Annotated in this window: 47 protein-coding genes (2 of these 47 cut by a window edge); all 47 read right to left on the bottom strand. The window is 37.4% G+C overall.

Going from position 1 to position 57,671, the window contains the following annotated elements; all coding sequences use genetic code 11:
* Positions 1-1,631 carry the 5' portion of a glycosyltransferase family 2 protein gene (locus tag DV740_RS12475; RefSeq protein WP_118088231.1) on the bottom strand. Its footprint begins 13 nt before the window's first position, so the window shows 1,631 of its 1,644 coding nt (coding positions 1-1,631); the start codon lies at positions 1,629-1,631; its stop codon lies beyond the left edge, outside the window.
* Between the two features lie 77 nt (positions 1,632-1,708).
* The gene (locus DV740_RS12470; protein WP_022244447.1) at positions 1,709-2,893 is read right to left on the bottom strand and encodes a nucleotide sugar dehydrogenase; all 1,185 of its coding nucleotides are present in this window, start codon (positions 2,891-2,893) and stop codon (positions 1,709-1,711) included.
* 11 nt (positions 2,894-2,904) lie between these two features.
* On the bottom strand, positions 2,905-4,377 hold the full coding sequence (locus DV740_RS12465) for a flippase (protein WP_022244448.1): 1,473 nt from the start codon (positions 4,375-4,377) through the stop codon (positions 2,905-2,907).
* 15 nt (positions 4,378-4,392) lie between these two features.
* Entirely contained in the window at positions 4,393-5,310 is a 918-nt protein-coding gene (locus DV740_RS12460; RefSeq protein WP_158561572.1) for a glycosyltransferase family 2 protein, read from the bottom strand.
* Between the two features lie 26 nt (positions 5,311-5,336).
* Entirely contained in the window at positions 5,337-6,344 is a 1,008-nt protein-coding gene (locus tag DV740_RS12455) for a glycosyltransferase family 2 protein (protein ID WP_118088230.1), read from the bottom strand.
* Between the two features lie 15 nt (positions 6,345-6,359).
* Entirely contained in the window at positions 6,360-7,349 is a 990-nt protein-coding gene (locus DV740_RS12450; protein WP_118088229.1) for a GNAT family N-acetyltransferase, read from the bottom strand.
* Between the two features lie 13 nt (positions 7,350-7,362).
* Positions 7,363-8,460 (bottom strand): DegT/DnrJ/EryC1/StrS family aminotransferase, encoded by a 1,098-nt coding sequence (locus DV740_RS12445; protein ID WP_118088228.1) that lies wholly within the window; start codon positions 8,458-8,460, stop codon positions 7,363-7,365.
* A 12-nt stretch (positions 8,461-8,472) separates the two neighbouring features.
* On the bottom strand, positions 8,473-8,886 hold the full coding sequence (locus DV740_RS12440) for a sugar 3,4-ketoisomerase (RefSeq protein ID WP_117946430.1): 414 nt from the start codon (positions 8,884-8,886) through the stop codon (positions 8,473-8,475).
* A 104-nt stretch (positions 8,887-8,990) separates the two neighbouring features.
* Positions 8,991-9,959, bottom strand: coding sequence for a glycosyltransferase family 2 protein (locus tag DV740_RS12435; protein WP_118088227.1), 969 nt, complete (start codon positions 9,957-9,959; stop codon positions 8,991-8,993).
* A 56-nt stretch (positions 9,960-10,015) separates the two neighbouring features.
* Positions 10,016-10,924: a glycosyltransferase family 2 protein gene (locus tag DV740_RS12430; protein WP_118088226.1), complete on the bottom strand. Its 909-nt coding sequence runs from the start codon at positions 10,922-10,924 to the stop codon at positions 10,016-10,018.
* Positions 10,917-12,695 (bottom strand): hypothetical protein, encoded by a 1,779-nt coding sequence (locus tag DV740_RS12425; protein ID WP_118088225.1) that lies wholly within the window; start codon positions 12,693-12,695, stop codon positions 10,917-10,919. The genes DV740_RS12430 and DV740_RS12425 overlap by 8 nt, the downstream gene beginning before the upstream one ends.
* A 69-nt stretch (positions 12,696-12,764) precedes the next feature.
* Entirely contained in the window at positions 12,765-14,717 is a 1,953-nt protein-coding gene (locus tag DV740_RS12420; protein ID WP_118088224.1) for a DUF2142 domain-containing protein, read from the bottom strand.
* A 5-nt stretch (positions 14,718-14,722) separates the two neighbouring features.
* Positions 14,723-17,659 (bottom strand): YfhO family protein, encoded by a 2,937-nt coding sequence (locus DV740_RS12415; protein WP_158561571.1) that lies wholly within the window; start codon positions 17,657-17,659, stop codon positions 14,723-14,725.
* A complete protein-coding gene (locus tag DV740_RS12410) occupies positions 17,640-18,584 on the bottom strand; it encodes a glycosyltransferase family 2 protein (RefSeq protein WP_117840474.1) in 945 nt (314 codons plus the stop codon). Before DV740_RS12410 ends, DV740_RS12415 begins: the two co-directional genes overlap by 20 nt.
* 12 nt (positions 18,585-18,596) lie before the next feature.
* Positions 18,597-18,929 (bottom strand): EamA family transporter, encoded by a 333-nt coding sequence (locus DV740_RS12405; protein WP_117840472.1) that lies wholly within the window; start codon positions 18,927-18,929, stop codon positions 18,597-18,599.
* A 4-nt stretch (positions 18,930-18,933) separates the two neighbouring features.
* Entirely contained in the window at positions 18,934-19,290 is a 357-nt protein-coding gene (locus DV740_RS12400) for a hypothetical protein (RefSeq protein WP_022244461.1), read from the bottom strand.
* On the bottom strand, positions 19,287-20,432 hold the full coding sequence (locus tag DV740_RS12395) for an ATP-grasp domain-containing protein (protein WP_118088223.1): 1,146 nt from the start codon (positions 20,430-20,432) through the stop codon (positions 19,287-19,289). The genes DV740_RS12400 and DV740_RS12395 overlap by 4 nt, the downstream gene beginning before the upstream one ends.
* 19 nt (positions 20,433-20,451) lie before the next feature.
* Positions 20,452-21,468 carry an NAD-dependent epimerase/dehydratase family protein gene (locus DV740_RS12390; RefSeq protein ID WP_118088222.1) on the bottom strand — a complete coding sequence of 339 codons (1,017 nt, stop codon included), beginning with the start codon at positions 21,466-21,468 and terminating at the stop codon, positions 20,452-20,454.
* Between the two features lie 36 nt (positions 21,469-21,504).
* Positions 21,505-22,638 (bottom strand): dTDP-4-amino-4,6-dideoxygalactose transaminase, encoded by a 1,134-nt coding sequence (gene rffA, locus DV740_RS12385; protein ID WP_118088221.1) that lies wholly within the window; start codon positions 22,636-22,638, stop codon positions 21,505-21,507.
* Between the two features lie 55 nt (positions 22,639-22,693).
* Complete coding sequence (locus DV740_RS12380; RefSeq protein WP_242994311.1) at positions 22,694-25,132, bottom strand: glycosyltransferase family 2 protein; 2,439 nt, start codon at positions 25,130-25,132, stop codon at positions 22,694-22,696.
* Positions 25,133-25,236: 104 nt separating this feature from the next.
* Positions 25,237-28,446 carry an N-acetylmuramoyl-L-alanine amidase gene (locus tag DV740_RS12375; protein WP_118088220.1) on the bottom strand — a complete coding sequence of 1,070 codons (3,210 nt, stop codon included), beginning with the start codon at positions 28,444-28,446 and terminating at the stop codon, positions 25,237-25,239.
* A 72-nt stretch (positions 28,447-28,518) separates the two neighbouring features.
* On the bottom strand, positions 28,519-30,408 hold the full coding sequence (locus DV740_RS12370) for a hypothetical protein (protein WP_118088219.1): 1,890 nt from the start codon (positions 30,406-30,408) through the stop codon (positions 28,519-28,521).
* A 185-nt stretch (positions 30,409-30,593) separates the two neighbouring features.
* Positions 30,594-32,846, bottom strand: a complete 2,253-nt coding sequence (locus DV740_RS12365) for a transglutaminase domain-containing protein (RefSeq protein WP_158561570.1) — start codon at positions 32,844-32,846, stop codon at positions 30,594-30,596.
* 34 nt (positions 32,847-32,880) lie between these two features.
* Positions 32,881-33,450 (bottom strand): hypothetical protein, encoded by a 570-nt coding sequence (locus tag DV740_RS12360; RefSeq protein ID WP_117840459.1) that lies wholly within the window; start codon positions 33,448-33,450, stop codon positions 32,881-32,883.
* Between the two features lie 16 nt (positions 33,451-33,466).
* The gene (locus DV740_RS12355) at positions 33,467-34,711 is read right to left on the bottom strand and encodes an AAA family ATPase (RefSeq protein WP_117840457.1); all 1,245 of its coding nucleotides are present in this window, start codon (positions 34,709-34,711) and stop codon (positions 33,467-33,469) included.
* Positions 34,712-34,861: 150 nt separating this feature from the next.
* A complete protein-coding gene (locus DV740_RS14840) occupies positions 34,862-35,002 on the bottom strand; it encodes a hypothetical protein (RefSeq protein WP_158561568.1) in 141 nt (46 codons plus the stop codon).
* A gap of 11 nt (positions 35,003-35,013) precedes the next feature.
* Positions 35,014-36,081, bottom strand: a complete 1,068-nt coding sequence (locus DV740_RS12350; protein WP_118088217.1) for an N-acetylneuraminate synthase family protein — start codon at positions 36,079-36,081, stop codon at positions 35,014-35,016.
* Between the two features lie 13 nt (positions 36,082-36,094).
* Entirely contained in the window at positions 36,095-37,108 is a 1,014-nt protein-coding gene (locus DV740_RS12345) for an acyltransferase family protein (protein WP_118088216.1), read from the bottom strand.
* Positions 37,109-37,180: 72 nt separating this feature from the next.
* Entirely contained in the window at positions 37,181-38,668 is a 1,488-nt protein-coding gene (locus DV740_RS12340; RefSeq protein ID WP_118088215.1) for an RNA-binding domain-containing protein, read from the bottom strand.
* Positions 38,669-38,691: 23 nt separating this feature from the next.
* Entirely contained in the window at positions 38,692-38,841 is a 150-nt protein-coding gene (locus tag DV740_RS14835) for a hypothetical protein (protein ID WP_158561567.1), read from the bottom strand.
* Positions 38,828-39,442 (bottom strand): DUF6338 family protein, encoded by a 615-nt coding sequence (locus DV740_RS12335; RefSeq protein WP_118088214.1) that lies wholly within the window; start codon positions 39,440-39,442, stop codon positions 38,828-38,830. The genes DV740_RS14835 and DV740_RS12335 overlap by 14 nt, the downstream gene beginning before the upstream one ends.
* A 120-nt stretch (positions 39,443-39,562) precedes the next feature.
* Positions 39,563-41,194, bottom strand: a complete 1,632-nt coding sequence (locus DV740_RS12330) for a cytidylyltransferase domain-containing protein (RefSeq protein WP_118088213.1) — start codon at positions 41,192-41,194, stop codon at positions 39,563-39,565.
* Between the two features lie 79 nt (positions 41,195-41,273).
* Positions 41,274-43,031, bottom strand: coding sequence for a DUF6077 domain-containing protein (locus tag DV740_RS12325; RefSeq protein ID WP_147340204.1), 1,758 nt, complete (start codon positions 43,029-43,031; stop codon positions 41,274-41,276).
* A 7-nt stretch (positions 43,032-43,038) separates the two neighbouring features.
* Positions 43,039-44,430, bottom strand: a complete 1,392-nt coding sequence (locus DV740_RS12320) for an oligosaccharide flippase family protein (RefSeq protein ID WP_118088211.1) — start codon at positions 44,428-44,430, stop codon at positions 43,039-43,041.
* Entirely contained in the window at positions 44,430-45,581 is a 1,152-nt protein-coding gene (locus DV740_RS12315) for a polysaccharide pyruvyl transferase family protein (RefSeq protein WP_118088210.1), read from the bottom strand. Before DV740_RS12315 ends, DV740_RS12320 begins: the two co-directional genes overlap by 1 nt.
* Positions 45,582-45,591: 10 nt before the next feature.
* Positions 45,592-46,491, bottom strand: coding sequence for a glycosyltransferase (locus tag DV740_RS12310; protein ID WP_118088209.1), 900 nt, complete (start codon positions 46,489-46,491; stop codon positions 45,592-45,594).
* Positions 46,492-46,552: 61 nt separating this feature from the next.
* Complete coding sequence (locus DV740_RS12305) at positions 46,553-48,226, bottom strand: PIG-L family deacetylase (RefSeq protein WP_147340203.1); 1,674 nt, start codon at positions 48,224-48,226, stop codon at positions 46,553-46,555.
* Between the two features lie 29 nt (positions 48,227-48,255).
* Positions 48,256-49,299: a glycosyltransferase family 4 protein gene (locus tag DV740_RS12300; RefSeq protein WP_118088207.1), complete on the bottom strand. Its 1,044-nt coding sequence runs from the start codon at positions 49,297-49,299 to the stop codon at positions 48,256-48,258.
* A 14-nt stretch (positions 49,300-49,313) separates the two neighbouring features.
* Positions 49,314-50,423: a glycosyltransferase WbsX family protein gene (locus DV740_RS12295; protein ID WP_118088206.1), complete on the bottom strand. Its 1,110-nt coding sequence runs from the start codon at positions 50,421-50,423 to the stop codon at positions 49,314-49,316.
* A 47-nt stretch (positions 50,424-50,470) separates the two neighbouring features.
* Positions 50,471-51,352, bottom strand: a complete 882-nt coding sequence (locus DV740_RS12290; protein ID WP_118088205.1) for a glycosyltransferase family 2 protein — start codon at positions 51,350-51,352, stop codon at positions 50,471-50,473.
* Between the two features lie 9 nt (positions 51,353-51,361).
* Positions 51,362-51,733: a hypothetical protein gene (locus tag DV740_RS12285; RefSeq protein WP_118088204.1), complete on the bottom strand. Its 372-nt coding sequence runs from the start codon at positions 51,731-51,733 to the stop codon at positions 51,362-51,364.
* A gap of 15 nt (positions 51,734-51,748) precedes the next feature.
* Positions 51,749-52,486 (bottom strand): hypothetical protein, encoded by a 738-nt coding sequence (locus DV740_RS12280; RefSeq protein WP_118088203.1) that lies wholly within the window; start codon positions 52,484-52,486, stop codon positions 51,749-51,751.
* A gap of 20 nt (positions 52,487-52,506) precedes the next feature.
* Positions 52,507-53,643: an EpsG family protein gene (locus DV740_RS12275; RefSeq protein WP_118088202.1), complete on the bottom strand. Its 1,137-nt coding sequence runs from the start codon at positions 53,641-53,643 to the stop codon at positions 52,507-52,509.
* A 16-nt stretch (positions 53,644-53,659) separates the two neighbouring features.
* Complete coding sequence (locus DV740_RS12270; protein WP_158561566.1) at positions 53,660-54,697, bottom strand: glycosyltransferase; 1,038 nt, start codon at positions 54,695-54,697, stop codon at positions 53,660-53,662.
* Positions 54,698-54,711: 14 nt separating this feature from the next.
* Positions 54,712-56,235: a murein biosynthesis integral membrane protein MurJ gene (murJ, locus tag DV740_RS12265; protein ID WP_118088200.1), complete on the bottom strand. Its 1,524-nt coding sequence runs from the start codon at positions 56,233-56,235 to the stop codon at positions 54,712-54,714.
* Positions 56,232-57,314 (bottom strand): glycosyltransferase family 4 protein, encoded by a 1,083-nt coding sequence (locus DV740_RS12260; protein WP_118088199.1) that lies wholly within the window; start codon positions 57,312-57,314, stop codon positions 56,232-56,234. Before DV740_RS12260 ends, murJ begins: the two co-directional genes overlap by 4 nt.
* Positions 57,314-57,671, bottom strand: the 3' portion of a protein-coding gene (locus DV740_RS12255) for a sugar transferase (RefSeq protein ID WP_118088198.1). It continues 251 nt past the right edge of the window; 358 of the gene's 609 nt are visible here — the last part of the coding sequence; its start codon lies off the right edge, out of view — the gene reads right to left on this strand; the stop codon is at positions 57,314-57,316. The genes DV740_RS12260 and DV740_RS12255 overlap by 1 nt, the downstream gene beginning before the upstream one ends.

Genomic DNA, 57,671 nt, shown 5'->3' with positions numbered 1-57,671 from the left:
CCCAGGGAATAATCTGTCCGGTAACGGGTCAGTCCGGGATGATAATAGGGATCTCCCTGCTTTAAAATATCAATCCAGCGGGTTCTCATATATTCAATCTCTTCCTGAAAACGGCGTACTTTCTCCTCTGTATCCTCCTGTCCTCTGGACTTTGATTCATAATGGTACGCTTCTACGGATGGTTCATATATAATAAGATAACCCTTCTTCCGGATTTTAAGACACAAATCCACATCATTAAATGCTACTGATAAAGCTTCGCAGAATCCGTCCACCTCACGGAACACCTTTGCCGGCACCATAAGAAATGCTGCTGTTGCTGCACTTAAATTCTGCCGCAGGCTGGCTCTATACATATACCCACTATCGTTGCGTACCTGTCCTACACACATATTGGCTGCAATTCCTCTGGCATGTCCACCGATGCCTATGACAATTCCGGCATGCTGTATCGTATCATCCGGGTAATAAAGCTTTGCTCCCACTGCTCCGGTATTTTCTTTTCCACACAGGGTAAGCATCCGTTCCATGTAATCCTTTGTTATAATCTCAATATCATTGTTTAAGAACAAAAGATATTCACCCTTTGCATAGGATGCTCCATAGTTATTAATGGCTGAATAATTAAAAGTACCCGGTATTTCAGGTTTCCATTCTACCACGCGGATATCCGGATACTGCATCTGCAGTTCTTTATAATAATCAAAGATTTCTTCGCTTTTACTGTTATTTTCTATAATGATAATCTCATAATTCCGGTAGCTGCCCTGCCGAATGGATGTGATGCATTTTTCCAAAGAAGCTTTTTCGTCTTTATTCGGTATCAGAATAGATACCAGTGGCTGCTTCCTTTCGTGACTACCCGCTGCCATAGAGGCATGTTCTACTCTCGGTGCATGCTCCGCCTTTGTATGATAAAGCACTTTGGGAATATGGATGATACTATCGGACTGCTTTGCCGCCCGGCAGATCAGTTCTTCTATTGCAGGATTTCCGTCACTTTCTTCCAAAGTCTGCAGGAATACCGTTTTTCTGATGCAGCATAAATGTCTGATATAACAGTAGTTTTCCAGATAATCCGGGCTGAAGTCCGGCTTTAAAAGAGGCTCTGCTGTCTCTGTTGTCTTTGATTCATCCGAACATCTGACATCTTCATCCGTATAAATCAAATCCGGCTTTCCGATTTCTTCCCAGTGAATTCCTGACTGCTTTGTCTCTTTTGGAAAAGCAATGGCATGGGCAAGCTCATAGAAAGCATCCGGTTCTAAGGTGTCACCCGCCTCAATAAGAGCTGCGTATTCCCCGGAAAGTTCTATTTCTTTTCCGGTACAGAGCTTATTGATACAGGTTACATTCCAGTTGGTATAGCTCTGCTGCTCTAACATAGCCAATACATCTTCTCTATTTTCTCCCATATAAACACAACTGATAAGCGGTCGGTAGGACCACTTATCAGATTCTTTTGTCTGTATCTTAAGTTGTGCTTCTGTTACCTTATGGCCTGCTGCATATTCCGCATAGGAAATCTGCTCCGGTTCTCCTTTTTCTTTCAGGCGGATGAAGAATTCCTTTAAACCATAATTTTTTAAATATCGGAAACCTTTTCTGAGGTTATAAAGGCTCAGTTTCATCTTGTCTCCTTTTTTCACTGCTCTAATCTCACTGCGCTAATCTCGTCGTTCTAATCAGGCAGCTTTATTTTCTAAAATTAATCTCTGTCATAAATATCTCTGGTATATACCTTGTCCTGCACATCTTCTAAGTCTGCACTGTTACGGTTGGATACAATAACATCGGACATCTTCTTGAACTCGTCTAAGTCACGGATTACTTTGGAATTATAGAAGCTGTCATCCTTTAAGGTCGGCTCATAAATGACTACTTCAATGCCCTTTGCTTTCAGACGTTTCATAACGCCCTGAATAGAAGACTGGCGGAAGTTATCGGAATTGGTCTTCATGGTCAGACGATAAATACCTACTACAGAGGGATTTCTGTCTAAAATCTGCTGTGCAATGAAATCTTTTCTTGTGGTATTGGCCGCAACGATTGCTCCGATAATATTATTTGGAACGTCCGCATAATTTGCCAGTAACTGCTTGGTATCCTTTGGCAGGCAGTATCCGCCATATCCGAAGGACGGATTGTTATAATAGTTACCGATTCGCGGGTCTAAGCCTACGCCTTCGATAATCTGTCTGGTATTTAATCCTCTTACCTCTGCATAGGTATCCAGCTCATTAAAATAGGAAACACGCAGTGCAAGATAAGTATTTGCAAATAATTTGATTGCTTCTGCCTCGGTGAGGTGTGCTAATAATACCGGAATATCCTCTTTGATAGCACCCTGTTTTAATAAGCCCGCGAACTCTTCTGCCTTTGCCCTTAAGCTTTCATCCTCTTTCGGATATCCCACTACGATACGGGATGGATAGAGGTTATCATATAATGCTCTTCCTTCTCTTAAGAATTCCGGAGAGAAGATGATATTTTTGCTGCCAAACTGCGCTCTTACTTTTTCGGTATAGCCAACCGGAACTGTAGATTTGATAACCATAATTGCATCCGGTGCATATTCCATAACCAGCTTGATTACGGCTTCTACGGATGATGTATCAAAGTAATTCTTCTTCTCATCATAGTTGGTCGGAGTGGAAATGATAATAAAATCTGCTCCTTCATATGCTGCCTTTGCATCTGTGGTAGCCCGCAGATTCAATGGTTTCTCTGCTAAATATTCTTCAATCTCCTTATCGACGATTGGAGATTTCTTATGATTAATCAGATCGACCTTCTCTTCAACAATGTCGACTGCCCATACCTCATTATTCTGTGCTAATAAAATGGAATTTGACAATCCCACATAACCGGTTCCTGCTACTGCAATTTTCATGTGTATCCTCCTTATTTTTCATTGTGTTTCAATTTTCCAAATATCATGCGTACTTCTTCACGCACCAGTTCATCCCCTAAGATTAAAAGCATAATGCCATAGGTTACTACTCCAATGATAATCATCAGTAACATATAAATCAAATAACTGCTGAAAGTTACCTTCTGAAACAGCACATATGCAATGACCATCGGAACGGATGCGATGACATATTTCCAGACACCCTGCATCATTCCCTTAAACGGTATCATCTTATGTCCTAAGATAATGCAGATTAACATTACCATTGCCTCTGCCAATACGGTAGCAATTGCTGCTCCATCGTAGCTTAATACCGGAATCAGCAGGTAGTTAATGATAAGGTTACTGATTGCACCACCCAAGGTTGCCCAGAAAATAATCTTCTCTTTCTTCTTTGGCATAAATATCTGATATGCAATAAAGCCGTTAATCGGCGAGAAGAACAAATTGATGGCAAGAATTCTCGATGTTGTAACACTCGGGAAAAACTCGCTGTAATTCTTACCGGATATCAGATGAATGACTTCCGGCGAAATCAAAAGCATACCCACCATACATGGTACAATTAACATCATCATAAAACGGAATGCCTGTTTTAACAGCCGGTCAAAGTTATCCTTCTGGTCATTTTCAAGATAATATGCCATCCGGGGCATGATAACCGTACTCAGAGATTTAATCAGCGTACACAAAACCTGATTCATCTTCGATGCCGTTGTATAGATTCCCGCATCCTTATCTCCCTTCATCCATCCCAACATTGTAATATCGGAATTGAGATAAATAACAGATGCAATCGAAACGCCAAACATATATACCATCGGTTTCATATGAACCTTGATATCAGCCCAATGGACTCTTGTTTCAAATAAATGGATGTAATGTCTGCTGTGAATAAAATTCAGCACACCGGAGCCAACGGTAGATACCGCAGTCAATACCACATACCATGCCACATCACCTTCATTCCGCACCAGCACAAATAGCATTACAAGTGCTACCACCTGGAAAATAACGGAACGAATCGTAATATATTCATACTCTTCCAACAGTTCATAAAGCCATTCCATACCAAGGGTGGTAAATAGAATCGTAGAACTGCTGATTAACAGCAGCATTTCATAGCCGTCAAACTTCGGCAGGAACAACGCACCTGCAAATCCGATATAAGCAAGCACCGTAAATACCAGATTGATGAAAAACATTTCCGAAGCAAATTTATTTAATTTTGCTTTATCATCACGGATTTTTGCGCCCTCTGTAATGGCATAATTATTGACACCAAAGGATGCTATCAGCTGAAAATAGCTGACAATGGATGCTACATAGGCAGCCCGTCCTACTCCGGCAGAATTCAGTACCCGCGTTGCATACGGATAGGTAATCAGTGGGAATAATATCGTCATCAAAACCCGAATCAGATTCATTATAAAGTTAAATTTGATTGATTTTACTTCTTTCACAATATGTCCTCGCTGTTACTTCTGCATTACCTCTAAATGTTCCAAGAGAATTCCAAGCGATTTAATCTGATTCTCCAGATTAAAGATTTCTTTTTTACGCTCGGTCTTATAAATATAATCCGTAGAGATATCCTCAAGATGAAGAATTCTTACCTCCGGACAGTATACCATCGGTATTCCCGCTTCTTTACATCTTAAATATAAAAGTTCTTCTTCCCGAAACATAAAGGTATCCGGCACGAATGCATCTTTATATTTTGTAAGATAAATCGGCGAGAAAATCAGACAGCAGCCATGCAGTACCAGCTCATCCTGATATTCCAAGGAGCCTTCTGTGCAGTCTTCATGTTTCTTTAATTCCGGCATGACATGAATCTTTCCAAGGAAGATGCGAAGCAGCAGCTTTGCTCTGTCCCAAAGATTCCAAAGTGGATAAATGGAAGAGGTAATGTGTTTTAATCTCGTCTCATATACATGGCGTTCTTTTTTCAAACCCTCAATGGATGCAATTTCATAATACATGGCATTTTCCCTGCCATCCTTTAATTCAATATGCGGTCCCATTACTGCAAACTGATGGGCTTCATAGGCTGCCTCCACCAGCTGTGCAAAGTTATCCTGCAATAAAATCACATCATTATTCATCACACAGATAAAATCACAGTGCAGCTCTTCTCTTGCATATACATAACCAAGATTGTTGCCTTTGGCAAAGCCGAGATTTTCCTTACTCAAAAGAACACTTACATGCTCTGTATCTTTATAGCACTCTGCTAAATCTTTGCCGGTTCCGTTGCCGGATGCATTATCTACTACCACAATTTCATAATCGGCCTGTGCCATTTTCTCCTGAATTGCCGCAATACACTTCTTCGTCATATCAAGAGTGCAATAATGCAATACCACAAAGCCAAATTTTTTCTTCTCACTCATCTTTGATTCCATCCATTCCAGATATCCTAATTGTGTAATAATAAACTGTCAATGAACAGCCATTTTACATGGCATACAAAATACCAAAGCATTGCCTTCCGGTATAATTTTAATGCCTTTTTATCAGACATCTTTCCGGTCTTGCAATATTCTAACCACGCCTCGGATACTGTAAGTCCGTCTTTTTTTATCTTTTCCTCATAGAAAGCCACCTTTTCTCCGGCTGGCTGTTCCTTACATTTATGCATGAAACTCATATCTGCCCGGTGACGTACGAGACTGTAGCGGATAAATTCCGGTGCAATCTTCTGCTCCAAGTCATAGTCCATCAAATTTCTAAGATAGTTGATAAACCGGGAATTTCCCGTCCAGATGCCGTCTCCGGTCTGACGATAGCTCGCCATAATATCCGGCATATAATATACATCCCCATGCTTGATAAAACAGAACGTAATGGTATTATCATTAAAATAATCTGCTACCACATCCATCGGAATATCCTTGATATAGGCACTTCGCATCAGAATAGAATCCGGATGGAAATAGAAACGTCCCCAATAGGTTGTTCCCTTTAATTTCATCGTATGATTGCAGTTTAAAAATGGTGTATTTTCTTTCGTCTTCTCATCATAGGCATAGACATTGTGGGCACAGACTGCATATTTTGCATTTTCCGGCTGATCCATAATCTCTACCTGCTTCTGCAGTTTATGGTCATCGATATAGAAATCATCCCCATCGAGATAAGCAAAATACTCTCCCTTTACATACTGCAAAAGATTCAGACGGTTTCTTGATGCCCGCTGGCTGCTGTTGTATTTCACACCAGGTTCCCGGTCCATCACATAAATTTCCATTCTATCCGGATATTTCTGCTTCCATTTCTGTAATTTTGCCATGGTGCCATCGGTAGAACCATCGTCACCAATCAGCACCTCAAAATCAAAATCACATTTCTGGTCAAAGACACTCTGCAATGCCTCATCCACATAATCTTCCTGATTATAAAAAGTCACAAGGACGCTTACTTTCATACTATCCTCCAGTGCCTACAATGTAATTGAGTAGGTCAGGTTATTACAATAGGAACTTCCGAAGTCTTCTTTACTGGTAATCAGTCCCATATTCAGATAATTACCCAAATCTTCGGTTGCTGTTCCCCAGGAAATCCGTTTATAGCCACGATTCTTCATTTCCACAATCATGGAATAATACATAAAGGTCATCGGGCTTAATTTATTAAACGCCTGTCTTGCAGCAAGATACTGTGTATGGGCACAGCCTACTTTATCGAAATAAAACATCATGGAGCCAGCTAACATTTCATCCTCTTTGAAGATGCCAAAGAAGCCGCATTCCTCCGGGAAACGGTCATTCTTGAAATCTAAAAGCTCTGCTAAAGTATGTACCGGTTTGGTATCATACTTGGAAAGGTTCTCACAGAGAATATCATAGAATTCTTTAATCTCATCATCTGTCGTCAGCGGTCTGCATTCCAGACCTTCCTTCTCACAGTTGTGTACATTGGTACGTTTTCCCTGTGCAAAGTTAGATAGAATTGCCTCTTTATAGGTAGCATAGTTTACATAAGTGCTCAGTTCCTTATGCTCCGTATAGCCTGCATGCTGGAATGCATACTGGAATAAATCACTTTCTACTTCTGAGAAAATATCGGAAGTCATCTTAAGATAAGCCTCGTTATAGCCCTGCTCCTTAAGATAATCTTTTAATTCTTCTACTAATACCACTACATGTTTGGCATTGTGATGCTTCTTGTCGATAATGATACCGCCAAAGGTGGTTCCTTTGTGGGAGAAAAATACCTTTTTTCCATCCTGCTCCAATTCACATGCCGGAATCAGGGCTGCGATATTATTTTTTTCATTATATACTACCAGAGATACATCTTTAAATCTGCCTGCCGGATGATAATTGAAGAACCGGCGGCTCTGTAAAAAGGTTCCATTTATGGATTTTTCTGCGATAAATTTATCCCACTGTTCCTCTAAACTGTCCTCATATTTTTCAAATCGAAACATAGTCTCTCCTCTTCTATTTGAATGCATTGATTGCATCAATGACATATCCGGTTTCTTCCTCTGTCATTCCATAATACATCGGAATGCTAAGCTCTGTTGCAGAAATCTCTTCTGCCAGTGGAAGCTCTCCCTTTTTGATGCCAAGGCTTTCATATGCGCCCTGCAGATGCATTGGAATCGGATAATGTTTATTGGTTCCAATTCCCTTTTCATTTAAGAACTTCTCTAATTCATCCCTGCGTGCACAGCGGATTGCAAAGATGTGGAATACATGCTTCGTATCCGGCATTACAGTTGGCAGAGCAATTTCCGGATTCTTAATTCCGGCAAGATATTTCTCTGCTGTCTCAATACGGTTTGCATTCCAGCGGTCTAAATTCTTTAATTTAATTCTTAAGAAAGCTGCCTGCATCTCATCTAGTCTGGAGTTATTTCCCTGATAGATATGATGATATTTATAATCAGAACCGTAGTTGCCAAGGGCACGTACTTTATCTGCCAGCTCTTTATCATTGGTTACAAAAGCTCCTGCATCTCCTAATGCGCCTAAGTTCTTGCCCGGATAAAAACTGAATCCGGCTCCGTCTCCAAGACTACCCACATGTTTTCCCTTATAGAGTGCACCATGTGCCTGTGCAGAATCTTCAATTACTTTCAGATTATGGCGTTTTGCAATCTCCATGATTTCATCCATTGGTGCCGGCTGTCCATAAAGATGTACTGCCATAATTGCTTTGGTCCTATCGGTAATCTTCTCTTCGATTCTTGCCGGGTCAATGTCAAAGGACTCTAAAGTCGGCTCTACAAATACCGGAGTTGCACCTGTATAAGAAACTGCCAGTGCAGTTGCAATAAAGGTATTGGATGGAACAATGACTTCATCGCCTGTCCCGATTCCATATGCTTTCAGTGGAAGGAACAGTGCATCCAGTCCGTTGCCTACACCGACACAGTATTTCACGCCACAATATGCGGCATACTCTTCTTCAAACTTTGCTAATTCTTCTCCCTGGATAAACCAGTTTTTCGCTAAAACCTGCTGAAATTTTCCGGTAAGTTCGTCCTTGATTTCATCATGCATTTTCTCAAATGACACAAATGGTATTTTCATGGCAATTCTCCTTTACTTATTCTTATTTTCCTCTTTTACAAATGCAAGGAATTTATCGTAATCCCTGATATAATCATTTTCATCATAATATTCTGATGCCAGTACCATCAGCACTGCATCCTCGGAGAAATCATACATTTCCCGCCACATATTATTTGCAATATATAAGCCTTCATATGGCTTGTCCAATAAGACCTCTGCCGTCTCACTGCCGTTATCCAGATGAATCTTACAGGTTCCATGAATCGGAATTAGAATCTGTTCTAAACACCGGTGTGCATGATAGCCTCTTCGTACACCATCTACGGTATCATACATATAGTAAACACGCTTAATTTCAAATGGAATATCACGCATCTCTTCCAATGCTACCAGCTGACCGCGTTCATCCCCATGCTGCTGAAATCTGTACTTAATCACTTCCATGGACATTCTCCTTCTTCCACATTCCTGTGTTCTGCTTTTCTCGTTTCTTTTCTATGTTACTTTCTATTTTCGCTCTTATTTTAGTTCCTGTTTCGATTCTCTTCTTACTCTGCTTTTTCTTTGCCGAATTCCGGATTATCCAAAAATCCCTTCTGCTGATGTGATGGCTGGTATGCGCCTTTTCGCACCTGCAGCATATGGCTTACAAGATAACGGATGGCATCCGGATTGCGGAACAGCCGTAACAAAGTACGAAGATAAAGGTTTCTGATTTTATATAATCCCAATACCTTTTTCTGCTTCTTCACATATGGATTATCGCTGTACTGCTCCTGAATCATGGCATAGAACCGGTCTACATCCTGTGCAAGAAGTTCTGAGAAGCTGCTTTTCTTTCTGGTGGATACTCCGGTATCGGCCTCATACCATACCAGATAATCCGGGAAGAAATGCATCGGTCTGCCATCTAAGCCTGCCATCATCTGAAAAATATCTTCTGCATAAATGACCGTTCCCTCTATCTTCTTAAGATAAGTCATATAATAGTCTACGGTATAACAGGTACATGCACCGGAAGCATTGTCCCGATACAGCACCAGATTCTTTACAATCTTATCCTCATTCCAGTTCTTATATGGAGATAAATCAAAGGGATGCGGAAATTCCACATAATCTACACCGCCATCTTCCCTGCGGCAATAACCCCGCATCAGTCCAAAGCAGGACTCATACCGGTTCTCTTCCATAAAATCATACACCTGCTGCAGGGTATGTTCATTATAGAATGCATCCCCCGGTCCAAAATCCCGGACATATTTACCCTTTGCTTCTGCCAGACCATCTATGAGGTTCTTTACCGTTCCCTGATTCTTCTCATGAGGAATAAGGGTATAATTTGTAAACTGGTGTGCCGCAAAATATGCCTCTATCTTATCAAAACAGTTTTCTTCTGAACCATCATCTGAGACTACAATTTCATAATCCTTAAAGGTCTGTGCCATGACAGAATCCAGTGTAACTAATAATTTCTTCCAGTCCGGATGATAGGTTACGATTAAAACAGTAAATTTCATCGTTGCTCCTTCTTGTTAACTTATACAGTTTACTATGTTTTCTTAAAATTTGCAACTTATAGCCTTCCGATGAGGAATACCAGACGTACAAATATCTCGTCTACGGCTTTCTGTCTTAACTTCTTCGGATAAAAAACCTTGCGCAGTGCAATTACCGGATGAAAGCCGTCTTTGGTAAAAAGGTCTAAGATCTTCTGATTCTCCGGTGTCAGCCTGTCCTTATAAAGCTTGCCATATTCCTTAATCTGCTCATGAATGTGATGGAAATAATGATTCAGGAAAAAACGTTTAAAACGCCAGATCTGGAACTTAATAAAGCTGTCTCCACCATCACTGACATTATTATTATGTCTGCGGTATTTTACCGTCGGACGCTCATCATAGATTACTTCGCCCATTCCGGCACAGACCATATACATCCACCAGTCATGTCCGGTAGATTTCTCCGGCATCTGCTCTGTTACCATGTCCTTTGCTTTGCGGTTAAATACACTGTTAAAGCCAAGAGACACACAATCCACCAATGAATTCACAAAAGAAATATTCGGCGTCTTCCCATCCCGGTGCGCCATGAAATTTAAATCTCCGTCATAGAAATCATAATTGGAGAAATACAATACCGGCACATCTTCCCTTGCATGTTCTAATTTTTCCACTGCCATCTTAATCTTGTCTTCAAACCAGACATCATCCTGGTCACTGAAAGCATAATAATCTGCTTCGCCGCCATTTGCAATGAGCCATTCAAAACTCTTTACAAAGCCGACATTCTCTCCTGCCTCTAAATGAAGCAGTCCCTTTTCTTCATATTCCCTTACAATTGCAAGGGTTCCATCTTTAGAGCCGTCATCCCTGACATAAAGTTCCACATTGGGATAAGACTGATTTAAAATGCTGTCAATCTGTGCCTTAATATACTTTTCTCCATTATAAGCAGACAGTAATACATTTACTTTTTTACTCATACAATTCCTTTCTTGCCACAAAACCTATCCCGGTATCATATATTCTCTCTAATGAATCAAAATAAGCCTGTTCATCCGCATAAATCTGGCTGTCCTTTAATACCAGAATATAGCTGGCATCAGACGCATTCAGGTGATTGAAATAATCCGTATGATCCGGGTCACTTTGTCCCCAGCCATAATACCGCTGGTCTGAAATTGCCTGATACCATAAATCATCTTCCCAGTATCCTGCCATCGGCACAATTTCTTCACCCTTTCTGATTAATTCATTATATACCCAGTGATAAAGTTCTTCCTTTTCCTTAGAATAACCCGGCATGCCAAATGATACATAATTATAACGCAAAATATCATTAAAATCCTCTGCCTTATAAGTAGAAATCATCAAATCATTATGGACTGCAATTTTCTCCTCTATCTTGCCAAGGTACATTCCTGTTAAAAATGCCCACATCACAAAGCTTCCGGTTATCAATACCTTTGTCTGCTTTTCTGCATAGACAACTGCATAATAGACCAATACCAACGCAATCAGCCACAACAGGAAATGAATCTTGTAAAAATAATAGGTAGATGCTTGTCCATTTACTGTCTTCAAGAAAAGATATAAAGCAAACAGAAGCGTATACGGTGCTAAAAACAATACCAGATTATTCTCCTTCTTCCTACACATCTCATAGAATCCAAAGAGCATCAATGGAATAAACAGTACAAAGTTTGAAAACAAATCCCGGTAGCAGGCTCCCTCATTTACCAGTGCAGAAGATACCGTCACGCCATTGGTAAAGATACCTGCATACGTATAATAAAAGCCTACGATGCATGGGAACAGGAATACCGTCAGACAGATTGCCACGGTATCTTTGGATACCAGTTTCTTTACTTTAAACTGTTTTACAAAAATGCAGGTAATCAAAGCAAAGAAGGTAACCGGCATAAACATCACATAACATTCAAAGATAGCCAGACAGCCTAACATCAGACATACAATATTCTGCCATTTTGGCATATCATCCTTTAAATAAACGTCTGTCAAAATAATAATCATTCCGATAACCGTTACGCCCATGCCAAGGTAAACAAAGCCATAGAGCATAGAACACATCGGATAGCCTATCATATAGATAAAGGACAGGACATAAGCTGCCACTCTGCCAAACCGGTCTTTGCTTAACCTTCTTGCAATTCCATAGAAGATAAATGCCGACATCAATAGCTGAATCAGTTCACTTAAGACGAAGAATCGATAGAAATAATCCACCGGTGCAAATGGAGCTAAGAATTCGAAAAGCAGTCCGTTTAACACCGTCTCATAAAACATACTGGTTACGGTTCCGGTCTCTACTAAATCCATAGCTGCCCGGAAATGATTTGCCGGATCAATGGTCAGGAAATTAATATTAAAAGCCATTCCGCCATATCTTACCTTTGCAAATACTGCAATAATTGCCACTGCGGTTACAAGAAATACTGCATCTGTTATGTCAAATTCATACCTCTGCCATTTCTTTTTCTTAACAATAAAAAACCAGAGCAATCCGCCGGTAAGCAAATCAATGATCCCCATTGAAATAATATTGACCGGAATATGAATCACATTCAGGATTGCTGCCCAGAATGTGTGATAGCAGTTCATCAGAATCAGCAGTAATACAATCCATGTCATTCCTGCCTGCTTCCGCTCTGATTTATAACTAAAGAATGCACCACTTAAAAGCGCCAGCACTGCTATTCCGTAAAAAATTGTAGTTCCAAAGTTCCATCCCATCGTATGTTATCTCCCTTTTCCTTTTGTTTTCCCGCGTTTTTCTTTTGTTTCCTTTATTCTATCTTTTCTTTAATAGCAGGTATTCACCAGCATAAATACTGCGTACAACAGCATAATTCCCATGATTCCGGAACATTTTACCGTAAAATGTCTGATATCCTGTTTCACCCGGTCACTTCCCAGCGCCAGAAACGGAAGTACCAGCATCAGAATAAAATATCTACCCTGAATACCATTGATGACAGAAGAACCTACCGGATTGGCAATGCCATCCCCGATATAAAGTCCCATCATAATTGCTGCAAAAGTGATTATAAAAGCAAGCAGCATAATAATCCGGTGTCGTATCTTAATCCGTCCTCTTACTTCCTGACCGTCTAATAGACCAACACCCAAAAGGAAGCATGGTCCAAATACCAAAAACAGTGTCAGTGGATAATTCATACTGCCTAAAATATTTAACTGCATCAGATATGCATTGATATTTACCAACAAGGTAGAAATGATAACCTTTACTGCCGCAGCCGGATACATCTTTAAATACTGCATCTGTGTCATGGTGTCTGCACCGCCGCTGGCACCTGCCTGCAAGCCGCTGATTCCGGAGGATACCCGCAGCATAACATAGCCACCTAAGATGACGAACGGAAGTAATGCGATTATAAAGGATTTCCAGTAATCTTTTCTGCTGTTAAACTTATCTTTCGGTATCATAAACACCAAAAGGCCAAGACACGCATAGACATATTTACTTAAGAACATCATCAATAATAAAAGTCCAAGCACCAGTGTTTTCTTCCAGTTCAGTTTCACTTTTTCATCAAAAGCATAGTAACAGCACAGTGCTACAAATAAGAAGCCCACACCATTTAATACTGCATCCTGGGAAAGAGAGGATGCCTGATAAATGCTTAAAGGCATCACTGCAAACATTGCCATAAGATTCTTATAAAACGGCATAAACCGCACCGCTGCATATGCCAGTCCCATATATGCCAGCAAATTGAAGATACGTCCCATCAATATTACACCATAAATACTGAAATTGAACGTCCTTCCAAGGAAGATTCCAAGCCCCTGTGGCCAGTATACTACGGAAGTCACACTGTCATAATAAGTCATCTTTATCTTATTTTTTGAAAACTTATGGCTCTTTAAATATTCCATATAGGCAGTTCCTTCACTGCCATTTGGTGTCAACTGCCGATAAGCAATTTCCTGCACATTTTCCGGCACATAAATCACACCATCCTCATGCGTGAGATTAGCAAAGGAACCAAGTATATTTCCATAGGACACGTCCATGCTCCGGTAGAAATGGGAAGGTCCGTCACATTCCTGAAATGCCGGATTGATTACTGCCATGCTAAGTCCCATCACAAAAACCAGTATCAGTACCATATTTTCCGGCTTTGCCCATTTTACCGGCATTACAAAGATTCCAATTACCACTGCCATTCCCAGTGCAAACAGAACAAAAAATGTCTTATTGAGTCCACCACCATAGACTACCGACATACGAAGTCTTGCAGCCGTTGCCTCTTCATTAACAAGAAGCGTCTGCTCATAATCTCCGGTCAAGGCACAATAATATACCTCCGATTCCCTGGTCTCCTCTTCTAACGTCAGATATACACTTCGTGTTCCCTCTACCCCATCTAAGGTCAGTTCCATGCTTACCACTTCTTCTGTTCCGGTAGACTTTGGCACATTACATTTTACTGCACTTAATACCTCATCTGTCTCTGCATCCCTAAGCATTGCCTGAATCGTAATATCCTCTCCGGAATCATTCGTCATAAGCAACGCGATATTCTGCATATTGCCGGAAATTGTAAAATACTGTGACACCACCGCATCTTCAGCAGCAATATTTTCCTCTTCTCCACTCATATCATTATAATTATCCTGATTAGAGTTATAGAATATGCTCCGATGCTTTACCAGCAACAACAGCATGACAATAAGAACTACTCCCGCCACGATATATTTCGGTGGTATCTTCTTTAACTTTTCCTTCATTTTCCTTACCCCTGTTTTCTCTTTCTATCCCTGCGATACAGCCACAGACAATAACCTGTCAGCAATAATGCTCCAAGAATACTTACTACTTCCCCCTGTTTCATATAAGGGATATGATAGACTGCCTTCACTTCATGATTTCCCGCCGCAAGCTTCACTGCCAGAAAACCATAATCTCCATTGATAGTCTCTGTTTTCTTACCGTCAACATAAACTTCCCATCCATCCTGGTCCGGAATTGTAAGAAGCAGAAAGCCTTCCTTTTCATTCGAAATAGTTCCGGTAAAATATTTTCCATCTGCTACAAATGAACCCAGTGTCACTTCTCCGGTTTCGGTATCATGCAGCACATCCTCTCCATCCGGTACGATTAAGGTATCCTTTAAAAGCAGCCTCCGTCCTGTCTCATCCATAGATTCGCATTCGCTCTTAGAAATCGTATTGGTATAGAAGGACGCAGCAGAATCAGCATACTTATTTCTGTAAATATAAACGCTGCCTGTTCTGCCAACATATTCACACCAGGAATAATCCAATTCTCCCATGGATAAAATATATTTTAAGTTAATAAGGCTCATTGGATAGACTTCCGATTCATCAGAATATTCAAAAAGCCTCTGGGCATCGGATACCTTTACTTTGGTATATAACATATTATAAAAATCTGCAAGATGCCGGTTAATGGTACTGTTATAATCTGTCACAGAAGAATAACCCATGACCTGGGAATCTCCATAGGTAGATACCGCTGCATATCCTTTATCCACACGGAAGAAGCCTTTATCCTGCTCTTTTAAATATTGGAGGGCATCCATGGTATCATTTGTCATGGTATGACCATCATATCCCATTGCTTCTGTCCAGGTATATGCTGTCCAACGGTTATTATTGGTCATATGGCTTTCCAGACAGGTGGATAACAGAATACATACCAAAAACAGACTCCCCGCAACCTTTTGAACCTGACGATTCTTCCAAAGTCCCACCGCAAGTAAAATAATTGCAAAAGCAACAAATAAGGTAAGAATTACTGCATCATATTTCTTCACTTCATCCGATGCCCGGTTATATGCTTCAATCACTACATACATGCTGGCTACCAATCCAAGTAGCAGCCCGGTGAAGCTGAACTCTTTTTTTATCATAAGTCTGTCCCACTCCACAGCAACCAGTAAAGCTGCTATCGGCATAAGCACAAAGGTATATCTCGTCTGTGCATAAGCAAATCCATTGAATGCAATAGCAACACCCGGATTAAAGATTAATAAAATTCCAACTAGAGCTATCAACACGCCATACCATATTTTCTTTACATCCTTACATCGCTTTATGCTCTGTACAAGAAGCTGTCCCAAAAAGAAATAGATAAATATCGTAAAGCACACATTTGGCATCTCATAATAATTAGTCCAGCCATCAATGCAGCTATAATCGTTGATATAATATAAGTTATTCGAAATCAGTCTGCCTGCTGTCTCTGCATTCTGTGCCATGGTATAGGACGAAAACAGACCGCCAAAGAATTTTGCCAGTGCCGATGCCTCCGAATCCAGTCTGGAAGAACTAGAGGTCAGATAGGATGCCGCCGGAAGCAGCATCACTGCACCGGTCAGCACACCGCAAATAACACTTCCTAATATGCAGCAGCCTCTTTTGATGCGCTCCTTCACATTCATTCCAAGATTTGGATTCAAGAGCCGCAGTATACAATAGATTGCCGCAAATGCCAGTGCCATATACGTATTGTAATAACTGTAGATAATCGATGCTGCAACGGAAATTCCAAGCCCTGCCACATATCTTATCTTAAATTCCTGTATCAGCTTCTCTAAAAAAATCAATATCAAAAGAAGATAGATACAGATGGTTCCCAAAAGGTAATGCTGTCCCCAGAGCATCAAATATCCGTTAAAAGCATAGAGATACCCGCCGATACAAGCAGCTTTCTCACTTACCGGAAACAGCTTTAAGAAATAGCGGCACAGCAATGCTGAAATAATAATTTTTAAAATCTGCGCAATTACCAAAAGCCGTCTTACTTTTCCGATACCGAGTACCACGCCGCCTAATATCACAAACAGCCCAAAGGGATCAAGGGTCTGTGAAATATTATTGATAAAACTGGTTCCCAGTCCATAATCCCAATTCCAAATGGAAAATGTTCCTTCCGTAATTCTTCGCACACAGTTTAGATAATACGGATAATACTGCTGCATCGTATCTGCGCCCATATCCATATAGATAAAAAGCCGCTCTCCAAAAATAAAATCGTAGAATACATACAGTGCTGTAATTCCTACAAATCCAAGAAAGACAAAAACTGTCAGCCACTTGCGAAGCTTTTTATACTCTGCCGGAATCAACTCCATTCCATGCAGTAAAATACAAAGAAGCCACAGTGCTGCTCCCGCTTTTGCAATCTCCTTCTTATGCATTCTTGCAAACACACTGAAAGGATTGCGATAGCTTACATTTGTAAGATTATAATGTAACCCCGGCTGGGAAGAAATCTTAACCCGGATATACTTTGTTGTTTTCTTTATCTGAACCGGATTGTGCCCCAGTTCAAAGGTATACGGAGACGATTCTTCTGCAAAGGTCTCGTTTTCCGACTGCCAGATTTCTCCTAAGATTCCCTCGCCCTCAATACGGCTCATCTCAAGATCAATTAACTTATCCGAATCCACCGGAATCACAAAATAAGTATCTTCTCCGGTCACATAACCATTTCCATCCTCCGATGGAATCAGGTCGTTGGCCCCGGCTAACACTTCATCCATATCCTGATACTGTGGAAAAATAGTGGTATATATCTTTAGATTGTCAAAACCTCTTGTTCCAACCGTTCCCACCAGAACCAGCCCTGTAAGAATCAGAACCAGTTCTGCAAGCAATACTGCTGCATTTTTTAACCATTTCTTCCTATCGACTTGAATCTGCATCTTCCTTCTCCTCATTCAGCATCTGGCGTACCACATAAAGGGGTCTTTGTTTTGACTGCATAAAGATATTTCCTACATAAATGCCTACCAGACCGACTACCATAATAATAATTCCTCCGATGAGACAGTTGGTTGCCACGATACTGGTCCAGCCTGCTGCCACATGTCCGGTAAAATAATAGATAATCAGTCCGATAATCACCAGTGCTGAAATGATGGACATCAGAAATCCAAAGCCCATGGTGAATTTCAAAAGTTTATCCGACTGGGAGGTTAAAATCTCTCCCGCCATCTTAAAACGTTTCTTCATGTTATAAGAGGATTTTCCCTCAAAACGCTGGTCGTGTTCCACATCAATTGCAGTCTGCTTAAATCCAAGCCATTTCACATAAATTACAAAGGCACGGTGCATCTCACGCATCTTACAGTAATTATCGATTACCACCCGTTTGCTGATACTGAAATTACAGATTGCCGGGTCATAATGTCCATCCGATGCAAAAGAATAAATCTTATAGAACATCTTTGAGACAAGCACTTTTAAGAAAGAATCTTTTCTATGAGCTCTTCTTGCAAAGACTACATCGTACCCTTCCTGTGCTTTGCGATAAAGATTCGGAATTTCCTCCGGTCTGTCCTGCAGATCGCAGTCCATTACGACAACCCAGTCTCCTTTGGAAGCATCCAGACCTGCAGTTATTGCCATAATCTGTCCGAAATTCCGGGATAATTCAATCCCCTTTACACGGCTGTCTTCTTTACATATTTCTTCGATTACTTCCCATGAATTCTGCGGGCAGGCATCATTTACCAGAATAATTTCAAAATCATCGGTAATCGTGCTGACTGATTCCACCAGACGTCTATGCAATTCATGCAGTGCTGCCCGGCATCCATAGACCGGAACTACAACTGATATATCCATTTTCATACCCTCCTATAGGTAAAACACGATAATACCAAGCAGTATCAGTGCATTTCCAAATACTTTACGCTTTGTAATCGGCTCTTTAAAAAAGAAAAAGCTTAAAATCATAATCAGAATATAACCCAATGATTCAATGACCGGGCCATTCTTATACTCAATGCCATGATAAGCTAAAATCGTCAGTACCGTTGTTCCAACCATCATCATGTATCCGATAATTACATAAGGATTCAGATATTCCTTAATCACGTTATCGTACTTCTTTGCTGCACTTTTCTTTAATAAGACCTGAGAAAAAGAGGCAACAATAACAGACGCTACAAGAAAAAGCCAGTATATCATCCTTCTATCCCTCCTTATTCACAATCATGGTGCCGGCAATTACCAGAAGGACACCAATAATATTCTGTACCGAAATATGTTCTCCAAAAATCAGTGCTGCCCAGATCATAGACCACAAAATCGCAATGCTCCGGTTTGCATATGCTACCGACAAATCAACCCTTTTGATAATCTGCTGCCAGAAAATGGCATACAATCCAAGGATGCAGATTTCTACTCCGTAACACAGAATAAATCCCATGGATAAAAACTCATATCCTGCTGCAAACTTCGCTGCCACACCGGATAATGTGTATATCATAATTACCAGCTGCAGTAAAATCAGCAGTAGCCACTTTTTCTTTCCTTCTACTTTACTCATCGTTCCAACCAATCCTTAATCTCTGCCTGATTTTTTCCAGCCAGAATGTAATAACCAAAACGGCTTCCACTGTCTACTACCTGATGTTCCCCTACCGGTTCCATTTCACTTACCATCTGAAGCAGTTCCGGACTTTTGCTCTTAATCTCCTCCAAAACATCCAGATCCTTCTTTGTAAACACAAAGCGGATTCCTGCACACATCGGCTCATGTGCCGGTGTCAGTTCCGGTTCCTGTCCCAAAGCAGTCTCAATTACCATGCGGACAAAGTCATATCCTGAAGATAAATATACCAGATGGGAGCCAATACAGTCGCCACCCATACGGGAACCGATTTCAATGATTCTTACATTGCCATCGGCATCCAGTTTAAATTCCGAATGGGAAGCACCATTTTCAATCTCAAGAGCAGTAAGTGCCTTCGGAATAAATTCCTTCACCCGGTTCATTTCGATTTCAGAAAGCTCCGGTGGCTCCATATGTCCGGTCTCAATAAAATGAGGATATCCTGTGGTATATTTCTTTGTCACCGCCAGCACATGATGTCTGCCCTGATAAGAAATACATTCACAGCTATATTCATTGCCTTCGATATATTCTTCAATAATTGCCTTCTTTTCAAAGGAATTACGCACTGCCTCTTCCACTGCCGGAGCAATCTCTTCCATGCGTTCCACCCTCATAATACCGCGGCTTCCGGAACGGTCGGTCGGTTTTACAATCATTGGAAACTGCATATCTGCTACAGCCGCCGCATAATCATCCCCTTCACATACACTGACAAAGCCCGGTGTCGGCACACCATGCTTCGAAAAAGCTTCCCGCATAGCAAATTTATTGGTAGATATATAGATACAGTTGTCAGAATTATGTGGTAATCCAAGCTGCTCTGCCAGATACTGCACGGTAATATTGGCAAGATCAGATGCTATTGTTGCAACTGCATCCGGCTGAATCCTCCGGCATTCTTCTAAGATTGCTTCCTTTTCCACAATGCTGATGGGATAAAAATAATCTGCTGTCCGTTCTCCGATAGAGCCATCTTTCCATGCAAATACATGTGTCTCATATCCCATCTCTTTCGCCTTTAAAATGAGCGGATTCTGAAAAGAATTCGCTCCTATAATTACAATTTTCTTCATATTGCCATCCTCCCGGCACTTAACTTTCCTTGCGGCGGCTTGCGATAAACTTATCCCATCTTCCGCTTTCTAATTCTTTTTTATAATCTTCCATTATTGCACGATAAGAAAGATATTCCGGCACGAAACCGAAATCTTCCTTCGCCTTTGTCATGTCAAACAAAAAGGATGGTGTATTATTTGGCTTATCCGGGCGATAGACAATCTTAGATCCCTTACCCGGTCCAAATACGTCAATAACGGTCTGCACCTGCTCCTCTAAAGTTAGTTCTGTACCGGATGTCATATTATAAAGGCCATAGGTCTTATCACTGCGTAATGCCATCACAAATGCTCTTGCAACATCCTTTACATAAATAATGTCTCTGGAAATCTGTGGGTCACCCCAGATTTCAATGTCTTTTCCGGCTTCTGCATTCTCAATAAAGGTCTGGATTCCGGTCTTATAATATTTACCATTCACATAAATCTCAGAATGAGGTCCTACTCCGTATACCGGTGGCAGGCGGAAAGATGCACACTGCATGCCATGCTGCTCATTATAATATTCCATCACATCATTGGCTGCATTTTTGGAAATCACATATACCGCATGGTCTCCGGTATACATAAAATCTCTCGGCTCTGTCTCTTTTAAAGCAACGCCTTTCTTCCATGCATTTCTTACATCTGCATAGCTGCTGGTGGAAATCACTTTTTTAATGCCGTTCTTCCGGCAATACTCTAATACATTAACGGTTCCTTCTACATTAATGCGGATATAGTCTGCGGCATTCTCATCTGCACTGATATCCACCGGTGCATTTGCCGGAAGCAGACCTGCCAGTAAAATGACACCCTCTACACCTTCTGTCGGTAATTTGTCAAAATCTTCTTTTTTCGAAATATCCAATGACACACAGGTAACGCCTTTTGCTTCCAGTTCCTGCTTCATGATTGCATTTCTTCCAGTTGCCAGCACCTCATAACCTTCTCCCAAGAAGCGGTCTACGGTATACATTCCAATAAATCCTGTTGCCCCAATAACAATAACCATTTACTCTGCCCTCTGTCCTCTTTCCTGTATTTTCATTTATCTCTCTTTGTAAAATGCATTAACCTTATCTATCACATAGTCTGCCTGTTCCAATGACAGATTATAATATAATGGCAGGCGGACCAGCCTCTCGCTTTCCCTCGTTGTATAACGGTCTTCTCCTGCAAACATACCATAGCGCCGGCCTGCCGGTGCTGTATGTAATGGAATATAATGAAATACTGCCTGTACCCCCTGTTCCTTTAAATAACTGATTAAAGCTGTTCTTTCCTCTAAATCTCTTGCTTTCAGATAAAACATATGTGCATTATGTACGCAGCCCTCCGGTATCGTTGGGCGGATAATTTTACCCTCATCAGATAATTTTTCCAATCCATCCCAATAGCGGTTCCAGATAGACCGACGTTTTTCATTAATCTTATCCGCTGCTTCAAGCTGTGCATAAAGATATGCTGCATTCAATTCACTTGGCAGATAAGAAGAACCTGCTTCTACCCAGGTATACTTATCAATCTGTCCCCGGAAGAATTTGCTGCGGTTAGTTCCCTTCTCCCGGACAATCTCTGCATTTTCCACATTTTTCTCATCCCGGATTAAAAGTGCTCCGCCTTCTCCCATACTGTAATTCTTTGTCTCATGGAAACTGTAGCATCCGTAATCTCCCATGGTTCCAAGTGCTTTCCCCTTATAAGAAGCCATCACACCCTGGGCCGCATCCTCAATCACCAGAAGATTATATTTCTTTGCAATTGCAAGAATAGTATCCATTTCGCAGGATACCCCGGCATAATGTACCGGAACAATTGCTCTTGTCTTATCCGTAATTGCATGTTCAATCAGTTTTTCATCAATATTCATGGTATCCGGCCGGATATCTACAAATACCACCTTTGCCCCTCTCAACACAAAAGCATCTGCTGTTGATACAAAGGTATAAGCCGGCATAATTACTTCGTCTCCCGGCTTGATTTCTGACAGAATTGCCGCAAGCTCTGTTGCATGGGTACAGGATGTTGTCAGCAATGCCTTTTTTGTTCCTGTATGTTCTTCTAACCAGATATTGCACTTCTTGGTGTATTCCCCATCCCCACATATTTTCTTATTTTCTACCGCCTTACGGATATAGTCCATGCTTTTTTCCATATAAGGTGGTTCGTTGAAATTAATCATTTCCAAACCTCCATTATGTTTCATTGTATCTACTATCTTTTATTTTATCATTTTATTATTCCTTTAATGAAAAGTCTGCTTTATCCAGTGTTAAATTTGGATTATAGTACGGATCTCCATGTTCTAAAAGTTCTCCCCATCGTTCTCCAAATAAACCTATCTCCTGCTGGAATCTCGCCACCTTATCAGCGGAATCCTCCTGCCCTCTGGACTTTGATTCATAATGATAAAACTGTGCATATGGATTATATACCACAAGATAGCCCGCTTTTCTTACCTTCAGGCAAAAATCAATATCATTAAAAGCTACCTTAAATTCTTCATTTAAACCTTCTACTTCATCAAATACACTTCGTCTTACCATCAGACAGGCTGCCGTTACTGCTGACAAATCCTGAACGCTTATAATTCTTGAAAAATATCCATTATCATCTCTGTCCTGTCCGATAAAGGCATGTCCTGCAACACCACCGAAGCCAATGATGACGCCTGCATGCTGTATCGTGTTATCTTCATATAATAATTTGGCTCCAACAATCCCCACATCCGGACGCATACATACATCCAGCATTTCTTTGATGCTGTCCGGCTCAATCATTTCTGTATCATTATTCAGAAGCAGGACATATTCCCCATTTGCCTCTTTTGCACCAAAATTATTGATTCTTGAATAATTGAAATCTTCCTTGTAATATAAGACCCTGACATTATCCCTTTTCTCAATCTCTTTATAATAAGCGAAGGTCTCTTCTTCTGTACTGTTATTCTCTACAATGATAAATTCAAAATTCCGGTATGTGGATTTTTCTTCTATGGAATCCATACATTTTTTTAAATCCGCAGCATGATCCTTATTTGGAATCAAAATAGATACTAACGGCTGCTCCTTCCAGAGATAATGGGTACGATACATCCCATAGAATGGTCCCTGCTCCACTTCTGCCGGAATTCCGATTCTGTCATAATGTGCTTTTACCGCTTTGCACCCATTCTCAAAGGCATATAACTTGCTTTCCGGATTCTCGGAGGTTGACTGTGCATGACAGCGCCAATGATACAGCACCTTCGGAATATGCACGATATGCTCTGCTTTTTCTGTACAACGTAAAATAAAATCATGATCCTGTGCACCATCATAACAGCTTTCAAATAACCCCGCCCGCTCCATCACATCTTTGCGAACAACAAAGAGATGACAGATATAATTCATGGTACACAACAAATCAATATTATAATCGGATTTAAAATGCGGCTCAAAAAATTTCTTTCCACTCATATCCACTTTATCTTCGTCCGAATAAATCACATCTGTCTGTGGCTCCTTCTGTACCGCTTTTGCACACTGATACAGTGCTTCCGGAGAAAGTAAATCATCATGGTCTGTCAGCACAACAAAATCACCGTCTGCCATTTTCAATGCTTCATTGGTATTGCCGGCAATTCCCTCGTTGCTGTCTAAAAGGCAATATTTAATCCGCTTATCTTTTGCAATATATTCCCCGACAACAGGCTGGAGGCTGTGTTCCCTGCCACTTCCATCCGCAAGGCAAAGCTCCCAATTCGTATAAGTCTGTGCCTGTACCGATTCTATCATTTCCCGCAGATATTTTTCTTTTGTCTGGTACAGCGGAACTGCAATGGAGAAACATGGACCATTTTCAAATACTTCCTGTCTCTGTCGAGCCAGTTCTTCTTCCTTCACACCATATTTTTTCAGAAAATCCTCGTAATTTCCATAATCTCTCTGACCACTTAACTTCTGGCAGACCTTCTTTATAGTATTTTTCAGTCCATAATTCTTCCAGTAGCGCAAAGTCTTCTGAAAAATATTCGCGGTATCCTGACCGTTTTCTCCGTGTCTTATTTTATCTAATGCTGCAACATAAGTGCTTTCTCTTCCATCGGCACTTAATTTCAAAGTCAGCTTACTGCCACCCTTATCCGGCACATATATCTCAAAGCCGCATTTTGCATCGGAAGAAAGCTCCGGGATTACATCTACTACATCCTTCCGGTATTTCCAGTGAACCTCTGTAGAGACTTCTGTTCCATCTACAATAACCTTGCATGCCGTCTCTTCTCCTGCAGCACTCCAGCCAGTCAGAATAAACTGATTCTCCTCAAAACGTTCCATTTCAAGATTGCTGTCCAGATGATGAACCAGCTTTTCAAACTGCTTTCTGTTAGCATGAAAAACTTCCGTTTCTTCCGTGCCAAGACAGCTGCATACCTTGAAGTCAGTCACAGCTTCTTCCGGCAGCTGCAGGCTTGCGGTAATTTCCTGTCCCACATTCATCCGATAGTGAAGATATCTTCTCCGCACCTCCGGTCCTTCTGTGCATACAATGGAAATCGGCATTTCTTTCTGATTCACATATACTTTCAGTGTTCTTTTCTCCGGATTATCCTCCGGAAAAAATCCACGAATTATCAATTGTTTTTTATCCTGTACATGCAGTCTGATACATTCTGCAACAAAGTCACGTTCTGCCATAGCTGCCTCCGTTCTTAAAAGAAATCATAGCTTTTTATATTGTACCAAAAATAAGCCGGATGGTCAAATAATGACCACCCGGCTTCTATGCCTTTTCTATTCTTTTAATACTTGTATAACTGATTCATATAATCATTTAAAATACTATAACCATATCCTTTTTCTGTAGCCCAGCCAAATCCAGATGGATTCTCTGATATACCAAGCCACTCGATATATGGAGCTGTTCCGGAACGATTTGCCGCAAACCAGGAACTGTAACGTTTATCCACAACCGGATTTGCAAAGACTGGATTCTTTACTGCATATGCTTTCAAATGCTGCACATGTGCCCGGATTCCTTCTCTTACATTCTGATAGGAATCTCCATTCGTGCCTGCACCTGTTACACCCATTCCTGCAAAATTAAACTGCTCAATCTGTACCTGTCCATTAAATCTTAAAAAACCGGTCTCTTTCATTGCCTGACAGAATGCCAGTGCCGGATCCACACCTTCCGCTACAGCTTCCTCATAATACATCTGACAGAACGCACGGATGTCTGCTGCATCGGCACTTCCATAATAGGAAGGATAGGAAGCTTTCGCATTATAGTAATTCACCATCTGGTTTACTGTAGTCGTTGATTTTGTAATAACAGAATGATAAATCTGTGACTGTGCATTTCTGCCCTCTGCTTTACCATTCTGGATATAATGCATATAATATGACTTCAAATTATTGCCAAATGCCTGCTGCAAATCAGTATAATTGTTTTTATATATCTGAACGTTAAAATTCTTGCTTGCCTGACGTCCTTCGGACATTCCATTATTTATAAAATGGGAAAGTAAATCAATATCATCCCCCTTAAAAGCAGCTTTCAGATCACTGTAACTGCCATTATAGTAGCTATAATCGTATACTGCTGAATAATCTGTACCATTAAGGCTTGTAACCGGATTCTGCAAAGTTTTTACACCGGTTGCGATTCGTCCTTCTTTTTTGCCACTATTCATATAATGAACATAATAGCTTCTTAAATCTTTGCCAAATGCCAGTCTTAAATCCTGATACTGATTCCGGTAAGAGAAAACATCAAAATCAGCCTTTGCCTGACGTCCTTCACTCATTCCACAATTTACAAAATGGGCAAGCAGTCCTACTTCATCATTTGTATATATTCTTGCTAAATCACCATATTTTTTGATATAAAAATTGTAATCATATACCGCAGAATAATCTACTCCATTATATGTTGTTACTGGATTCTGAATAGATTTCACACCTGTAGCTTTTCTGCCTTCTGCTTTACCATTGCTAATATAGTGCATATAATAGCTCTTTAAATTATTTCCGAATACTACTCTCAAATCCTGATATTGATTCCGATAAGAAAAAACATCAAAGCTGTCTTTTGCCTGACGTCCTTCGCTCATTCCACAATTTACAAAATGAGCAAGTAATCCTATATCATCATTCGTATATATCTTCGCCAAATCACTATGCTTTTTCAGATAATAATTATAATCGTATACGGCTGAATAATCTATTCCATTGTACGTCGTTATCGGCTTTTGTAATGTATTTACACCTGTAGCTTTTCTTCCTTCTGCCTTTCCACTACTAATATAGTGCATATAATAACTCTTTAAATTATTTCCAAATGCAGCCCTCAGATCAGGGTACAGATTCTTATATGAATATACATCAAACTGGGAACTTCCCTGGCGTCCTTCTGCCATACCATACTGTATAAAATGCTGTAATAGCGCACTTTCATCACCGCCATATGCTGCCTTTAAATCAGGATAGCGGTCTGCATAATATGCAGCATCAAATACTGCTGAATATTCTTCCGGTGTCTCTTTCTTTAATCCAAAATACTGTGCAATTCCGGTTGCATCTGCCACACCAAGTTTTTTTAATCCTTCATCATTGGAAAGGAAGTTAGCCGCATCTGAAGAATTAGACATAAAAGCATGCTCTACAATAATTCCAGGGATGCCATATTCCTTACAGTGTCTGATTACTGCATAATAATCTGCTGCTGAGCCATCCGGATATTTATCCTCTTTTGCATTTCTTATCTGTGTCCCTCTGTCTTTTAATCCAAGCCTGGTCAACTGCTCTAAAATCTTAGATGCAGCCGAGCCACCTACCTGACTGGTCCATGGGTTATAATTCTGGTTTGGATACCAGATTTCTGCACCAGATGCACTGGATGCACTGGAATAATTATTATGTAGAGAGACAAAAAGATTTGCTCCCATATCTCTTGCTATATCAGCTCTCCGCTGGAGGCAGGATTTATTATTTCCCCCACCATTCGGGCAGGAGGCAGAATCTCTCGTCATATATACAGTCACACCATAGTATTCTTCCAGTTCCGCTTTACAATACTGTGCAATTTTCAGATTCAGCTGTGCTTCCACGAATCCATTTGCAGAACTTCCGCCATGGGTTCCATCGTGCCCCGGGTCTAAGACAACAACCACATTTCCATTATAACGTGCTTTGCTTATTCCGGATTCTGCCGTTTCTGCTTTCTGGGTTGCAATGGCATCCTCAATCGAATCTTCTGATGTCTGATTGCCATTTTCATCAAAGCTTACTACATCCATATCTACATCTGTGGTCTCTTCATCTACTACTTCTGCATCCGGATTGGTCTCTACTTCTGTATTGACACCAAACCTAACATCCATTCCTGCATCAGATAAACAAATCTGATACTCCTGACCATCTTTCTCATAAATGATAGCGTCCAATGCATATTCACCGGTACGGCTCTCATCCGCAAAAGTCTCTGAAAATCTGAGACCGTTTCCATCTATCTCTGTGGCTGCCATCTCATAAGCTGCTCCATCAGATACTCTGTGATACAGTAATCTGCCACCACCAATAGCTAAATCTTCATTTCCGATATTGGCAACTACATTCTGTGTACCGCCAACTGCTATGTACGCATTATCTAATACCAGATAATTCAGTAAATCTTCTGCTGTCAATATATCTGCTGTCACTGCATTTTGTGTGTCCGCACTCTGTGTTTCTATTTCTGACTTTCCGGCAGTTTCTGTTCCATCAGTAGTTTCTTCTGTAGCGGTTGTTCCTTCTACTGTCTCTGTCGTTTCCTGTTCAGTGTCTGCAACACTCTCCTGTCCGGTAAGGGCTGTGTCTACTACTGTTTCCTCATTGCTCTGCTCTTCTGGCGTTACAGTATCCTGTATTTCCTGCGTTTGTGCTGCATACAGATATTCTGTAGGCAGGCTGGTAAGAATTGTTACTGCTGCCAGCAAAAGGGCTGCTTTTCTGCTCCATTTCTTTTTCATTTTATCTTTGCTCCTTTGCTGCTTTACTACTTGTTTCTTTTTGCTAACTATCTATTTTAACACTTTATCTGATTATGGCAACCACTTTTCCCAGGAAAGACTGCCTGCCGGCTGGCTTGCTGCTGATGGAAAATACTGTCTGATACAGTCGGCAATAATCTGCTGTTTCTTTGGAATAGGATAGTCTGCCCTTATCATATAGTCCTTCTTATAGGCGCGGAACATATAATCTGTGAATGTTTCTGCCCGGTCTTCCCTTCCATTGGTCTTAGCATAAGCAGAAATATAATATTGTTCTTCACATCCTCTGTTATAATCCGATGTGGTATAATCACTATTTGTACTGTTCACTTCTGCATCCGGTTTGATTGCTTCCGTTGCTTTTAATGGTGATTCATACTGCTGTGTGGAATCATTCCATGATTTTGCTTCTATATAATATTCAATCAGATGCATCATTTCATGATTAAAGGTTCTATCAGACAGTAAAAAAGACTGGGATGTATTTAGTGCAATAAACATTTGATCTCCATACTCCCTGCTTGTCACTCCTGCAAAAGAACCTCCGCCAGCATCCAAATTATGTACCAGCTTTATGGTTACTGTAGTAATATCCTGCATGTCTGTAAAAAAACCTTTCGGATATCTTGCCATCTGTTCATCCACCATTGTAATCCATGTGAGCGTTGTCTCCGGGTCTGTCTCGCCGGAACAATATGTATCAGTCCAATAGAAACCTGCCGAATCTCCAGTCAGGACTGTCACTCCATAATCCTTACTGATTTTTGCAACCTTTGCTTTAATCTTATCCTCCGTTGTTACCGGTTCTTCCGGTTCCGGGCTTGGAGCCGGGTTTGGCTCCGGATTCAGTTCTGGCTTCGTCGTTGTACCAATCTTTGTTACTGCATTTCTACCTTCCTTTTTTCCATAATCAATATAATGAAGATAATAACTCTTATTATCATTGCCAAATGCAGCTCTTAAATCACTGTAATTGCTCTTATATACACTCAGTATAAATTCGCCACTTGCCTGTCTGCCCTCTGCCATTCCGGATTCTACGAAATGACGGATTGCTGCACTGTCGTCTCCTGCAAAAGCTTTCTTTAAATCACTGTATTTTGAAATATAATAATCATAGTTATATACGGCTGCGTAATCTTTTTCCTTATATGCTGTAACCGGATTCTGCAATTCTGTGACACCGGTTGTCTTTCGTCCTTCCCTCTTACCACAATTTATATAATGCAGATAATAGCTTTTCAAATCATTTCCAAATGCCTGTCTCAAATCTGCATATGCATTCCGGTAAGAGGTCACATCAAAATTCTGTGCTCCCCGGCGTCCTTCTGCCATTCCATAATTCACAAAATGTGCCAGTGTACTGATGTCATCATCCGGAAATGCCCTGGCAACATCCGGATTCCTGCTGATATAGTAATTGTAATTATATACAGCTGAATAATTTACGCCATTATATACTGTAACCGGATTCTGCAAGGTTGTAACACCGGCTGCCTTTCGTCCTTCCTTCTTACCGCAATTCATATAATGCAGATAATAACTCTTTAAATCATTTCCAAATGCCTGTCGTAAATCTGCATAAGCATTCCGATAAGACTTTACATTAAATTCAGCATTTGCCTGACGGCCTTCTGACATTCCGTAATTTAAGAAATGTTGAAAAAGTGCATTTTCATCATTTCCAAATGCTGCTTTCAAATCCTTATTATTCCCAGCATAATAGGACGCATCAAAAACAGGTGCATACGCACTTTTCTTCACCTGATAATTGACTTTATCCAGATTGATTTTCTGTTCTGTATCTGTCAGTCTCTCTGTACTGATTGCCGAAGTCTCACAATCTTTCTGCCCCGCATAGAAATGTTCTGCATTTCCACTCGTCCATACCGTTACCACTGCCAGCCCCAAGGCAAGCTGTCGTCTCCATGTTTTTCTCATAAGTATTTTCTCCATATTTTTCTATTTGCACAACTGTTTGTATTGTAACACGATATGAATCTACTTTAAAGAATTACTACTTGTCATTATGAAAATCTTAAGAATTTTGTCACAAAATGGAAAAAGCTGCTGCACCGCCGAAATTCATCTGCCTGTGCAACAGCCTTTCTTATCTGCATTCCAATCTATGCAGCTTTTCTTCCTTCATTTTTACCATAGTTCATATAATGGATATAATACTGTTTCAAGTCATCGCCAAATGCGGCTTTTAAGTCTCCGTTTTTCTCACGGTAGGTCAACACATTAAATGCTTCACAACCACAGCGGCCTTCCTTCATTCCATAATTCACGAAGTGTGACAATACAGCCAGATCATCATTTCCAAATGCTGCCTTAATATCCGGATTTGCGTTCACATAATAATTAAAATTATAAACTGCAGAATAATCCACTCCATTATATACTGTAACCGCGTCAATATCTGTTACTTTTCCGGTTGCCTGACGACCCTCTGCTTTACCAGAACTCATATAATGGTAATAATAACTTGCCAAATCATATCCAAATGCACTTCTTAAATCTTTATAACGCATACGATAAGAATTCACATCAAATTTACTGCTTGCCTGGCGGCCTTCCTTCATGCCGTAATTCACAAAATGAGCAATTGCAGCAAGGTCATCCCCGCCAACAGCTTTCTTCACATCTGTATTCTTGTTCAGATAATCATCCATATTATAAACTGCAGAATAATCTACTCCATTGTATACAGTAGTTCCCTGCATAGTTTTAGTTCCGGTTCCTTTCCGGCCCTCTGCCTTGCCATTCTGTATATAATGAAGATAATAAGCTCTCCAGTTTGTACCAAACGCACTCCGTAAATCTGCATATTGATTGTAATAAGAATTCACATCAAAGTTCATATTTCCCTGACGTTTTTCATTCATGCCACATGTCACAAAATGAGCCAGTGTACTGATATCATCATTTGGAAAAGCCTTTGCTATATCCGGATATTTCTTAATGTAATAGCTGTAATTATATACTGCGGAATAGTCTACTCCATTATATACGGAGACACCATCCGTAATCGTCACATCACCTGTCGCCTTACGTCCTTCTGCTTTACCATTTGATATGTAATGCAAATAATAAGAGCGTAAATTATTGCCAAATGCCGTCCTTAAATCCTTATACCTGTTCTTATAAGAGATTACATTAAAGCTTGCTATTCCCTGACGCCCCTCATTCATTCCATTATTAATAAAATGCATAAATGCCTGATTCTCATCCGCACCGAAAGCTGCTTTAATATCCGGGTAGGTTTTCAAATAATAATCCACATCAAAGACTGACGAATAATCCACTCCCTGATATTTATAATCTCTATCTGTAATTACGTTGTTATTCTCACAGACCGGAACACTATAGCTGCTCCACCAGCTTTCTGCTGTATGCGACCACTTGCTATATTCATCACTGTAATTATCTGACACATTAAAATACATATAACCATAGACGGTTCCCGTTTTATCATCTTTATCGTCATCCCAGGTACAATCCACTGCATACCATCTGCCATACAATTTTACTTTGTTCCACTCATGACTGCTGCTGGTAACACATACCGTCTGAATACCAACTGCATTGCAAAGCATTTCAAAGGTTTCCGCATAACCGGCACATACTGCTTTACCTTCTAATAAAACTCCGGCACTGCTCTGATGATAGTTTCCCTCCTCAGAGTACCAGCAATTCCGCATAATAATGTCATGTGCTTCCTGCTCCATATCAAGAATTGTCGCTTTGCTCTTAATCGATGCTACCCATGAATCCAGCTTGTTTTTAATTCCATTCGTCTTATCCGCTCTTGCACTTCCATTTGAGCAGGTATTGTAAACGCCTAATGCCAGTTGATATTTACCATCTGAATTCACACCATAAAGCATCTCATCATTTACAAAATAGAACTGCGGATTGGACATCTGGAGAATTTTTGCTACTTCCAGTGCAGTATCCAAATCCAGACTGCCGATTGAAACAAAGCCCGAATGATAATGTCTCGCAGAATCAAAGGTCTTATAGCCGGCGCTCTTATTTCCTGTAAGGAATGACATATTCACATCATAAAGTGCCTGATAGAGCTGCTTCTCTGCGCTAGACATCTTACTATAATAATAGTCGGAGCCATATACTGCCCAGTAAGATGCATCTGCTGCATTATACTGTGCCCTGACTATTGGTAAATCTTCTGCTTCATCCTCATCAAGTTCTCCGACATTGATGGCCTTTGGCTGTTCATAACCACACTTCTGTGCTTCATCAGCCACCCCATTGTCTGTTTCTTCTGCCCCAACCGCCATATCCGGCATCATGGTTACTGCCATAAATAATGCCAGTAACAAGGCAATTAATCTGTTTCCTACTTTTTTCTTCATTGGTTCCCTCCTTAATTCTTTGCTTTTCCACATCTTACTTCATGCCCGCAAAAATCTTCTTTGCATATTTTCTTTCAAAAACATCTACATCAATCGTATGAATTTCTCGATAAAAAGTATTTTGATAAATTTCCGTTTCCCATAAGAGTTCTTCTTCTGTTTCAATTTTAGCCAATTTTTTCATTTGTTTTTTCAGACTCTCCAACGAATTACTCTCATTTTCTCTTTGACCCTCATAATGGCTATCATTATATATCACAAAATATGTACTTTTTTCCATCAATTCATCTAATGACTTTTCAGAATTTTGACACACCTGCCAGGTTAAGATGCTATCATGCATTTTTTCCAATATACCTTTATGCGAAACATGATTATGTGGCACATTTTTAAACTCAAAAAAATATATTTTTTCCTGTTCATCAATATATATCGCATCTGCCGAAGATAACTTCTTTTTTCTGCGGTATAACATTGCCTCCATTTCACTTACTGTATCAAAACAATAAACCTTATTCTTTAAATGTGTAACCGGCTCTCCATTATCATTTTTAGAACATTCTTCCAGTGTAACCTTTTTCTCTGGTAAATCAACTTTTGTCATTTATTTTTCACAACTCCTATAATTCTTCCAATGGTTTATATAACTGCGCATATATCCTCTCTGTATTTTCTGTTACGTCTTTTGCATCAAACATATTTCCGCTCTGTTCCATTAAATAGAACTTTCCACTTGCTTTCATCTGATTAGCCGCCAATTTCACTTCTAATGCTCTTATAAAATAGGCGCTGTGTGAGGATACGATAACATTAATATTCATTTCCTTTTTCATCAAGACGAGAATTTCAGCCATTTTAATATGCCATTCGGGATGTAAATTGGTCTCCGGCTCATCAATGAGCAACCATGAACCAGATTTTAAAGTTCCATTCTCTACAAGACGTTGCAATATTAATAACGACTTCATTCCAGATGCGATATTATGCAGACTGATTGCATCGGATATCTTCTCATCCTGATACTTCAATGCCCCTTCATCTCTCTTGAGTTTTCCATGTAGCACATCTTTAAAAATATCATTCAATAACATCTTGTTTTTCTCTATCTCATTATATTGTTCATATACTTCAATTTTCTCTTTTCTGTTCAGCCAAATCCTCCAATCATTTCTTCCCCATTGCAATCGTTCAAAATCATCCAGCAAATTTCTGGTTTCCATATAAATAACTTCTCCCCCCGGCAATTCTTCTCCATCTGCCAGAAGAAGTTTTTCATTATAGACTATTTTTCCTGATTTTTCATTCTGTTTCCAAACAATTACTGAATCTTTTCTATTCATCAAATTAACCGTCTGGTTACCGAACATTTTTCTTAAATTTAACGTCACCAAATATTCCCAATAATCCTGCGTGGAACGATAAATAATTTCCTCCAATCCATCATATAATTTTCTGACAAATTCATCTGACAGAAGTGCCTTCATTTTTTTATCATTTTTTCCATCCGTCACAAAAGGGGTTATTACCTTATAATAAATATTTTCAAAATTTTCATATTGAATTCTTTGAGGGTTGATTTTCAATTCACGTAACCCATCAAAAATATCATATAAAATCGACTCTGGTAATTCTGAAAATCCCATTTCATCAAAGACTTGCTCTTTTCGTAATAATAATTTATTAATGCTTTTCCAGCGCTCGTTCTCTATTTCTATTTCCCTTCCAGCAAAGGATTTCAATGAAACATCTATTGCCTTTAATATTGTGGTCTTTCCAGTATCATTATATCCGGCAATGACAGTTACTCCATTTGTTTCAATTTCTGCATCATTTACTTTTCCCACATTATTAATACTAAATTTCACCGTAACCTCCTACTCATCTCTTAATATATCTATTATTCCTTTTTCTTTTCATTAACATTCATTCTTAGAAATATATACCTTTTTCTATAACTTCTTTCTTATTGTATCATATTTTTTCATATATCACTCATTTTTCTTTTGAAACCACAATTATCGGCTAATATAATACCGTTTCATCCAGCCAGACACTGGATTATGTTCCAAGATAAATTTCCACAGCAGGGAAACATAAATTCCGGCAGATACGGATGCCTCTGCAAGGAATCCGGCAAACCACAGTATTGCTATCATTTCCTTTCCAGTTATCCTAACATTTCATCCTTCAAAATCGTATCCTCTGCCACATCCACCTTCAGCGTGCGTCCAATAATTTCTTCCATCCGTTCCGGAGAGATTCCGGTTCCCGGTCTCTTGAAGGTCAGCATTTCTCTTGTGATTACGGTTCCTTTGGCAATATCGCAGGTTGTTACCAGAGAACGTCTTGCATTCTTTCTGGCAGTCTGCTCTGTCTCTAAGCAGCATAAATCACCTTTGCCACGAATGGTATCAATAAATTCAATTCCGGAGAGAATCTTTCTTGCATCCTCCGGATCCATAGCATGATAGTGATCATTTCCTTTTAAGGTCTTGTCCAGTGTAAAATGCTTCTCTATTACTACCGCGCCCAGATTGTACGCTGTTTTGATTACATCTGCGCAGGCATCCGGTTTCGTATGGTCTGAATATCCGATAATCAAATCCTTATACTTTTCTTTCAGGCTTGCTATCTTATTTAAGTTAGCATGCTCATATGGAGTCGGATATTCCAGTACGCAATGCAGAATGCAAAGCGGCTGGTTATTTACCTTACGGACTGTTGCTATCATGCGGTCAATCTCATCCTCATTGGCTGCGCCTACAGAAATGAGCATTGGTTTATTTTTCTTTGCCTGATATTCCACAAACGGAAGGTTATTCATATCGGATGAAGATACTTTATAGACATCCATCATCTTATCGAGATAATCTGCAGATTCGATGTCAAATGCAGTGGATAAAAATTCAATGCCGATTTCGTCGCTGTAATCCTTCAGCTCCTGATATTCTTTTTCGCCAAACTGGTCAAATTTCTGAAATAACTCATGCTGGGATGTTGTTGTCTCTTCCGTGGTATCCCAGTAAGAAGGAGAATCCTTTGCTGCCAGCGTATCAGCTTTATAGGTCTGGAATTTTACTGCATGGATTCCGGCATCCTTGGCTTTCTTGATCATTAACTTCGCAGCTTCCATATTGGAAATGTTCATTTTCTTTGCAATGTCATAATAATTTACACCAATCTCTGCAATCAGTACTGCTTTATGTGTCAGAGCACGTTCGATAATTTTACTCATATTCATTTCTCCTTTACTTCTCTGACTTTTTATATTCTGTCAGTTTCTTTGACAATGTGATACATGGCTTTTCCACGCCCCAATGGAGAATTGCCGCCAGTAAAATACTTGTAACCAATACAATAATCACTTTTTTCGTCCATCCCATTTCCGTAGTATTTAACCGCATTAAGATTGGGAAATGAATGAGGTACAGCGGAAAGCTGATTTCTCCAATCCATTGCAGGATGCGGCTCTTATTAAGCCATGCTTTCCATATTTTTCCTTTTACGATTCCAAGAATAATAAGGCACCACAATCCCCCCATCAGCAGATATTTATTCTGCAGATAAGCAGATGGCTCTATTCCCCACAACTTCTGCCGGAACCATGGTGTAAAGGAAAATAATATTACTGCCAACACCAGTACAATTACATCTGCTCCTACGCTGTTTTCCTTCCAGTTATTCCAGAAGTCCCAGATAATTGCAAGAAGCATTCCCATTAAAAATACCGGAACATACCACCGCAACTGCATGGAATTTTCTGTGTATGTGGTAAACGGAAATACTACTGACAGTGCAATGCCAATTCCTGCGATTATTGCAAACAGCCATTTTTTATTCCTTATCATCTGCTGCAACAGCCAGAACAGCGGTGCAATCAGGAAAAATTTCATAATAACCGGCATATACCAGAAATGCCCAAATCCATCTATCAGCAACAAATGCCGCAACAGTTCCTTTCCATCCGGAATAAATCCAAGTCCCATAGAAATCAGCAGAACTGCCAGATATGGTATCATAATCCGGATGATTTTCTTGCCATAATAACCCATAAGATTCCGTCCATTCAAAGCCTGCTGCCTCTGGCAGAGCGGATACAAAAACCAGAATCCACTGAAAATCATAAACAGCCAGACACCTATTTTGCCGCAGCCGTTAAAATACATTCCATAATTTGTCGAGCTTGTACCAAGATGTGCTGCCAGTACAAAGAGACAGCCTATTCCACGCAGGCTCGAAAGCCATGCTATGTTCTTCTGCATATTTGTTCTCCAATTATTTATCACTATATGTCATGAAATTTTACTATTTTATGATATAATCTTTTCTTCCGTCTAATATTTATCATTAACAATCCATTTTCCCGAACGATTATTCCCTTCTCTTTTTATTATCCCTTTCTTCTGCAATTCTGGTATAATTCTTTTTATTGTTCCCATTGAGATTTTAGTTTGTTCATGCAATCTTTTTTGTGTTATAGCGGATTCTCTCTCCATTAAAAGCACAATCTGTTTCTCATCTTCAGTTAAACCCTTGGTATAAAGAACCAAATCTGTCTTAATGGTCTCATTGGTCTCATTTTTGGTCTCAATGGTCTCACTTTTGGTCTCATTGGTCTCACTCTTTTTACCAAAATCAAATGAATATGCATCATCTAATGGCACACTAATCTTAAATATATCTCCTTCTACAAATTCCGGTTCCTGCCCTGAATAGTATTTACTATATTTAAATAGATTCCTAACACCTGAGCCAAGCTGATCTGCATACCCTATATTTCTGAAAAACGATGCTATAACAGGGTTTTTAGGATTTGGTTCCAAATTATTAACTGTAATATAACCTTTACCCGTTGTCCGGCTTGCATTTTCCACATACATTCGTTCCTTTTCAATAACAAATTTTGCTATATAGCTACTTGAAAACTCGCGATGCATCAATACATTACTCACCATTTCCCTTAAAATAGTGTTTCTAAGACTCTTATTAATTGTATCTTCCAAAAAGAACTTGTCCGGCAAATGTTTTTTTCCAAAATCCATCAGTCTATCATAACTCTCTATCAGATTTGTTTTGATAACCTCTCTATCGTCATAACGATCTATATTTACTTTTCGTACCAATGCATCCGTTACATATGCCGGTGCAACATTTAAGATTACATCATCTTTTCCTAACAACATAATTGCTGCAAGATTAAATCCTTCTTCGCCTGTTACAATATCTCTGCTATACAATCCCGCACTTTTTAGTAGTTCTATGTCATTCATAGCTGTCCAAGGATGAACACCGCCTGCATGATTCTGTGCCATCACTCTAATTTTCGGCAATAAATCCATCCTCAAGTCTTCTAATGTAGCATATGGATAAATCTTCTTTTCAGTAAAAACGCCCTGCTTGCGAATATACATTTGAGCAATTGCACCTGTCGCAGTGACTTTTATATCCGCATCATCTATTCGATCATAAATTGTTTTCTTATAACTATGAACTTCTGCACTAGGCGGAATATGAACATAAAGAATGGTATGCTCATTATCATATTTTATAGCTTCTGGAACCAGATATACTGTAGGCGAAAATAATTCAGGATTACTTACTACCTTGATAAAATTTTTAATCATATCAGATACAGCTTTTTCAGGTACACCAACAATCTTTCCATCGTCCTGCACACCCATAAATATATCACCGCCAAAGCGATTCAAAAACGAGCATACCGTCTCATAGGTATCTGATTCTATTCCATTACCACAACGTTTAAACTCAACAGCAACATTTTCTCCTAATGATAAAATGGATTGTATTGTTTTTAAATCCATGCTGTAATCTCCCTTCTCATCTATTACTTGTTTTGTGCTACATTTCCATTTGACTGTTGGGTATTATTTTTATTCGAATTATTTGAATTATTTTGTATTGGTTGATAACCTCTTTCTTCTTTCGGTTGATAACCAAACGCCTTTGTCTTATTTTTATTACTATTCTGTTGCATTTTCTTTATCCTCCATAAATGAAATCCATTTAATTATATTGGGTGCTATCCAAACGCCATCTGTATCTTCTACTATTTTCCATATATTATTTTCATCTAAAACATAAACTTGTTCCAAAAATATATCTCTGTAATTATCATCAGATGATGCCATTGATTTATTATAAAACACTCCCCTTATAAAAGTCCCATCATTAAGTGCGACAGTTAATTTTCTTCCTTCCTGCAATTCTGAAAATTTGTAGTCCCATGCCGTTGGAATGATATGTTCTGCGGAGATTTTCAACTTTAATAATAATTTTCTTATAGGATTAAATTTTCTAATTAAACCTATAGCTATTCCTAATACAACGCTCGTAAATAAAACTATAATTATAAGTACGAGCCAATACAGATTTCCATAAATGTTTGCTTTTATTATATTAAATAGCCAGTACCAAACAGCAAGTTCAAAAATACTATAACCTATACTTCTTAATACCTTCTCTGCATCTAATAACCTTTTTTCAGGTACTATTGTACGAATTATTTCATTTATAATATATCCAGGCAACAAAAAATATGCTGTATAAACAACTATTTCAATTGAATTTATTGTCATATTACATTCCTCAAAAATCCAAATATTTTTCAACAAATGCCGTATTTATTGGATGCTAGCCACATTTCTTATGCAATAGCAAAACAGAATTTGGCAATAACAAATTCTTATTATAAAAATCTACTCTTCGTCCTCTAAAATCAATCCGATTACCCTCTTAACACCAGACTTCAAATCATGCTGCATCATCAAACTTTGCATTTCCTTTCGAATCTGCGGTGTCTCAACCAGCCAGCGGAAGGTTGTCTCAATGGTTTCATCTGCCACATTGATTCCAAGTCCAAGATTTAAGAAGCCGTTGTTCATCTGTGCAAAGGTGTGCTTCATCTCACGCTCATTCTGAGCCATAACCACTGCAGGTACGCCCATGGTGGCAAGCTCATAGACGGTTCTGCCCTGAGAAGTAAATGCCAGGTCTGCCTTGCCAAAAAGGTCGCTGATGTGTTTTAAATTCTGCTCTACATAGATGCCTGCTGTCTCATCTGTCTCAATCTGATTTGCTTTCTGGTCATACCCTACGCCCAGTGCAAAATGGAATTTAATCTCCGGATAATCCTTATGAATCCGCTTTGCCATCTCATAGATTCTCTTCGTAAAGTTCGAAGGGTCTGTTCCACCGAAGATAACCACTACATTCTGCACCTGTTCATGAAATACGGATGGTGTGGCGCAGAAAAATTCATCCCTGAGGCATACATAATTAGCTCCCCAGTAATAATTATCTCCTCTGGTATGATCTTCATACAGAGCATTAATCACTGCATCCGCATAATCGGCTCCCTCACCAAGATCTTCTATCGTTACGACACGTTTTACATATTTCTTTAATTCTTTAATATAATCTGCTTTGGTATTCAGGCAGTCATTTACTACTACATCCGGCTTCCATTCCTGCACGAATTCCAAAAATTCTTCGTCACTCTTAATGGTATGTACCGGCATATTTGCTTCCTGCAGTTTCTTCAGTCCCGGCTCATGCTGCTCTTTTGTTACAAAGAGAAGCTCCTGTCCGGTCAGATTATATGCCAGTGTCAGGCAGTGATAAATATGTCCCATTCCTAGCTCTTTGTATCCGTCTGCCCGAAGAATAATCCGTTTCTTTTTTAGTTCATGCTCACACAATACCCAGTCGGAAGCTGCATCAATATCCACAGCCTCACGTTCCGGCATCTCATATACAGATACTTTCTTACCAATCCGGCTGTTTTCCTGCATACAGTCTCTTCTTGTAATAAGAAAGGCTCCTGTCTCAAGATAATTTGGTGGCAGCTGCTGGCGATTCAGACGTTTCTCATAATTCGGTACATAACAGCCATCTTTCTTCGTCCAGGATAAATGCGGCTTATTTACCACACTGATATAAGTATCATCGGAAGAAGCCAAAAAGCTTTCCAAAGCCTTATCCAAGGTATCAGAAGAAAGTAACGGTGATGTTACCTGTAAGGTAATTACCACATCATACTGAATCCCTTTCTTCTTTTCCATGGTGCAGGCTGCATCATAGATAACCGGGTCTAATGTCACGGCATCCTTTGCCAGTTCACTATCTCTGGTAATGGTCTCTACACCATAAGAAGAAGCTATTTTCAAAATCTCTTCATCATCAGATGAAACTACAACATCATCAATGCTTGGACAATTCTTTGCATTATGAATTGCATAATAAATAAGTGGTTTTCCATTCATCAAACGGACATTTTTCCGTGGTATTCCTTTTGAGCCGCCACGAGCCGGTATTACTGCCAAGACCATTACCCTATCCTCACTTTCCTATTCAATATTTTGATATATCACCCCAACAGATTCCATCTTTCTTCATCCGGTATAAATATCATTCTATCTTTTCAAATTTATACACTGTATATACATCTGTCGAAGCTATTTCCGATGCCCCTAGAGCTGTTAATCTATTGGCATCATCCATGCTCTTATTCCACACCAAATATTGAAGACTATTTTCCTTCATATATGTCAATATCTCATCGAGACTCTGTCCCTGATAGATATACGCAATTTTAAACTGACTGCTATATTGTTGTATATAATTATATGTCGTCAAATCTGCTACAAGCCATGTATCTTCACTTGTATAATCTCCAATTGCATTGCTCAATTCTATTGTCTGTTCCGGTAACTTGTAAATATTATTAAACCATGAATACTGCCCCAATTCCCAATAGTTCTTTCCACATATAACTATTAATATCAATCCACATATGCCTACCATAATCTGTCTTTTACATTTTTTCAAATCTGCTATCACAAGAGTTAATGCATAAGATATGAATATCTCCACAAATAAAATATAATAAAGTCTCACATATACATTAGTAGCTTCCAGCAAACAATAAGAAACATAAAATACTATTGGATTAAAAATGAACATGTATATACATATTATATATTTTTTCAAAAAAGAATGTTCTTCCCCTATCCTCTTTCTAAACAAAACATAAGCCAAACATGGATAATATATCCATTGTATATTGGAATGATTCCAATATACTTGATACGTATTTTTTACCATATCTACAGCCTGCGGAAATAATCCAGAAATTCTTTCTGGAATAAAACCATCTAGCAAAGACAACTTAGCACCATAAAATATAGCTATTAATGAAATACCCATGATTATTATAAATAACGGAATCTTCTTTTTTATTTTTTCTATATTCAATCTGCATATAATATTGGCTAAAATCATCAAAATCGTTAGGCCCACCCCCATCAAGCTCATGGAAATAGTTGCAATAACAATTAGTATTAATTCCAGTATTCTTTTTTTATTGTAGTTCTCTGTACTAAGCAGATAATAAAACAAAAAGGGTAACATTATTGATGCCATTACTGCCTTTCCATGCCAGATGCATACCGCAAGGCGTAACGTCAGAACATACCATGAATATCCACCAAAAACAACCAATATAGTCATCCAAAACATAAAAATGGCTATTTTCTTTCGTTCATTCTGAAATAACCGTCTTCCAATTAGTGAGTAGACCATATATGCCATAGGTACAAGCCACACCGGCAATATTGTATGTGCAATTGCCGCAACATGAATTCCCGTTATTTTTCCTAAGAAAGCTATATAATAATTCCATGATGTCAATAAAAGTTTCCAGTCACCCTGTATAAACCCATTTTTCTCAACTGCATACTGAGACGCACTTATATATGTGGTATCATCGCCCCCAGCATATGTCACTCCAAAAATATATGTAAATATCTGAATTAAAATAAGCGCTATAATCAACAGTTCATATAATGTTATATTAACCTTCAATGCTAATATTGTATTCTTTATTTCATGATATTTAAAAATATAGCATCCTACCAGAATGGCAACGATTATTATCCCATATATAATAACCAAGATATCAAAACTGGCATTTGCCAAATCTAATGGGACGCATATTATTTGAAAAAGTGCCCATAAAAAGATATTTCCCCATATATACTTCTCAGTAAAACTTTTTTTTCTTGCCCCAGGCAATAGCTTATCTCCTACAATTCCAATACTCGTTGGAACTATTGCAAAATAACTCACTAAAATTATAATACCTATTACTAATCTAATTTTTTCCATGAACACTTCAATTCCTCTCTGTTTTCTTTGATATCACCTTTTTCAGACTCATTCTTATCAAAATCATCAAGCTCTTATGATAAATAATAAATGACCACGATCCAATTACGACTGCATATAAAACGAAACCTAATACAACATTTGCAATTCTTGTTATAAAAAAATAAATAAGAAGAAAACCTATCAAATATATTACATCTCTTATTTTTACATGTAGTCCCTCAAAATGTCTCGCTGAAAGGAAATACCATATATAGTAGCATATCGTAGTAGCAGCCGTTATCGCAAGATAATTTCTATCTACTAAAACAAATGCAGCATTTAACACTACGGAACATATAATTATCACAAATAATGTAAAAATATATCTTTTTATCTGGTTCGTAGCCTTATACAAATTGACATATAGGCAATTGATAACTGCGACTGCTGGAAAAATAGCGAACAAAATTGCGACAACACTCAAACTATCCAAATATTCTGGTATAAAATATTTTACAATAACTGCAACAGCATAGTATGCACAGCCTGACAACGCTCCAAAGCACAACAACATCTCTTTATATTTACTTCGTTCCTCATAATCATTAATATGATTTGCTAACTGCAAATACATTGGCTGAGCAATTGCACTAATAAAAACATTCATTACATTTAGCAGGGTAATCGCAAAGCAGTACATAGAGAATTCATAATTTGTAAACAATCCCTTAATATAATATTTATCAACTGAACTAAAAATTACATTAGCAGCACCACTAAGCATCAACAATATGCCTACATTTAAAACTTCTCTATTTTCCTTTGAAAAAAGCTTGTTGCACTTTACTTTCCAAAACTTTCTTCTGTATGGAATATATATTCCTAAACAGCACAATGCATTAATTCCTACATATATATTTATAACAATTTGAACATTTATTTTTTTTAAACAAATCCAAAGGATTAATATAATTCCTGAAAATCCAAAGGATTGAATTATATTTATCAACGAATATTTTGTAAATTGATTCCATGCCTGATACAAATATTTGTATACTGTAACAAAATTTATACTCAAAATACACAATGCAGTTGCAAAAAGAAGTTTATTATACGTAATAATTGCCACTAAAAATACAAATATACTAATAACAATTTGACTTGATATAACTAGTTTTATCTCACTTTTGAATTGTTCCTTATTAATCTGGCTTTCATTTCTTCCGCCATACTTAACGAACATACCTGCATGAAAACCAAATGTCAAAAGACCAACATATGAAATATATAACATAAACGTCTGATACCCTGCATAACCATCAATAGATAATATTTTAGGAATAACTAAAGTATTAACAACTGATGCTAACATAACAAGAATATTTGATATCAATACTTTAAATATATTTTTTATCATTAATTTTCCTCAGATAAATCTTTCTTCATTATCATCACTTGTTGTTGAAAATGTTTATATACTAATTCTTTTTGTTCTTGTAATTTACTTGAATCATATCTTTCAAATAAGCTTTTTAATTTTTCTTTGAGATTATCAAATGATGCTAACTCACAATTACTATTTTGCCACCAAGTCTTCCAATACCACCAATTTTTAGAATTTTCTTCCGCTAGTAATATACTTTTTTTACCATATGAACATGTTACAATATTCCCATGTAAGCTTGTTCCAATAAATCCCTCACTGCACGCCAATATCATTGTAATTTCCCTCAATGATATGTTATCGTAAAAATAACATATTTCTTGTGTTTTTCTATGCAATTTTTTTAATCCTTTAATATCTCCATGTGAAATTGCTCTTCCTAGTGGTAAAAGAACCACTTTCATATTCTTTTCCATATACAATTCTTCTATAATTTCCTTGAGAACATCTATGGACTTTTCATCTACTTTTCCATGAATCTGAATTACAATATATTTATCTCTTAATTCGATATATTTGTTGTTTAACTCTGCTTTTAGACTCTCGTATTTCCAAATATCAGAGATGATTGTAACAGTATCAGGAACCAATTTTACATTACAATTATCCAATGCTCTCTTGGTAGCAATATCTCTTACTCCTATATACTTAGCCTTTAAAACCACACTTTTAACAGAATCACTATCAGCAATCTCATTTAACCCACAACCACCGACCGCATTATAAATGGTATTTGTATAGTCAATATCGTATGGGTAACTATTATCAATTTGGGTTCGTTTTTTTACTAATTGTACATAATTCCCACCTAATATCTTTCTTATAAACCTTTCAAACAATAACTGTATTTTAGATTCAATATTATCTAAATACAGAAATTGTATATTGGCAACCATAGTATCTCCACCAGCAACAATGACATATCCATCCATTGGCATTTCAGCCATTCTTTTTGTTTCTTTTGCACCAACGTTTGTAAAATCACTCTTGCGCAAACCATAACATGTTAACTCATAACTTATAAAATTTTTATCTAAGATATATTCAATTATATAAGGAAAAAGCATGTCCCCATAATTAAATCTATCATATGCCCCTACCAAATTAATAATCAACTTCTTCATTTTCTTTCCTCTATAAAATAAGCTTTATTTGTTTATGACATTCTCTTAAAAACTTAATGCTTCCAACTCTTTCTACTCTTCCCAAAAGCACTTTTGCCATCATTCTTAGTATCATAAATATATAAATACATAATATTTTCGCATTAGATACTTTTTCATAGTTTTTCCAGTAGTACATTCCGCTTTTCAAAATTTCGGCATCTACAAATAGTGTCTTTTTATCTGTACTTGCTCCATGGTTGTGTATTACCGTTGCATCTGCATCAAAGAATATATCGTATCCATGTTCCTTCGCTTTGACAGATATAATTCCTTCTTCATTATAGAGAAATACATTTTCGTCAAAACCTTGCATCCCATCAAATTTATCAACATTAACGATAAAACACCCACCTGGCACCATATATACTTTACATACTCCTATAAGCTCTTCCTCTTTCATAATATACTCTTGAGGACTCTTAATATGTAAATATTGCAATAAACTTTGTTGGCCACTCCATGGTGGAGAAATAAATTTATTATCCACGCTCAGTACCTTAGGCGCAAGCTGAACAGCATTGTCTCTTGCCTTTATTTCCTGATACATACTGTTAATACAGCCCTCATTAAAAATTATGTCATTATTGGTAATAATCGCATAATTTATGCCAGCATTTTTGCATGCTTTTAATCCAATGTTATTGCCTTTCGAAAATCCACCATTCTCTCCAGCCTCTATACACTCAATGTTCTCATGAGCGTTATATCTTGCACTCAATTCTTCATATGAACCATTCTCCGAATGATTATCAACTATAAATATTTTTGTATCAATTGCAGATGTATTTAATATACTTTCAACGCACTTAATCGTTTCCTGCCATGTTTTATAATTTAGAATTACCACTCCCAAGTCATACTGTTTCATTTCTTCTAATTCCTTTTAATTCCAACGTATTTTTCTTTGCGAATTTCATATAAAGCTTTCCTCATCTCCTGCGATTAATCATTCTTACTAATTTATAAATCAACTTATTATAATAATATCCAATTCTTTTTATATACTTTACAAAAAAGATATGCAGCTTAGAATAAACTATAATTTCAACTTGATCATATATTGCTGGATTATCTTTTTTTTCAACTCTGATTATTTTTCTCTTACTGCCTTTCTCAAGACACACATCACTGCTAATTAATTTCTTTTCCCCATTAACCAGTTCATACCATTGAAAGTCTTCACTTTGAATTTTTCCACCCTGTATGCCATCAAAACAATATAGCGACAATTTAACATTCTCTTGCGAATATGCTATATATTGATAAATAAAATTTTCATCTTTCATTATCTTTACATATTCACACTCTCTTTTCCTAAAAGGCAATATCTCTATTTTAGAAATCTCTATTCTCTCACCATAAAAACGAATATCAACTTTACAGCAGTCTACAAGTTCATTTATTTTCAAATAAAATGCTTTTCCATTTCCCGCCACTGAACCTGTATGGATTACCATTCCTGCATCTGTCCGAATTTCAATATCCATTATATTTTCACACAAAAGTCCTGTATAAAAAACAATCTCTTGAAACTTACTTTTGGATTCAAATTCTATTGATATCGTTTTCTCATTATCTGTATCAGCCGGTTTCCAGACAATTTGTCCATCTTCGAGTAGATTTGTCTTTTTACATACATCCTTGCATTCAAACATCTTTAATGTTTGAAAACACTCTGCATTTCCTGATGATGCCATGACCTTACTTTTTAAGAGTAAATTATCTGTTCTTCTAAGCCAAAACACCTGGTCTGAATTCAATAATCTTGGAAAATGGTATTTTACATACTGTGACTTATAAATTTTCATAAGTTCCCGGTACGGGTTTTGAAAGGCATAATGACTAAAATATTCATTAAAAATAGGGAAACGCACACGCTGCTCCCAGGAATAATATGTTTCAAAAAATCTATCTGCATAAGTATGATGTGGATTCTGTGCTATTGACTTGCAAGATTTTAAATTTAATGTATAAAAATCCTGCATTCCCATCCACAATATATCATGCGCAAACATTTTGAATACTAATGGCATGTATTGTTCTTCCCGGATAATTTCGGAAATCACCTCTTCAAACATAAGGGACAGTGCTATATGATCACAATGTATATCACAATCGATGCAAAAAATTATATCGGCTTTACATTCCAGCAAAATATTTTTTAATATCTTCCCATAATTTTCTCTTGTATATTCTGACTCTTCACCAAATTTCAAATATGAATATGTTTTTAATCCGCTTGGTGCATATGTCTCACTCACCCCTGCTGGTGAAGGAACACATTTCGACTCATTATACCAATGCTGTAAATTTTCCCCATAATCGCCAAAGCCCATAAAGAATATGTTTTCTTCTTTTATCTGCATCTTTCTACAATATTGCAGGCTCTCATTCATACGGACAGTTGCCATATCACTTCCATGATAATCACCATTCGTTGCAAAAGCAATTGATATGTCACATTCGTTTTCGTTAAGAATAGGTAAAATTGTTCCCACTGTAATAATTTCATCATCTTCGTGCGGAACCAATATCAACACTTTCTTCTTACGAAATAAATCGCAGTTATTTATGCCATTGTCCCATATTTTTTTCTTCTTCATGCCTTCTCTCACTTCAACATACCTCTAATTTATTTTAAATCTTCCAAAAACTGGTTAAAATGTTCAAACGACATATTTCTTTTCATTTTACAGGCCTCTAAATAACCATTTTCCTGTAATGTTATAAGCAGTTCTTCATTGTTAAGTAATCGTTCTATATACTTTTCCATTTGTGTATAATCAGGTCCATCTGTTATCAGTGCATTTATCTCATGTTCACCAAAGTCCCTCAAACAGCCCGTCCTATTACCTACAACAGCACATTTATTTGCCATTGCTTCTGTTACAATCAGTCCCCAGCCTTCCTCAACACTTGGGAAAAGACAAATATCTGCCTCTCTGTATAGCTGCATCAGCCTCTTTCTTGATGGTTGCTGATAAAATTCAAAATCATCCGGAATATGTTCATCCTTTGTTAAACCATACAAAACACACCTGACATTATACTTTTTCTTAACCCGCTTCAACACTTCCAATCCATTATAGCCGCCTTTATAGTGACTAAAATTTGCTAACATAATGATTGTTTTTTGTTCATTTCTAATCTTTGGAACAGAAATAAACTCATTCTCGGGTATCCCATTATAAATAACTTCCGCTTTTTCACCCGTTAATTCATATATGTAGTCCCTCATATACTTGGTTATTACAACCATATGCATTCCATATTGATAGGTACGATCTATATCTTCTAAATTTGTCTTCTGTTCATTCACTTCATGTCCTTGGATAAAAAGAACCTTTTTCCCTTTTTTCTCATCTAATCTACTTACTCTTCTAGCAGAGCATGGACCAACCGCTATCGTAATATCTGCATTACGTATAAATTGATTTGATACATTTACTGCCTTCTTTACTGGAAATTTGCAATCATACCACTCAATTTTAGTTCCTCGCAAAAATGTGTTTGCAATGCTCGTCCGAACTTTTATTTTTCTATCTACTTCCTCATACAACATGGGAACATATACTAAAACATCATGTCCTCTTTCTACCCAATCATTTGCATATTGAAAAGCAACACGCAAACCACCACCCATAAGAATAGTTGGTATAATTATATTAATTTTCATTCTTTGCCCCTTATTTATACTTCTGGTAATTCACCATTCTCTTGTAATGCATCATGAACAGCCTCTAACATCTTATATCCATATTTTTCATCTGGCTCTAAATACCCAGATTCACCCCATTCATTCCATGCAAACATGAAAAGATAATCCTTATGATAAACATCCCTTGCCCTTTTAATCTGCATGGATAAATACTTTTTAAATTTTTCCGGCGTAACGTTTGTACATACCTGCCCTCTATTTTTTCTACGCGGTGTATTATCCCAATCTACAAATGCACCTGGAAACCAAGTGTCATCTATTGGTTCCATTTTTAAAATAATATTCCATATATCATCATAAGTATATTGCATTGTTGTTGCCTTGCATCTTAAAAATGGCAACACGTCTGCCACTCTATTCAACACACGTTCTATTTTAAATTTTGTGCTTTCGGAAACATATTTTTTCACCGCTTTACTCATCTGAAATTCTATTCCATATGAATACGGTTCTCCTAGTTCTTCCTTCTTATGATTGTAGGTACTATCCTGATGAATAAATTCAATTCCCAATAACCCATTCTTTCGTGCCTCTTCATCCCACAGTTTAAGCATTTGAGGAAATTCTTTAAAATCTCTAGGATTATATATGATAAATAATGGTTTTCCATTCATCTTGATATATCTCTCATCCTTAAAAAAAGGTAACAAGTAATTAAAGTGTTTGAGCCATTCTTCTCTTCCACCATATGTCTGTTCCCTCAATATCTTATCCGATTTACTAGCCCACTCTCTTTTCCATGTATGATTTGCCCAACTGAAACAAAACGGCATATCCACACTCTTATTCGCTAACATAATCTCTGCTGGTTTCTCAAGTAACATTCCCTCTTCAAACCAGTAATGGTAATATACAAAGCCATAAACACCATATTTCTTTGCAATCTCAGCCTGCCATTCCAAAGTTTTTACATCCGTGAGATTATAGTAATTTTGATTTAATGGAACACGAGGCTGATACTGCCCTTTATAGGATGGCTTTGCTGTTTTTAAGTTCTCCCATTCTGTATGATGCTCTCCCCACCATTCATTATTCTCTGGTATTTCATGAAACTGTGGTAAATAAAATGCTAATATCTTCATATTTTCTCCTCTATCTGTTATAATCTGAATCCTCGCATATTTTTCTCCTAGCAATACTCCTTATACCTTATATGGTAAAACAATTTTCCAAACGGATACATCACAAATGCACAAAACGGATTGTATGCTGATTTTATAATGTGCTTTTTTTTCGCACAAACTGCTATTGCCACGTATCGTATTGTATCAAAAATTACATTCTTTATATCCTTGTCATATTTTATACGTTGTTCTATATAGGCCAAATACCCTTTCGGATTTTTTGCAATCAATCGTGCCATATTCTGTGTATAACCATCTTCCAGATATTCACATATATAGATATACTGTGGTACAATCAGAAATGAACTAATCTGATCAAATTGGTCGTACAAATATGCTTCAGGCACAAATTTCTCTCCTTCAAACACAGGGAAACGCAATGAACCAACTTTACTAACATCAAAAATCAGCATTGTATCGCCTGAAATAATTTTCCTGTCATAAAACTCTTTCAATTTTCCAACCTTACAATCCAAATTTTCCTGATACTGCGTAATAGGGGTTCCATCACTCATCTCTCGAAATGCAACCATTCCGCCGACTTCCTGTTTGCTCTGCTTTCTTAACTTATCCCATTCTTCTAGTACAACCGCAACCGCATTTTCATGTAATTGATCATCCGAATCAACACAGACAAACAACTCTGTTTTTGTTAATTCCAATGCTCGGTTATGTGCTGCAGATTTTCCTGCATTTTTCTGGTAGACATATCTGATTTGAATCTTTTTTTCCGATATCCAATTTTGAATTTTTTCTTTAGTATTATCCGTTGATCCGTCATCAATAATTAGCCATTCAAAATCTTTGTTAGTCTGTACACATAATGATAAATATAACTTGTCCAATATATATGCACGATTATATGTAGGTGTAAAAATTGTAAGCATTTTATTCTCCTATTGAAAATAAATGGCTCCTAATATATTAGCCCCATTCATTTCCAATTCTCTTTTCCATTCCATAGCCTGGTTTCCGTTTACTTCGTTCCCTTTGATAAAAATTAAGGTTGCATCACTTTTTCCTGCTTCAAAAAAAGCTTCGGCATTATTAATAATAGAATGCATATTTAAAATGCGATACTCCTCTTTATCAATGACTTCGCTTCGTTTCTTTAAATCCGCTGCAAGTAACTCTATAAAATGATTTATCCTGACACTATCCTCCCCAAAGTTCACACAACATATTGACTGTATATGTGTCTTTGAGTTTAAAATTATATTTGACACACGCTTAACATTTGTATTAATATCGATTTTATTTTTTTTCATTTTGTATTTGCCCCTTTATTTTTCTATTTCTACTAATACTGGAATATCTAAGTTGTTCTCAATATCCTCTTTACAAGAAATCTTTAAATCTAATAAATTCTTTAACATTACCACAGCACTTAACAAAATAAAAACAACTGCTGATACTAAAATAGATTTTTTTATAATGCTTCCATAACTAATAATTGGAACTGTATTGGTTGTTGTTTCTGCTGCTTGCTGACTCACATTTTCATAATATGGTTTATCAATATATGTAAAACTACTAATATTATAAGTATTTTCTATTTGTTTCTCTCCAACATCAACAATTTTACTCAATACAGCATCCCATGTATATCCATCTATTTCATTTACCGGAGATGTGATCGTTAATTTCAGTGTATTTCCCCTTATTTCCCATGTCATCTTGTGAAATAAATCGATGAAGCTATCAGAAAGTCCTAATTCGTCAATCACATCTTGGATAACCGTATTGCTAATCATAACTGCTAAATATGTATCCATTGCGACACCCTGGCTTCCATCCGTTGGTGTCTTTGGAATAATAGAAATCATCGTTGAACATACATAACCAGACTCTTCCGCTAACATATCACTCTGATTAGATGTATTTGTACGATTTCTCAGATAACTTTCGCCTGCCACAATTATAAATACAAGAATGCAAATTCCTGCAATCCATTTTAGACTTCTTCCCCAATACTTGATTAATTCTAATAATCCCAGTTTCTTCTCAAATTCTTTTTTCATACTTTTATCCTTTCTTTTTATTAATTAAAGATTCCTATTCCTTTTGAAACAAAAGTTACATATGGCATAAGACCGCCCGCATCAAAGTTGATAATATATCTGAAATATCCATATGCACAAATTGCTACTGTACATAACTGAACAATATATTTTTTTCTTCCCTCATCAATTTGGCATAAGTACATCAGGATAATTCCATATGTAATGGTAAAGTAATCTTTAAATCTTGTTGACACAACATTCCCACTAAATATTGCAAATATTGGTAACAAACATGTAAATATCTTTAAAACAAATTCTGAATTACTGTCTTTTTCTATAATCTTATCAAAACATATAATAACCAGAAACATTAATAGCATATACTCTGCAATATGAAAAATGCTAATTGGCATATTCATTGACATCCATTGTTTTGCCTTAAATATAATAGTACTTTCACTTGGTATCCTCTCCAGTATAGCATTAATCATTACAAATATAGAAAATCCTAATTTATCTATCAAAAACATAGACCATGCAATTACGTTTAAAATCAACAATCTCTTTTTTGTTAATTTAAACTGCATAACAGGATAAACTACAAATAATATAATAGCCCCATTATGAAATAGCAGTGCCAATATGCATAACAAATAGTACTTTATAATCTTCTTATCCTGAATAAGCCTCCATGATACAAAGAAAATAGCAATTGTAATCGATTGTCTTAAACTAATAAATGTGTTATAAAAGAACAGCTTATATAAGAATACCGGTAGTACAATTGCCCAGTCATTAATATAACGTTTAAGTCCATGATACATACACAGATACCAAATTGCCGACTCTATTACTGTAAATCCATAAAAATTAAATCCCAACGTCTTTACAAATGAATTAAACAATAAATAACCAATTTCAAAATTGTTTACCAATTTTATATTTTCTATTGAATCACCTAGTTGATTTAATTCCCACAGCTTTGGTATTGCTTCAAACCCTTCCCGGTATATATAGTAATCACTTCCTCCTAATTCAAAGCGCAGTCCCGAAATAAGGAAAACACCAATAAACCATAAAATATATATTATCCTTTTTTGTCTATCCTGTTTTAATAGATTTGTAATTAAAATGATAAAAGCTGTGCATAAAAACAGCAATATATAAAATAGCATTTCTTTACCCTTGTCCTTATTGATATATATTCTTTAACTCCGCCATATACTTTTCTACATTATCTAGTTCTTCTGCCCTCTCCCTGGCACGCATACATTTATTCTCATAATACGAGTTATTTGTTAATAATTTCTCAATTTCATGCACAAACTGTTCGTCTGTCTGACATAATTTACCACACTCGTCTGTCACAATATTTTTCAAACCTCCCACATCTGTCGCAACAACTGGAAGTCCAAATGTTAATGCCTCCACCGCCATCAATCCAAACCCTTCCCAATTAGACGTTACACATAATATTTTAGATTTAGCCAACAGTTCATACGGATTATCCAAAAAACCCGTCATCGTAATAACATTTTCTAAGTCTAACTCCTTTATTTTTATCAAACACTCTTCTCGTTGTAAACCATCACCTATCATGAGTGCCTTAATTTTATCGTTATTATCAAATAATTGACTCACAATACTTATATATCTGAGAGGGTTCTTTTCTGTTGACAGCCTTCCGAGAAATGCTACATCATATTCTTTTTCAGAACCTAGTTTTCCTTTTTTTTGTATCTCATGTACATCAATAGGATTTCCTATAACAACCCCCTTCTCTTTTATCCTTCTATTGGCAACAAACTCATTTAACACCGCTGAAGAAACAGTTAAAATATTATCATACTTTGATATTGTATATGAATACGTAATTGTTTTTATATTCCATTCCTTTATCCACAAAGGATTACAATGAATATGGCTAACTATTTTTTCGCTTTCCTTTGTTAACGCAACCAATATACTAGCAGTAAAATCATGTGCATGAACAATATCCGGTGAATATATTCTTCTCATCTGTTTAACTGTTCTGAACGATAATTTGTCAACAAGATAATACTCTATATTTTCCTTTTTTAATCGCTCCTCAATTGGACCTTTGCGGGCCATATATATCATTCGATATTGGTTTGGATAAAACTCATTCATTTTCTTGATAATTTGTATTACAACATTCTCTGCCCCTGAATATGAACCTGTATTTAGAACATGCACTATCGTCTTCATCTTTTCACCCATTTTCAAAATTTATGTTTTATCTTTTCTAACTCATCTAATAAAGTTTCTTCTTTTAATATAATCATGCATACAATATAAGAAAGGCCTGATATAAATGTAATTCCAGCCAACAGCAAAAATTGCACTACCATTCCGCTTTGTTCATATAATGTCATACAGTACTTTCTCATTCCAATAATTAATGCAGCCATAAAACATGCCGCAAAAATAGATTTGAAAAATACCTTTAAAATTTTCTTTATATTACATATAGCTCCCTTTTTTATTAAAATCCAAAGCATTGCAAAAGTTGCCAATGCTATACTAATAGTTGTAACAGCTGTTAATCCCATTAATCCACGATGGACTAAAATAAAATCTAATACTGCATTTATTAAAATGCTAATCCCTAAACATACTGTAGGTACTAGAGCCTCTTTTCTTGCAAAATATACCTTGCATAAAATGAAACTAATACCAATTGGAAGCATACCCAGTGAATATCCCTTTAGTACCTGAACAGTCATATTGGTTGCCTGTTCATCAAAGGCACCTCTTTGGAATAATGCCTGAACAAGCCAATCTCCCTCTGCTAAGAAAAAAACAGTTATCGGAACCAGTATCAAAATAGTTTGTTTCAATAATTTCACAATTTTTTCTTCGAACAAAGTATATTCTTCTTTTACAAATAGTTCTGATAATTCAGGGTATAATACCGTTATCATGGAAAGTGAAAAAACTTCAGGTACAATGGATGTTAATGTAAAAGCATAATTTATCGCAGCCACTGCACCTTCCTGCAATATTGATGCAAACACCCTGTCGAGCATAACATTTAATTTGATAACATTTGTTCCCAAAAAAGCTATTATTGAAACAGTGCATATCTTTCTTAAATGCTTATCTTGAAAATCCAATATTCTCTTATATTTAAAATTATATTGTTTCATTAACAACCATCCTAATATAAGAGGAATTATGTATGCCATCAGGTAACCCATACCTAATTTTACTGGACTTTCTTTGCTCAACATAACTGCAATAATAACAATAAAATTTGTTATTATTAACTGAACTCCATTATAGTAAAAATTCTTTTTCGTGTTTAAAAAACCGCTGATAGTATATATAAGAAAGATACAAACAGATGCAATCATCACAAAACATAATAAAATTTCGGTATATCTTTTTGTTTCATCTGAAAAGCCAATTCCAATAACAGATACAATTGGTTTTACAAATATAATACAAATTATGGATATTATTCCGCAAATCAATAATACTGCATTTATAAGATTATTGAAAAACTCATTTCTTCTATCCTCTTCAGCAATCAGCATACTCTCAGGAATATATGCTGTCATTATTCCCATTGCCAAACCGGTAACAATCAGAATTGCAATTGAATTTGCCATACTATATGCGTCACTCATCGCAGTAGTACCATAGATATATGATATTACCAATTCCCTCACAAATCCAAGTATCTTACTTATAAACGTCAATATAATCAAACCAATAGTTGCAGTTTGTAGCCTTTTTTTCATAATAGTCCTATCTTATTCAAAGTATCTTGAATTACTTTATTTTTGTCAAAATTCTTTTCAATAAATTTTCTTGCTTCTACACTCATTTCAACCTTTTCATTATACGGCAGCTCATAAAACTGTTTCATTTTTGCATAAAGATCATCCTCGTCTTTTACCTGTACAAGCAAACCACTGATTCCATCCACCAAAGCTTCCCTGCATCCGGAAATATCACTGGTAATAACTGGTCGACCCATTGCAGCACTTTCCAATAATGTATTAGACATTCCCTCATGATAGGAAGGCAAGACTGTACATATAGAATTTTCTACATATGCTCGTACATCATTCACCCATCCAATATATATTGCAATGCCTTTATTAACCATTGCTTTTACCTTCTCTTCATAATCCTCTTCATACTCGCCCAAAATCATCAATTTTACATCCGGATAAACTGCATGAAGTCTCTGAATTGCTGAGAACAATTCATCCACTCCTTTCTCTTTCATAACACGACCCATATACAAATAATTTCTATTTGTAATAGATGGATATGCTTTATAGGAAAACGATTCTAAATTCACACCGGCTCCATTTAATACCGTCCCCTGTTCCTCACATATAATCTTCTCCTGTATCAGTTTTCTTTTATTTTCTCTATTTTCAAAGAAAACAACCCTGGCCTTTTTTAATGCAATTCTATATAAATGTATAATTATCCATTTAAATAGCCCCTCACTTTGAAATGCCGTTCCTAATCCAGTGATATTAACAACATAAGGAATTTTATTTTTCCGCGCAATAATGCCGCCATATATATTGGGTTTTATAGTGTAAGTAATAATTAAATCCGGTCTTATTCGTTTCACTTCACTCTGTATCTGCTTTATTAACTTCCATTCTTTTTTAAGTCTGATACTACGTCGTTCCATCTGAAGTTCACAGACTTCCGCTCCAATAGACCTTAGTTCATTTTCACATTCGTCTATTTTTGTTGCAATAAATACTTTATGTCGTTCCAATATTTTTATAATTAGTTCTTTCCGAAACTTTACTAACCCCACTGATGAATTTGCAATAATCAAAATATTCATTAGTTATCTTCTCCCTTAAATTCTTCCATTGTAACAGATGAATTACTGCTAATACCCTCTCTTTTAAATACAATTTTTATTGTTTTTAAAATAATCTTACAATCATTTAGAAAGGTAATATTTTCTACATATCGAATATCCCATTCGAATTTTTCCTCCCAACTTATACTATTGCGTCCATTCACTTGCGCTAATCCAGTAAAGCCGGGTCTTACATCATGTCGGTGCTTTTGTTTTTCATTATATAGCGGAAGATATTGTACTAATAACGGTCTTGGGCCCACAAAGCTCATATCACCTTTCATTATGTTTAGCAATTCTGGTATTTCATCCAAACTAGTACTTCTTAATTTTTTA

Origin of the sequence: Roseburia sp. AF02-12 (assembly GCF_003461765.1) — a bacterium.
GTDB lineage: Bacteria > Bacillota > Clostridia > Lachnospirales > Lachnospiraceae > Roseburia_C > Roseburia_C amylophila.
Note: the sequence above shows the minus strand (reverse complement) of the source record. Positions and strands in the feature narration are given on the sequence as shown.

Bases quoted from the DNA above. Each gene is read 5' to 3' on its own strand.
- DV740_RS14840 (WP_158561568.1), bottom strand. From the start codon at position 35,002: ATGATAGCAATACTGTGGTTTGCCGGATTCCTTGCAGAGGCATCCGTA.
- DV740_RS12350 (WP_118088217.1), bottom strand. From the start codon at position 36,081: ATGAGTAAAATTATCGAACGTGCTCTGACACATAAAGCAGTACTGATT.
- DV740_RS12430 (WP_118088226.1), bottom strand. From the start codon at position 10,924: ATGAGTAAAAAAGTAAATGTATTACTGTCTGCTTATAATGGAGAAAAG.
- DV740_RS12470 (WP_022244447.1), bottom strand. From the start codon at position 2,893: ATGAAAATTGCAGTAGCAGGAACCGGTTATGTGGGATTGTCAAATTCC.
- DV740_RS12410 (WP_117840474.1), bottom strand. From the start codon at position 18,584: ATGGATATATCAGTTGTAGTTCCGGTCTATGGATGCCGGGCAGCACTG.
- DV740_RS12425 (WP_118088225.1), bottom strand. From the start codon at position 12,695: ATGGGATGGAACTTTGGAACTACAATTTTTTACGGAATAGCAGTGCTG.
- DV740_RS12315 (WP_118088210.1), bottom strand. From the start codon at position 45,581: ATGAAGAAGTTGATTATTAATTTGGTAGGGGCATATGATAGATTTAAT.
- DV740_RS12280 (WP_118088203.1), bottom strand. From the start codon at position 52,486: ATGAAAAAAGAATTTGAGAAGAAACTGGGATTATTAGAATTAATCAAG.
- DV740_RS12400 (WP_022244461.1), bottom strand. From the start codon at position 19,290: ATGAGTAAAGTAGAAGGAAAGAAAAAGTGGCTACTGCTGATTTTACTG.
- DV740_RS12445 (WP_118088228.1), bottom strand. From the start codon at position 8,460: ATGAAAATACCATTTGTGTCATTTGAGAAAATGCATGATGAAATCAAG.
- DV740_RS12460 (WP_158561572.1), bottom strand. From the start codon at position 5,310: ATGAGTGAGAAGAAAAAATTTGGCTTTGTGGTATTGCATTATTGCACT.
- DV740_RS12340 (WP_118088215.1), bottom strand. From the start codon at position 38,668: ATGGATTTAAAAACAATACAATCCATTTTATCATTAGGAGAAAATGTT.
- DV740_RS12260 (WP_118088199.1), bottom strand. From the start codon at position 57,314: ATGAATATTTTGATTATTGCAAATTCATCAGTGGGGTTAGTAAAGTTT.
- DV740_RS12295 (WP_118088206.1), bottom strand. From the start codon at position 50,423: ATGAAGATATTAGCATTTTATTTACCACAGTTTCATGAAATACCAGAG.
- DV740_RS12305 (WP_147340203.1), bottom strand. From the start codon at position 48,226: ATGAAGAAGAAAAAAATATGGGACAATGGCATAAATAACTGCGATTTA.
- DV740_RS12405 (WP_117840472.1), bottom strand. From the start codon at position 18,929: ATGATATACTGGCTTTTTCTTGTAGCGTCTGTTATTGTTGCCTCTTTT.
- DV740_RS12275 (WP_118088202.1), bottom strand. From the start codon at position 53,643: ATGCTATTTTATATATTGCTGTTTTTATGCACAGCTTTTATCATTTTA.
- DV740_RS12320 (WP_118088211.1), bottom strand. From the start codon at position 44,430: ATGATAAAAAATATATTTAAAGTATTGATATCAAATATTCTTGTTATG.
- DV740_RS12380 (WP_242994311.1), bottom strand. From the start codon at position 25,132: ATGGCAGAACGTGACTTTGTTGCAGAATGTATCAGACTGCATGTACAG.
- DV740_RS12365 (WP_158561570.1), bottom strand. From the start codon at position 32,846: ATGAAGAAAAAAGTAGGAAACAGATTAATTGCCTTGTTACTGGCATTA.
- DV740_RS12415 (WP_158561571.1), bottom strand. From the start codon at position 17,659: ATGCAGATTCAAGTCGATAGGAAGAAATGGTTAAAAAATGCAGCAGTA.
- DV740_RS12420 (WP_118088224.1), bottom strand. From the start codon at position 14,717: ATGAAGGAAAAGTTAAAGAAGATACCACCGAAATATATCGTGGCGGGA.
- DV740_RS12390 (WP_118088222.1), bottom strand. From the start codon at position 21,468: ATGGTTATTGTTATTGGGGCAACAGGATTTATTGGAATGTATACCGTA.
- DV740_RS12335 (WP_118088214.1), bottom strand. From the start codon at position 39,442: ATGACAATAAATTCAATTGAAATAGTTGTTTATACAGCATATTTTTTG.
- DV740_RS14835 (WP_158561567.1), bottom strand. From the start codon at position 38,841: ATGCAACAGAATAGTAATAAAAATAAGACAAAGGCGTTTGGTTATCAA.
- DV740_RS12435 (WP_118088227.1), bottom strand. From the start codon at position 9,959: ATGAAATTTACTGTTTTAATCGTAACCTATCATCCGGACTGGAAGAAA.
- DV740_RS12330 (WP_118088213.1), bottom strand. From the start codon at position 41,194: ATGGTCTTGGCAGTAATACCGGCTCGTGGCGGCTCAAAAGGAATACCA.
- DV740_RS12395 (WP_118088223.1), bottom strand. From the start codon at position 20,432: ATGAAGAAAATTGTAATTATAGGAGCGAATTCTTTTCAGAATCCGCTC.
- rffA (WP_118088221.1), bottom strand. From the start codon at position 22,638: ATGATTAATTTCAACGAACCACCTTATATGGAAAAAAGCATGGACTAT.
- DV740_RS12290 (WP_118088205.1), bottom strand. From the start codon at position 51,352: ATGCTTACAATTTTTACACCTACATATAATCGTGCATATATATTGGAC.
- DV740_RS12440 (WP_117946430.1), bottom strand. From the start codon at position 8,886: ATGGAAGTGATTAAGTACAGATTTCAGCAGCATGGGGATGAACGCGGT.
- DV740_RS12300 (WP_118088207.1), bottom strand. From the start codon at position 49,299: ATGAAAATTAATATAATTATACCAACTATTCTTATGGGTGGTGGTTTG.
- DV740_RS12325 (WP_147340204.1), bottom strand. From the start codon at position 43,031: ATGGAAAAAATTAGATTAGTAATAGGTATTATAATTTTAGTGAGTTAT.
- DV740_RS12270 (WP_158561566.1), bottom strand. From the start codon at position 54,697: ATGAAGACGATAGTGCATGTTCTAAATACAGGTTCATATTCAGGGGCA.
- DV740_RS12455 (WP_118088230.1), bottom strand. From the start codon at position 6,344: ATGAAAGTAAGCGTCCTTGTGACTTTTTATAATCAGGAAGATTATGTG.
- DV740_RS12370 (WP_118088219.1), bottom strand. From the start codon at position 30,408: ATGAGAAAAACATGGAGACGACAGCTTGCCTTGGGGCTGGCAGTGGTA.
- DV740_RS12310 (WP_118088209.1), bottom strand. From the start codon at position 46,491: ATGAAACAGTATGACTTGGGAGTGGTAATTCTAAATTATAAAACATGG.
- DV740_RS12345 (WP_118088216.1), bottom strand. From the start codon at position 37,108: ATGCAGAAGAACATAGCATGGCTTTCGAGCCTGCGTGGAATAGGCTGT.
- DV740_RS12360 (WP_117840459.1), bottom strand. From the start codon at position 33,450: ATGACAAAAGTTGATTTACCAGAGAAAAAGGTTACACTGGAAGAATGT.
- DV740_RS12450 (WP_118088229.1), bottom strand. From the start codon at position 7,349: ATGTTTCGATTTGAAAAATATGAGGACAGTTTAGAGGAACAGTGGGAT.
- DV740_RS12375 (WP_118088220.1), bottom strand. From the start codon at position 28,446: ATGAAAAAGAAATGGAGCAGAAAAGCAGCCCTTTTGCTGGCAGCAGTA.
- murJ (WP_118088200.1), bottom strand. From the start codon at position 56,235: ATGAAAAAAAGGCTACAAACTGCAACTATTGGTTTGATTATATTGACG.
- DV740_RS12285 (WP_118088204.1), bottom strand. From the start codon at position 51,733: ATGAAAAAAAATAAAATCGATATTAATACAAATGTTAAGCGTGTGTCA.